This window comes from Rathayibacter festucae DSM 15932 (genome assembly GCF_004011135.1).
GTDB classification, from domain to species: Bacteria; Actinomycetota; Actinomycetes; order Actinomycetales; family Microbacteriaceae; genus Rathayibacter; species Rathayibacter festucae.
This window is the reverse complement of the sequence record NZ_CP028137.1, coordinates 332,107-387,780: the sequence shown is the minus strand read 5'-3', so window position 1 is coordinate 387,780 and position 55,674 is coordinate 332,107. Positions and strand designations below refer to the sequence as shown.

Genomic DNA, 55,674 nt, shown 5'->3' with positions numbered 1-55,674 from the left:
GCGCCTGACGCCCCCTCGCGAGATGCCACTTGTGCACGCCTTTCGCGGCGTGTCGCGTGCACAAGTGGCATCTCGCGGGGAGGGTCAGCCCGTCCGGCTACGCTCGCGGGATGAGCATCCTCAGCGCGGACGGCCTCGAGTTCGTGACCCAGCGGCACCTGGCCACCCTGTCGACCCCGTGGCAGCAGGGACGCCTGCACGTCGTCGCCGTCGGCTTCACCTACGAGGACGGCATCGTCCGCGTCATCACCTCGCGCGAGAGCCAGAAGGTGCTGAACGTCCGCCGCGGCGGCACCGCGACCGTCAGCCAGGTCGACGGCATCCGCTGGCTCAGCCTCGGCGGCCCCGCCTCGATCGAGGAGGACCCCGAAGCCGTCGCGCACGCCGTCGAGCTCTACTCGCAGCGCTACCGGACGCCCCGCGAGAACCCTCTCCGCGTCGCGATCCGCATCGACGTCGACTTCGCCCTCGCCTCCTCGGGCCTGCGCGCGGAGTAGCCCCGTGCACTCCCCCGACGCGCTGCGGGCCGACGGCACCGTCTCGTCGCTGCGGACCTACCGCTACGTCCGGGTGTCGCTCGTCGCTGCCGTGCTGTTCCTCGGCATCGGAGTGACGTGGCACCTCGCGACGCTCGGCCCCCTGCGCTCCATCAGCGCCGCCTACTACACGCCCGTGCGCTCTATCTTCGTCGGCTCGCTGTTCGCCGTCGCGGTCGGCCTCGTGGTCCTCGCCGGGCGCAGCCTCCGCCGCACGCTGCTCGTGATCGCCGGCTTCACCGCTCCCGTCATCGCCCTGGTGCCCGCGCCGGTCCCCTCCGACGAGCTGGAGCTGCTGACGGGCACCGGCTGCCCCGCGGGCGTCGCGCGCTGCGTCGCCCCCGGCACCGCGGACGCGATCGCCGTCGGGATTCTCGCCTACCTCGTCGTCGCCGCGGCGGCCCTGGTCGCCTCGCTCGCCTTCCTCGCCGTCGACCGCGCGCTCGACCGCGGCGCCTGGCTGCGCGCCGGCGGTGCCGCCGTGCTGCTCACCGCCCTCGCCGTGTTCTCGACCACCCCGGTCTTCGCCGACCTCGGCCACTACGCGGCCGCCGCGCTGTTCTTCCTGCTGATCGCGGCCGTCGCCGGCATCCACGCCCACGCGGTGCGCTCGCAGGGCGTCCGCGGACCGGGCTCGCTCCGCGCCTACTCGCTCGCCTACTCCGCACTCGCCGCCCTCCTGGCCGCGGTCGACGCCGCCGCGATCGTCCTGCTGCTCACCGGCCGGGCCTCCGCCGTCTTCGGCGAGCAGTGGCTGCTGATCGTCGAGGCCGTCGCCCTCGCCCTCTTCACCGCCTTCTGGATCCTGCAGACCGTCGAGAACTGGCGCGACCCGGACGCGGCGGCCCACTGAGCAACAGCACGGTCCCAGCGACGGAGCGACCGATCGCGACGGCGGCTGTGGTGAGCACGACCACCGAGAGGGCTACGAAGCTCCTCTCAGCAGTGGTCGAGGACCTATCGTTTCGCTGGAGAAGGCTCCGCGACCCTCCGCACCAGCGTCACGAGCCCACACCGAGGGGATCGACGCGGCACCGCTGCAGCGCCTCCCGACCCGCGTCCTCCTCGGCGAAGGGGTAGTCGTCACGCGGGACGTCATTCGCGTAGTCGGACGTCGAGTACGACGTCCGCACGACGCCGGAGCGGGCGAGGCACTCCACGACCAGCGTGGTCTCGTCGGCGCGCTCGGGGTTGCGGTGCGTCCAGCTGGAGAGGGCGCCGATCTCGGTCTCGCCCGAGCTGCGCGAGCAGCCCTTCACCTCTTCGTAGGCGGCGTCGGCGTCGGTATCCGGAGCGAACGTCAGGTGGAACGACCCGTCGAGCGCGTACTCGTCGATGCCGTAGCCGAGATCCGCGACGCACCTGGTGAAGCGGTCGATCATCTCCGCGCGCTCCTGCTCCGAGACCACGCCGTCCTCGATGACGGACCTGGTGAAGTCGTCCGTCGCCCGGTCGTAGGCGGCGGCGAACTCCGATGCCCACGGACCATTGAAAGCAGGTGTGCCGGGAGCCGGTTCGGACTGCCCGTCCAGAGCCGCGGGGCTCGTGCACGCGGTCAGACCGAGGATCAGCGCGGCACTCAGCGCGACGAGCGCCCTCCCGATCGGCCCGCCGGGCAGACCCCGTGGGGGGCGGGCGGGACTCGCTGTCCGACGTGTCATCGTTCACCGACCTGCTCGAACCGCTCCCGGACCCACTGAGGGTGGACGAGCTCGCGCCAGGCGCAGCCGGCCCACGAGACCTCGCGATCCGGGATCCGCCGCTTCCAGACGGAGGCGGCGTACGCCGTCGCGGCGAGGCTCGTGGCGGCGCCCGCGAGCAGCGCGTTCCCGAGGGCGGAGGAGTTCGCGGCGAGCAGCGCGAGGAGGACGGCGAGGACGAGGACGCCGGCCGCCAGCAGGCCCGGCTGCCGTCGCGGTGCGCGCCCTCCCCCGATCAGCAGGCCCGCGAGGAGACCGACAACGAGAGCGGCAGCGGTCACGAGCGGGTCCTCCGGACCGACCGGCGCCGACGGTCTCGATGACGCACGTCGACGGAGCGGATCCGGGACACGTGTGGTGATCGGGTCCGCTCCGCCGAGACGCTGCCGCTCGCGTGCCGCCCGTCCGCCGTCCGCTCATCTCCCGTCACGACCTCGACCTCCGCACCCTCTTCGCCACCCGGGTGAGCAGCTCCCGGAGACAATACACGTATTGGTCATCCGCGACGCCGCCGGCGCGAGACACAGCACGGCGATCACCCCGTGAAACGCGGAAGGCCCGCTCTCTCGAGCGGGCCTTCTGTCTGGTGGTGGATCCGAGGGGATTCGAACCCCTGACCTCTTCATTGCGAACGAAGCGCGCTACCAACTGCGCCACGGACCCGTGCCTTCCGAGCCGTCACCGGCCCGAACAACTCGTCCACACTAGCACGTGGCCGAGGGGGCGTCGGACCGCTCAGGCGCCGCGGCGGCGCTGCAGGGCCTGGTCGAGGTCGATCGCGTCGACGCCCTCGACGACGCCCATCGAGGCGAAGCGCGACGACGGACGCGGGGTCTCCGCGACGGGGACCGGCCCGGTCGCGCGGGGCGAGCGGATCGGCGCGACCTCGGGGGCTGCGGCGGCGGCGCGCTGCGCGATCTCGGCGTCCGCGGCGGCGGCGCGGAGGCGCTCGACGGCGTCGATCGAGGCCATGGCGCTGGCCGCGACGGTGCCGCGGGAGAGGTACAGCGGCTTCGGCAGCGGCTGCGGCGTCCAGCGCGTCTCCTCTGCGGCGGCGGTCTCCTCCTCGGGAGCGACGGCCTCCTCGGCGAGCTCGGCCTCGAAGACCTCGGCACGGCGGCGGGCCACCTCGGCGGTGCTGGTCGAGACCGCGGCGGGCGCGGCGCTGCGCTGCCGGCCCGGGGCGAGCAGGATCAGGGTGCCCAGACCCGCGGCCAGCAGCAGCACGCCGACCAGCGGCACCACTCCCGCGCCGCCGAAGGGCAGCATGACCAGCCCGACGAGGGCGACGACGAGGCCGATCAGCACCGTCAGCGCCGCGCCCTGGCGCCAGCGCATCGCGCCGGGAGCCGTCCGCGTGCTCTGCCGCGTGCTCGCGGCCGCCCGCCGCAGCGCTTCGCGCGCCGCCTTCTCCGCCTGTGCCAGCTCCATCGCCTGTGCCTTCTCTTCGGCTCGTTGTTTGGTCTCGATCGCCCGGAGGGTGCGCTGCTGGAGCGCGACCTCGCGGGCCGTCGCCTCCGCACGCACGTGCTCGGGCACCTCGGCGGTCTCGGCGAGGATCCGCAGGGTCTGCTGGAGCCTCACCGCGTTGCGCTCGGTCGCGTAGAACGACCGCCGACGCATCCACGCGGGGATGAGATAGGCGACCCACAGAACGGCGGCGAGCGCCCAGACGACGCCCCCGCCCAGCCAGTCGCTACTCATGCGACCCACGCTAGGAGCACAGGGCGCTCCCGTCCGTCATTACGGGTAGGTGTGTCCGTGCGGATCGCGGATTAATCGGCTCCCCGTCGGGGGGACACCGGCGCCGTCGGGCGGCCCGGAGAGCCCGGAACGGCGGGACGCGCGCTGGTCGGCGTCGGTCGGCACGCCGACGTCGCTCGGCACGGAGCCGTCGAGGTAGCGGCGCAGGACACCGCGCGGCACCTCCTCCGCCACCAGGGCGAAGCAGAAGTGGTCGCGCCAGTCGCCGTTGATGTGGATGAACCGGCGGCGCAGGCCCTCGTAGCGGAAGCCGAGCTTCTCGACGACGCGCAGGCTCGGCCGGTTCTCGGGGCGGATGCAGATCTCGATCCGGTGCAGGCCGAGATCGAAGAAGGCGTGATCGGTCGCGAGCGCGACGGAGATCGGCGTGATGCCGCGGCCGGCGTAGCGCTCGGAGACCCAGTAGCCGATCGAGCCGGAGGAGAGGGAGCCGTAGCCGATGTTGGAGATGTTGAGCTGGCCGGCCAGCTCGCCGTCCCAGTCGATCAGGAACGGCACGCCGCCGCCGGCGCGCGCGTTCTGCTGCAGCGAGCGGATGCTGGCCCGGACGTCGAAGGCGGCACCGCCGCGGGGGTCGGACGCCTCCCACTGCCGCAGCCAGGCGCGGTTCGCGATCAGCTCGCGCTCGAGGGGGCGGGCGTCCCGGACCCGGATCGGGCGGATGGTGACACGACCCTCGGAGAGCGTCGGTATCGGCAGCGGCATGTGCTGACCCTACTGCGCGGTCGCGGCGGTCGAAGGGGGTGGACCGGAGCGCCGGAACGCGGCAGGGGCCGGAGCACGGGGGGCCGCCACTCCATGCTGGTCGAGTAGCCCCGGAAGGGGCGTATCGAAACCCACGTCCGCCAGAAGAGCGGGTCTGCAGGCTCAGCTGCAGGCGACGGTGGATCTCGATACGCCCGCTGCGCGGGCTACTCGATCAGCATGGAACGAACGCCCCGCTAGGCGGGCCGCTCGAAGTGCAGCGCCCGCCCCGCGGGCTCCTCGCTCAGAGGCCCGCGACGAAGTCCTTCAGCCAGGGCTTGAGGTCGACGCCGAGGTCCTCGCGGTCGGAGGCGAGCTGCACGATGGCCTTGATGTAGTCGAGCTTGTCGCCGGTGTCGTAGCGGCGGCCGCGGAAGACGACGCCGTAGACGCCGCCGAACTCGGCCGGGTCCTGCGCCATGCGCTCGAGGGCGTCGGTCAGCTGGATCTCGCCGCCCTTGCCGGGCGCGGTGTGCTCGAGCACGCCGAAGACGTCGGGCTTGAGGACGTAGCGGCCGATGATCGCGAGGTTCGAGGGCGCGTCCTCCTTGGAGGGCTTCTCGACGAGGCCGGTGATGCGCACCACGTCGTCCTCGTCGGTCGTCTCGACCGCGGCGCAGCCGTAGAGGTGGATCTGGTCGGGGTCGACCTCGAGGAGCGCGACGACCGTGGTGTCGCGCTGCTCCGCGACGTCGATCATGCGGGTGAGGAGCGGGTCGCGCGCGTCGATCAGGTCGTCGCCGAGGAGGACGGCGAACGGCTCGTCGCCGACGTGGCGCTGAGCGCGCGAGACGGCGTGGCCGAGGCCCTTCGGCTCGCCCTGGCGGACGAAGTGCACGTCGGCGAGGTCGCTCGCGTACTGCACGTGCGCCAGCTTGGCGTCGTCCAGCTTCTTGGCGAGGTTCTGCTCGAGCTCGGGGACCGAATCGAAGTGGTTGGCGAGCGCGTTCTTGTTGCGCCCGATGATGACGAGGACGTCCTGGAGTCCGGCGTCCGCGGCCTCCTCGACCACGTACTGGATCGCCGGCTTGTCGACGACCGGCAGCATCTCCTTGGGGATGGCCTTGGTCGCCGGCAGGAAGCGGGTGCCGAGACCGGCGGCGGGGATGACGGCTTTGCGGATACGAGTGCCCATGGGGCGCCATACTAGCGGCGGCCGTGGTCGGGCACGTTTCGGCCCCGAGAGGGGCTTGCGAACGGTGTACCCCGCTCGCGGACAGAGCCGCCGCAGGACTCCTCACGATCGCGATGCTGCACTCCTCACGATCGCGATCCGCCCCTCCTCATGATCGCGATCCCGGCCGCGAAAGCCGTCCGGCACCCCCGATCTAGACTGGGCCCCATGCCAGCCGACATCACCCACGAGAAGCGGGCGCTGCGCGCCGAGCTCCGTGAGCGCCGACGCACGCAGACCGCGACCGCCCGCGAGCAGGCCACCCTGCACCTCACCGAGCACCTCGAGGAGCTGGCGACCCGGGTCGGCGCGCGGTCGATCGCCTGCTACCTCTCGGCGCCGGACGAGCCGAGCACCCGCCCGTTCCTCGGCTGGGCCGAGAGCCGCGGGATCCGGGTCCTCTTCCCCATCTCCCGCCAGGACGGCCTGCTCGACTGGGCGGTCGGCGACGGCCACACCGAGACCCAGGGCCTGTTCGGCATGCCCGAGCCGGTCGGGCAGCTGCTCGGCCCCATCGCGATCAACGACGTCGACCTGATCATCGTCCCCGCCGCCACCGTCGACCGCTCGGGCATGCGGATGGGCTGGGGCCGCGGCTACTTCGACAAGACGCTCGGCTCGATGGAGAAGTGCCCGCCGGTCTACGCCGTGGTCTTCGACAGCGAGTTCGTCGAGCACGTGCCCAGCGAGGTGCACGACCAGGCGGTCGACGGCGTCGTCACCCCCTCGGGCATCGTCGACATCCCGCGCTGACCCGCTCCCCTCTTCCCCCACTCCCCCGCCGCCACCCGCCTCAGGAGCACCAGTGCCCACCTACTCCTACCGCTGCACCCAGTGCGGCAACGCCTTCGACATCCAGCAGAAGTTCACCGACGACACCCTCACGGAGTGCCCGAGCTGCCAGGGCGCGCTGCGCAAGGTCTTCAGCGCGGTCGGCGTGACCTTCAACGGCTCGGGCTTCTACCGGACCGACTCGCGCGCCTCGGGGTCCGGGTCCGGCTCCGGCTCGAAGGAGTCGAAGGGCGAGTCGGGCGGAGGGTCGTCCACTCCCGCCTCGACCGGCTCGGGCTCCGGCGGATCGTCCTCGGGCGGCTCCGGCTCGTCGTCGGGCTCCTCCGGGTCGGGATCCTCCCGCTCCGGCTCCTCGTCCTCGGGGTCGGGCTCCGGCTCCGGCTCCTCGGGCTCCTCCTCCTCCAAGCCCTCGTCCTCCGGGTCGGGGTCCTCCTCCTCCTCCTCCTAGGGCCGCCGCTCCCCCGGGAGCGAGCCCGCCTCCGCGCACCTCACTCCGCCCGCCGGCAGAAACGGAACAGATCATGATCAACGGCTTCAAAGAGTTCATCCTCCGCGGCAACGTCATCGACCTGGCGGTCGCCGTGGTCATCGGCGCCGCGTTCACCACGATCGTCAACGCCATCGTCACCGGGATCTTCAACCCGATCATCGGCGTCATCTTCGACGCCTCCTCGCTCGAGACGCTCGTCTGGACGATCCGTCCCGAGGGCAACGGCCAGGAGGCGTCGGTCATCGCCTGGGGCGCCGTCCTCTCCGCCCTGATCCAGTTCGTCATCGTCGCGTTCGTGCTCTACTTCGCGTTCGTGCTGCCGATCAACCACCTCAAGAACGCCGCGTTCAAGAAGAAGATGGACGACGCCCCGGCCGCCGAGGACAAGGCGCCCACCGAGCTCGAGCTCCTCGCCGACATCCGCGACCTGCTCGCCAACGGCGGCACCGCGACCACCGCGAACTCCGGCAAGCACGTCGACTGACCAGCGGTGACGGAGGAGGGGGGCGGCGATCGCGAGGTCGCCGCCCCCTCGCCGCGTCCGGCGATGTCCCCGGAGCGCACTCCCGCGGCGTCCGCCGTGTCAATTCTTGTTAACGGTAACAAAGTGCTCGCGTGTCGCCCTCGCGAGCCTTTAGTGTGTGGTTCCTCACCACCCGTGCGACGGAGCACCGGCATCCTCACCCCCGAGGGCCCGCGGCCTCGTCGCCCTCTCGACGACGAGGAATCCTGCATGAGACGATCACGATCGACGTTGCGGACCGCTCTGGCGACCACGACGATCGCAGCCACCGCGCTGCTCGGAGCCGCCCTCCCGGTCTCCGCCTCCGGAGCGACGGCCCAGCCGCTGCTCCACTACAGCTTCGACACCGCGCCCACCGGCACCACCGTCGCCGACACCAGCGGCAACGGCTACAACGGCACCCTGCGCGGCAGCGGCGCCACCGTCGCCGCGGGCGCACTGAGCCTGCCGGGCGGCTCCGCCGCCGCGGCCCCCTACGTCGACATCCCGACGGCGGGCCTGGTCGGCAAGAAGGACCTCACTATCTCCACCTGGCTGTCGAACCGGACCGGACCCGCGAACACCGCGGCCGCGTTCCTCGGCGCCCCGGTCGCGGCCGGTGCGTCCTTCTCCTCCGGCTACTACCTGCTCAACCCGACGAACCCGGCCGGCTTCGTCAAGTCGGTCGTCACCAATGCGACCAACGCCGGCGCCCCGTGGGGAACCGAGGTCGGCCCCGGCTCGACGAACGCCGCCACGACCGGCCTGCGCACCCCCGCCGGCTACTCGCTCTACACGACCGTCATCGACGGCACCAACGGCACCCTCTCGGTCTACGTCAACGGCACCCGGATCGGCCAGAACGCGATCACCCGCAACGTCTCGTCCTTCGGCGCCTCGCTGGTCGGCTACCTCGGCCGCTCGACCTACAACGACGCCGGCTGGAACGGCCTCGTCGACGACTTCGCGGTCTACGACAGCGCGCTCACCGCCGACGCCGTCACCGCGCTCTACTCGTCGCAGGCGATCGACCGCGCCGTCGCCTCCGTCAGCATCCCGACGACCGCGACCGCCGACTTCGCGCTGCCCACCAGCAGCGCCGGCGTCGCCGTGACCTGGCGCTCGAGCAGCGCCGCCATCGCCGTCTCCGGAGGCAGCGCCGTCGTCACGCGACCGGCCGCCGGCTCCCCCGACGCCGCCGTGACGCTCACCGCCACCTTCACCTCCGGCAGCGACACGCGCACCGTCGACTACCCGGTGCTCGTCACCGCGCAGCTCGCCGACGCCGACAAGGTCCAGCGCGACCTCGACGCCGTGACCGTCGCCCAGGCCGGCGACGTCCGCACCAACATCTCGGTCCCGGCGCGCGGCGCCCTCGGCTCGAGCATCGCCTGGAGCGTCATCGGCTCGAGCGCCGCGACGATCCGCGACGGCAGCACCGCCGACAGCCGCACCATCGTCGTCGAGCGCCCCGCCGCGGGCAGCCCGGCCGTCGACGTCACGGTCCGCGCGACCGCCACCAGCGGATCGGTGACGCGCACCCGCGACTTCACCCTCCGCCTCCAGCCGCTGCCCACGGGCACGGACGACACCGAGGCCTACGTCTGGGCCTTCTTCACCGGGGAGGGCGCCGGCGCCGAGCGCGTCAGCCTCGCCGCTTCGAAGGGGAACGACGCCCTCGACTGGAACACGCTGAACGGCGGACAGCCCGTCTTCACCTCCGACCAGGGCACCAAGGGTCTGCGCGACCCGTTCATCCTCCGCTCGCACGAGGGCGACAAGTTCTTCATGCTCGCGACGGACCTGAAGATCGACGGCCTGGCCGGCGGCTTCGACACCGCGCAGAAGTCGGGCTCGAAGTACATCGAGGTCTGGGAGTCGACCGACCTGGTGAACTGGTCGGCGCAGCGCCACGTGAAGGTCTCGACCGACTTCGCCGGCAACACCTGGGCGCCCGAGGCGTACTGGGACGACGAGCTCGACACCTACGTCGTGTTCTGGGCCTCGAACATGTACCCGACGACGAACGCGGCCGACCGCACCGCCGTCACCTACAACCAGATGATGTACGCGACCACCGACGACTTCGTCACCTTCTCGGAGGCGAAGCCGTGGATCGACGTCAAGCGCGGCACCGGCCGCGGCACGATCGACTCGACCATCGCGAAGGACGGCGACACCTACTACCGCTTCACCAAGGACGAGGCGTCGATGACGCTCCGCGAGGAGAAGAGCACCGACCTGCTCGCCACGGTCAGCGGCTCACTGCCCGGCACCTCCGGACCCGCGGACGAGTGGACCCTGGTCAAGGAGCGCGTCGCCTCCGGCCTGCCCAACGGCGAGCCGAACGGCACCTTCACCAGCGGTGAGGGCCCGAACGTCTTCCCCGCGAACGAGGGCGACGTGAACGGCCTCGACTGGTTCCTCTTCATCGACCAGCCGGACTACCACGCGGGACCGAACCACTACATCCCGTTCGGCACCGACGACCTGGCCGCCGACGCCTGGCAGCCGCTCGGCGCGAAGCTGCGGGAGAACCTGCCGCAGAACTCCGACGGCGGCAAGCCCCGCCACGGCACGGTCATCCCGGTGACCCGCGCCGAGTACCAGCGGATGCTCGAGGCCTACGCCCCGGCGATCGCCGTCACCTCGGTCGCTCTGATCGCGGTCTCGACCGCGGCCGGCGTCGCCCCGGTGCTGCCCAGCGCGGAGCTCACGACGGCGGACGGCGCGAAGCGCACCGTCGCCGTCACCTGGGACGCCGTCGCCCCCGCCTCCTACGCCGCCGCCGGCACCTTCGCGGTGCGGGGAGTGGCGCAGGATGACTCGCGGATGCCGGTGACCGCCACGGTCACCGTGCAGTCGTCGCTGAAGCTGACGGCCGCGGCGACCACCCGCTGCGTCGCCGGCAAGGTGGTGCTGACGGTCGTCGCGACCAACGGCGACACCGTCCCGATGGACGTCACGGTCACCTCGACAGCGGGCACGAAGTCCTTCGCCGGCGTCAAGGCGGGCTCGAACGCCTCCGCCGCCTTCACCGTCCGGGCCGCCCAGCTCGCGGCCGGCGAGGCGACGGTGACGGCGACCGCCTCGGTCGGCGGCAAGTCGGTCACCTCGACGGTGAAGGCCCCCTACGCGGCCCGCACCTGCGGCTGACCCGCTCCCGCGACGACGACGGCCCATCGTGCTCCGGCACGGTGGGCCGCCGTCGTCCGCGGTCCACGAGATTCCACTTGTGCGCGCGACACGCCGTGAAAAGCGTGCACAAGTGGCATCTCGCGGGAGGGGTCAGTAGTGCGGGGGGACGTCCTGGCGGAGGCGGGCGTCGTTCGGGCCCGTGTCGGGGCGCGCGGGCGCGGCGTCGGGGTCGGGGACGACGGCGTCGTGCGGGGACGGGTCGGTGCCCGGCTTCGCGGGCAGGGTCGCCCGCCGGCCGCCGCGCGAGCGCCGGAGCGGTCGGTCGGCGCCGGCGGGCGCGGCGGCCCGGGAGTCCTCGGGCACGCTCAGTCGGCGGGCAGGGGCGTGATCGGCTGCGTCTCGTTCGACGCCGGGGCGGCGTCCTCGACGATCGGCGCGCCGGCGCCCACCGGCACCTCGATCGGACCGGTCGACGTCTCGTCCTGCGGGGCACCGATCAGCCCGGCGACCCGCGCGGCCACGGCCTCGGGGTCGGCGAACAGCTCGAAGTTGTGCACGCGGAGGTAGTGCCAGCCGAGGCGGCGCAGCAGCTCCGGCCGCAGCCGCAGCGAGACCCGGAGGCTCTGCGTGCTGACGTCGCGGTCGGTCTCGACGACGACGGCGCGGGTGCCGTGCGCCGCGACCAGCGCGAGCTTGCCCTTGTGGCCGATGTTGACGCGCAGTCCGCGGCGCTCGAGGCGCGCGGCCAGGTCGACCAGCATCGGCTCGGAGTAGTCGTCGCGGTCGCTCGGCTGGACGCGGTCCTCCGCCTCCTGGAGCACCTGGGCGAGCGCGACCATGCCGTAGCGCATCCGCGACTCGTCGATGTCGCCGGGGCGGAAGCAGGAGACGATGTCCATCGAGCGGCGGGCGCGGGTCATGCCGACGGCGAGCAGGCGCTCTCCGCCCGGCTCTGCCAGCGCACCGAAGTTGGAGAGCAGGCGCCCGTGCGGGGTGCGGCCGTAGCCGATCGAGAAGATGACCCGGTCGCGGCTCTGCGCGACCGACTGCTCGAGCGTCACCACCGCGAACGGCTCGGGCCGGTCGCCGAGGATGAAGTCGTTGAGGTCCGCGCGCTTGGCGAACGCGGTGAGCACGGCCTGCTGCACCCGGACGGCGTGCCGCGGGCTCGCGGTGATCACCATCAGCGACTCGCGCGGACGGATGACCGCGTGCTCGAGCACCAGCTCGACCACCTTCGCGACCTCGGCGTCGACGGACTCGACCGCTCCGGAGTCGTTCTCCGGCATGCCGTGTCCGCTGGCGATGTAGTGGAAGCGGAGCGAGTCGTGCCCGAGGAACGAGCCGGCCCACGGCAGCGAGTCGATCCGGCCGCCGTAGAAGCGTCGGTTCACCAGCTCGGCGAGGTCCTCGCCGCCCGCGCGGTAGCTGCGGGTGAGCGTGACGGTGTTGAGCAGCTCGCCGAGGCGGGCCAGCGCGGACTGCGCGTGCAGGGCCTCGACGTCGGTGCGCGAGGCGGCGCTGCCGAACTCGACGGTCTCGTCGACCCGCAGCGAGAACGGCGTCGGCGTCTGCGTCACCGGGTCGCCGAACGCGACGACCTGCTTGGCGCGGCGGATCGCTCCGACGTTCTCGGCGAGGGTCGTGGCGCCGGCGTCGACGAGGAAGACCGCGTCGAAGGTGGTCTCGGTGCCGATGCGGTGCACCTCGTAGGGCGAGGCGAGCCAGGCCGGAGCGAGCACCCGCGAGAGGTGCGGCGCGGCCTTCTGCAGCTCCTGCGGCGTGGTCGACGCCTCGGAGCGCAGCAGCGCGCGCAGGGCGTCGCGCTCGAGCTGCCAGTCGACGAGCCCGATCTTCCAGGTCTCCGAGAGCTTCCAGGCCAGCAGCTCGGCGCTGGAGGCTGCGTGCGCCTCGTCGACGAGCTTGAAGTCGGCCTCGAGGCGGTCGAGCACGCTGGTGTTGCCGCCGAGCAGGGCGCGCTCGTCGGTCAGCATGATCTCGAGCGCCGAGCGCCACCAGGCGAGGTCGAGCTCGATCGCGACCAGCTCGGCCGGCACGTGGCGGCGCGAGAGGTCGGTCAGCAGCGGGTCCAGGCCCCACTCGCGCAGCGTCGAGAGCAGCGTCGTGCGCTCCTGCAGGTTGGCCAGCACCTCGCTGTCCTCGGCGAGCCCGGAGACCATCGAGACGAGCTCGGCGAGCGGGAGGGACGCCAGCGGCGTGCTGCTCCCGCGCCGGCCGAGCGGCTCGTCGAGCCGGCCGAGCTGGTCGGACACCTGCTGGAACGCGACCTGCACGTCGGCGACGCCGACCGGCACCTCGGGGACGGTGCCCGCGACGGCGTAGCGCTGCCAGAGCGTGCGCTGCTGCTGCACGCGGCGCAGCGACGCGTTGAGGTCGGTCACGTGCGCGCCGGGCCGCATGTACTCGCGGGCGAGCTTCTTCAGGCGGCGGCGGTTCGTCGAGGACATCTCGGCGGCCTCGCGGCGCGGCGACGTGGCGACGATGAGGTCCTGGATCGAGCGGTCGAAGACGGCCGGCTGGAACTTGTCGAGCGTCTCGCGGACGTCCTGCAGCAGGCGCAGGTAGATGCCGAGCTCGGCGACCGACTCGAACGGGCGCATGCGCGTCTGCGCGATGACGTCCTGGGCGCGGTCGAGCAGGCGCGGCAGGTCGCGCAGGTGCAGGCGCTTGGCCAGCTCGTGCGCGGCCTCGGCGTCGGCGGTCGAGTCGAACTGCGCGCCGTACCAGGGCGAGTCGCCCGGTCCGTAGCGGAACTCGCCGAGGCGGGCCGACTCGATCAGCATCCGGGTCGCCTCGGGCCGGCTGTGCGCGAGGGCGGTGACGGCGCGGCGGTCGAGGCGGGCGGCGGTCGACGGGGGCGTGCGCAGCTGCGAGAGGCGCGCCAGCTCCTCGAGGGCCTGCAGCGCGGACACGCCGAAGCTGGGGTCGCGGCGCGAGAGGGCGCCGCGGTAGTCGAGCAGCACCTTGCGCAGGCGCAGCAGGGCGTCGTCGATCTCGCTGACGGAGGGGCGTGCGGCCTTCTCGTTGCGGCCGATCGACTGGATCAGGTCGCGGCGGAGCGTGCGCGGGCTGACGGCGATGCCGCCGAGGCCGGCGGAGAGCAGCCGCTGGTGGATGCTGTCGAGGCTCGAGCGGCGGGCACCGACGACGAGGACGCGCTTGTGCTGCGCGGCGAGCGCGCCGATCGCGTTGACGATCGTCTGCGTGCCGCCGGTGCCGGGGAGGGTCTTCACGACGAGCGAGTTGCCGGCCGCGATGTTCGCGATGACCTGCTCCTGCTCGGCGTCGGCGTCGAGGAGGAGGTTGTCGGTCGCCGGCGGACGCTCGTCCTGCGGGATGATCGACGCCACCTTCTGCGACTGCTGCAGCGCGCGCTTGGCGGCCGGGTTGCCGGCGACCGCGTCCAGGACGGGGTGCTCGAGCATCCGGGCGTCGCGGAGCATGTCGCCGGCGACGTCGGCGAAGCTCGAGACCACCAGGCGCGGGTGCACGGCGAACCAGGGCAGGTGCGAGGTGAGTCCGCGCAGCTGGTCGATGACCGGCTGCGGCTTGAAGACGCCGCTCTGCACCGCGAGCTCGACGAACTGCTCGGGGTCGATCGTGATGCCGAACTGCTGCTTGAGCGCGCGGGCGAGCTGCGGGTTGAAGTAGGGCTGGCCCTTGAGCTTGAGCTCGAAGTCGCGGCCGTAGCGGCGGATCGCGAGCGGGCGCAGCAGGACCGGGGCGGTGAACTCCGTCTCGCCGGCGCGCCACTGGGCGAGGCCGATCGCGAGGTGCACGCCCTCGATGCCGCGGACCGAGCGCAGCTCGATCCCCTTGTCGGTGATGGCGGCGGCGGCGTTCTTCGCGGTGCGCAGCGCCAGCTCGTCGCGGATGAGGGAGGAGAGCAGGGTCGTCTTGCCCGAGATGAACGGGGGCAGCCCGCCCGGGTGCGTGGTGGACAGCTCGATGCGGGTGCGCGGGGAGTCGACGAAGTGCAGGAGCGGCGAGGGGCCGCCGACCTTGGCGAGCTCCTCCCGCCAGGACTGCCAGACCGGGTCGGCCGCGTTGCCGCCCTGGTAGCCGGCCTCGCCGCTCGTCACCTGGACGGGCGTGGTGGCGTTGGAGGGGAGCTGGAGGGCGGACGCCTCGCGCGGGTCACCGGACTCGGGGGAGGTCGCCACCGGTCCGGCTCCTGGGAAATCGTCGACACGTTGCACACGGACACCCTAAGCCGGGGATCTGCGAAAGGCCGTAGCGACGCGGATCGGCCGGACGACCGAGGCGTCACCCGCGTCTGGGGGTCGTGCGGGTCGGTCAGGCCGCGGCGCGGGCGAGCCCCTCCTCGCCGGGTCGCGCTCCGCGATCGGGCCAGACGCCGAGCGGGGGCACGCTCTCGACCCGGCGCTCGCCGTCCACGACGACGACGCGGCTCTCGACGCGGTCGTGCCCGCCGGCGACGGCCACGGCGATCATGACGGCCTCGGCGTGGTCGCGGGTGAGGTGCCCGAACGCCGCGCGCAGGTCGACCGGGCGGCCGGTGGCGAGCGACAGCGCGATCCGGGCGACCGCCTCCTCGGAGAGGTCGAGCAGGTGCGCGCCGCGCTCGAGGACCGCCAGGTCGACCGCGGATCCCGCTGCGCTCTCACGGACCCACGGCAGTCCCGGGCGGGCGCAGCCGGTGCGCAGGAGCAGCTCCTGCGCGAGGGCGACAGCGGGGGTCGCGGTGGACGGGACGGCGGGCGCGGCGGTCACGAGGCGGCTCCGGTCGGTGCGGACGGCCCGCGGCTCGCCCGGCGGGCGGCGCGGACCGCCACCGAGGTCACGGCCGTGAGGACGCAGATCAGCCCGACCAGCGCGGGGGCGAGCCAGCCGAGCACGCCCGCCCGCTCGACGGTGGGCCCGACGTACGACCACTGCGTGAGGCCGTGGACGAAGAGCGCGAAGAAGCCGAGGGCGACGCCGGTCAGCGCGGTGACGAGATCGGCCGGGCGGAGGACCTCGTCGTCGTCGGAGAGGGCGGCGGGAGCGGGAGGCGCGGGCGGCGCGGCGGTGGCCGGGTCGGCGGCGGCCGGGTCGGTGGTCGGCAGCGCGAGGGTGCCGGTGGACGGAGTGGACATGGAACCGATGGAACCAGTCGGCGGCCGTCTCCGGCGTCCTCCGCTGGCATGATGGCGCGCGCCGTTCGGCTCACGTCGCGCGGCGCCGCCCGAGCGAGGACTGGAAGCGCAGGAGGTAGCCGTCGGGATCGGTGACGAGGACCTGGCGGACGCCCGCCTCCTCCTCCCCCACCCGGTACCAGCGGGTCTCGGCAGGGGCGAACAGGGGCACTCCTGCCGCGTCGAGGGCCGCCGCGACGGCGTCGGCGTCGTCGACGCGGATCTGGAGGTTCGCGCCGCGGCCGAGCGGGCGCTCCAGCGGCGCGGTGATCCAGTCGCGGGTGCTGCCGATCCGGTCGAGCATGACGTGGGCGGTGCCGCGGACGAGGTACGCGAAGCCCTCCTCCGGTCGCGCGTAGCGGACCGCGAAGCCGCAGGGGCCGCACCAGAAGGCGAGGCTGCGCCCGAGGTCCTCGACGAGGAGCTCGGGGACGAGGTCGGGCTCGAAGGCGGGGTCGGCGGCGGGGTCGGCGGCACTCACGGCGCCATGCTGCCACGGACCCGCCACGGACCCTCTGCGGAACGTCGGCCGGGCTAGGGTCGACGGCATGGGGGCCGAGAGCACGAGTGTCGGGAACGACGGGGATCACGAGCATGCCGCGCAGGCGATCGGTGAGCGACCATTCGGAGAGCCGGAGCACGTAGAAGTCCGTGCGACGCACGACGGCCCCCCGCGCTTCCCCCTCAGCCTGGTGGTCGTCGTCCCGGTCGGGATGCTGGTGCTCGGCGGCCTCTTCGGGAGCGTCCTCGCCCTGAGCACTCCGTGGCTGCCGATGGCGCTGACGCGGGCGGGACTGCCCTACGCCGTGCTCGCGCTGATCGTCGCCGTCGTGCTCCGCCTCCGGGCCGTGCGCGTCGTGCGGGCGGACCGGTCGGAGCCGCTCGACCCGGTGATCGCCTCCGGCCGCAGCCTCTCTCAGCGGGCGACCCGGGCCACCGCCGCCACCCTGCTCGCGATCTGGCTGATCGTCGCCACGGCGTTCGCGCTGCAGACCGAGCCGGGGCTCTTCGTCCTCGCCGGCGGGCCGGTGGTCATCGGGGCGCTGCTGTCGATCGTCGCGAACGCGCCCCTGCTGTACTCCCCGCGGATCGCCCGCTCCGAGGTCGCCGTGGTGCTCGCGCACGCGGACGGCCGGCGGCGGATCCTCGCGAACTGGATCCTCGCGCCCCTGTCCTGGTTCGCCTACGCGATCCCGGTGCAGCTCCTCGGCATCTGGAACGTCTAGCGCGCCTCGGCGGTCTCCGGCGCGGTCTTCGTGCGGCCCGGCAGCAGCAGCAGGCCCGAGACGCCGACGACGATCAGCAGGATCGCCGCGACGGTGACGAAGGCGGACAGCGCCAGCACCGGCATGATGACGGTGAGCAGGCCCGCGATCACCGAGGCGATGCCCGCGGCGATCGGCAGCCACACCGGGCCGGCGACGGTGCGGCCGCTGGTGATGCTCGAGACGCCGTCGAGGATCCAGCCCAGGCCGATCACGAGGCCGAGTATGCTCAGCGACTCGAACGGGTTGGACAGGCAGAGGATGCCGGCGACCAGGATCAGGGCGCCGAGCAGGCCCGCGAGCCAGCGCACCCGGTTCTGCAGGCGCGTGGCGGTGAAGGCCAGCAGGAGCCGGAAGACGCCGGCAGCGATCAGGTGGATGCCGAAGACGATCGCGACGGTGAGCAGGGTAGGGCCGGGGATCAGCACCGCGATCACGCCGAGGGCGATGGCGATCAGCGAGACGCCGATGATCCAGCTGCGCTCGACGGCGGTGCGGGAGAGGGCGGGAGACGGAGTCGCGGCGGCGGCGTTCTCGGCCGTGTTCTCGGGCATGAGGGTCCTCTCGTCGGGGGCTGACCCCTCGAACGCTAGGGCACTTCCGCCCCGCGGCGAGCGGGACACGGGGGCGGTCGCGCTCGGCTCGCGCGCCCGCTACCCTGCGGCGGCGGCGACCCCGGTCAGTGCCGGCGGCGCGCCCCGGTGCCGCGGGCGGCGCGATGCCGGCGGATGCTGCGGACCACCAGCAGCAGCACGACCACGCCGATCGCGCCGTAGATGATCGCGTCGAGCACGCCCGCGTACTGGTCGACCAGCTCGTACTGAGTGCCGAGCGCGGCGCCGAGGCCGATCAGCAGGCCGTTCCAGACGCCGGAGCCGAGGATCGTCAGACCCGAGAACAGCAGCAGGTTCATCCGCTCGGCACCCGCGGGCAGCGAGATCAGACTCCGGACGCCGGGGATGAGCCGGCCGAAGAGGACGGCCCAGGTGCCGTGCCGGCGGAACCAGCCGACGGCCTTCTCGAAGTCCTCGCGGTCGACCAGCGGCAGCTTCGAGAGCAGGCGGATCGAGCGCTCGGTGCCGATGCGGTAGCCGAGCCAGTAGAGGATCAGCCCGCCGAGGTAGGCGCCGAGGGTCGCGGTGATCACGACGAGCACCAGGTTCATCCGTCCCTGCTGGGCGAGGAAGCCCGCCAGCGGCAGCACCAGCTCGCTCGGGATCGGCGGGAACACCGTCTCGATCAGCGTCAGCAGACCGACCCCGGCCTCGCCCAGCGCCGCGATCACGCGGGCGGCGACGCCGACGAGACCGGAGAGCTCGTCGATGCTGTCGGTGGAGGAGGCCGCCGTCACGGAGGCAGGGGCGAGGGCGAGGGTCGCGATCGTCATGACTGAGAAGCTACTCAGTCCCGGGGCTCCGCACCTGGGAGATCGGGGTCGGCACCGGACCCCGCGTCTGGGGCTGCCCGTGCCGGGGTGAGGTCCGCGTCAGGGGCTGCCGGTGAGGACGACCTGCTCGGAGCCCTGCAGGCGCACCTCGACCGAGGCGATCTCGGCCAGCGGCAGACCGGTCGAGAGGCTCGGCTCCACCGTCGAGCCGGGCGTGCTCGTCCACGAGCCGATCGGCTCCGTGGAGCCGGCCGTGTCGGTCACGTACATCACGTAGCCGACGGACGCCGCGCCCCCGGTCGCCGCGCCGCTCTCCTCCCAGCTGCAGTCCATGTCGATCCGCGTGCCCCACGCCTCCGGAACGAAGCGGACCGACGCCTCGACCGGGACGCCGGGCGCCGCGGCGAGAGCCACCGTGTTCTCGACCACCGTGGGCGGGGTGCCGACCACGAGCGGGAGGGCGATCGCGGCGGCCGCGGAGACCCCGGCGGCGGCGAGCACGAGGCCGGCGATGCGGAAGCGGGTGCGGCGGCGGAGCGCATCGGTCGCCCGGGCGAGGTGCGCGAGCAGGGCGGGCGGGGCGGACTCCTCGACGCGCTGCTCCGTCTCGAGCAGCGCGAGCGCGTCCTCCTGCGGCAGATGCGCGAGCAGGCCGGGGATCGCGACGAACTCGCCCAGCGCCTCGCGGCAGCCGGCGCAGCCCCGCAGGTGCTGCTCGTAGGCGCGGCGGTCGGCGGGCGAGAGCGCGCCGAGGAGGTACGCCGCGTCCCAGTCGCGGAAGGCGTCGTCGCGGAAGGCGTCGTCGCTCTGCTGCTCGGTGCTCACGGTTCGGTCACGCCTTTCTCCTGGAGGGCGAGCTTCAGCGCCCGCATCCCGTAGTGCATCCGCGACTTCACCGTTCCGGGCGCGATGCCCAGCAGCTCGGCGATCTCGCTGACCGTGCGCCCGCCGTAGTAGGCGTGCACGATCACCGCGCGGTGGTCGTGGCTGAGGGTGCTCAGCGCCTCCGAGAGCAGCCAGGCGTCCAGCACCTGGTCGGTGCGGTCGCCGTGCGCGCGCTCGGGCACCTCGTCGGTGCCGAACTCGCGGTTGTGCCGGGCGCTGCGGCGGTCGTCGATGACGATGTTGCGGGCGACGGTGTAGAGCCAGGAGCGGGCCGCGGCCTCGCCCTGGGCCAGGATCTCCGGGTGCTTCCAGGCGCGCAGCAACGCCTCCTGCACCACGTCCTCCGCCAGCTGGCGGTCGCCCGTGAGCCGGAGGACGAAGCGCCACAGCGCCGCCGAGTGCTCGTCGTGCAGGGCACGCAGCATCTCGGCCTGATCCTCGGACATCTCCACCTCTCCTCCTTCAACGTAGAGGGGCGGCGTCCGGTTCACCCGCGGCCCCGGTTCGCGCCGGGCGCCGCACTCTGGTACTCCGGAGCGGTGACCTTCCCCGATGCCGCCGACGCCGCCCGCGTCCGCACCTTCCTCCGCGACCAGCGCGCGCGCATCCTCGACGACGTCCGCCACCTCGTGATGATGGAGAGCCCGAGCGACTCCCTCGAGGCGCTCGACGAGCTGCACGCGTTCCTCGTGCACTGGGTCGGCGAGCGGCTCGGCCACGCGGGCGAGCTCGAGCACCTCCGCGAGCAGGACTGCCCGAGCGCGTCGAGCTGGACCTTCCCGGGCAGCGCCCCGGGGCGCGGACCGCGTGGGTCGCGCCCGTTCGTGGCGCTGGTGGGGCACTACGACACCGTCTGGCCGCTCGGCACGCCCCGCGGCTGGCCGTTCGCGATCGACGGCGACCGCCTGAGCGGCCCAGGCAGCTACGACATGAAGGTCGGCCTGGTGCAGATGGTCTGGCTCGTGCTCGCGCTGCGGCACGCCCGCCTGGCGCACCCGGCCGTCCGCCTGGTGATGAACGGCGACGAGGAGGTCGGCAGCCTCACCTCGCGCAGCTTCCTCGAGCACCAGAGCCGCGGGGCGGAGGCGGCGCTCGTCTTCGAGGGGGCGATCGGGACCGCGGTGAAGACGGCGCGCAAGGGCATCGGCAACTTCGTCGTCGACGTCGTCGGGATCGAGGCGCACGCGGGCGTCGAGCCCGAGAAGGGGGCGAGCGCGATCCACGAGCTCGGCGCGCTGATCCCTCGGGTGCTCGGGATCGCTCGGCCGGAGGCGGGGACGACCGTCAACATCGGCGTGGTCAAGGGCGGCAGCCGGGTGAACGTGACGACCGCGAAGGTGCGGCTCGAGCTCGAGGTGCGGATCCGCGGCGCGGCCGAGGCGGCGCGGGTGGAGGCCGAGATGAACGCGCTCGAGGCGTCGGACCCGCGGATCCGGATCGAGGTCCGCGGCTCGTGGCAGCGGCCCGTCTTCGAGCGGACGGCCGCCGTCGGCGCGCTCTACCGCCGGGCCGAGCGGGTGGCCAAGACGATGGATCTGCCGCTGACCGAGACCGCGGTGGGCGGCGCCAGCGACGGCAACCTGATCGCCGCGCTCGGGATCCCCGTGCTCGACGGGCTCGGCGCCCCTGGCGAGGGCGCGCACGCCCGGGGAGAATCGGTGAGCATCGAGGGGATGCTCGAGCGGACCGCGCTCGCGGCGCTGCTCGTGGCGAGCTTCGCCGCGGAGGGAGACTGAGATGGTCCTGTACGAGTCGCGCCCGGTCGGTGTCGTGATCGACGCGCCGGCGGACGAGGTGTACTCCTTCGTCGTCGATCCCTCGAACCTGTCGCTCTGGGCGGCGGGGCTCGCGCAGGCGTCCGTCGAGGAGGTGGACGGCCACTGGTTCGCCGACTCGCCGATGGGCCGGGTCGAGATCGTCTTCGCGCCTCGGAATCCCTACGGCGTGGCGGATCACCGGGTGATCACCGAGGGCGGCCGGGTCTTCGACAACCCGCTCCGGATCCTCGCCAACGGCGACGGCGCGGAGGTCGCCTTCACCGTCCGCCGGTACGACGGCATGACGCTCGAGCAGTGGGACGAGGACTGCGACCGGGTCGCGGCGGACCTCGAGACGCTGCGGGGGCTGCTGGAGCGCGCGGAGGACTGAGCGGGAGGGGCCGCGGGTCTCCTCCCCAGGAGCGGACCTCGCGGAGTCGTCCACCGGTCTTCCGGCCCGCCGCGATCGGGCGCCGATCCTGCACTACATTCGACAGGATCCGGCGTTCGCCCGGGCCTTCCGCGCGACAACGAGGGATGTCATGACCTCTCCCGAACCGACCACCCGCCCCGCCGGCGGCATCGAGCTCAACGGTCTCGACACCATCCAGGAGTCGGAGCGGCACGGCCGCCCCCGCGACCTGTTCTGGCCGTGGTTCGCGGCCAACGTCTCGGTGCTGGGGCTGAGCTACGGCTCGTTCCTGCTCGGCTTCGGCCTGTCCTTCTGGCAGGCGACCGCGGTCGCCGTGATCGGGATCGTCGTCTCCTTCCTCTTCTGCGGCTTCGTCGCGGTCGCCGGCAAGCGCGGCTCGGCGCCGACGATGGTGCTCAGCCGCGCCTCCTTCGGCGTCGACGGCAACCGGCTGATCGCGGTGATCTCCTGGCTGCTCACGGTGGGCTGGGAGACGGTGCTCGCCTCGCTCGCCGTTCTCGCGACGGCGACCGTCTTCGAGGAGTTCGGCTGGGACGGCGGCGTGCTGACCAAGGTCGTCGCGCTGATCGTCGTCGCGGCGCTGATCGTGATCGCCGGGATCGCCGGCTTCCGGCTGATCATGCGGCTCCAGCTCGCGATCACGATCGCGACCGCCGTGCTGACCGTGGTCTACGTCGTGCTCGTGCTCGACCGCATCGACCTCGCCGCCGTCGGCAGCCTGCCCTCGGGATCGGCGGGGGCCGTGATCGGCGGACTCGTCTTCATGATGACCGGCTTCGGGCTGGGCTGGGTGAACGCGGCGGCCGACTACTCGCGCTACCTGCCGCGCACCGCCGGCACCGCCGGGGTCATCGGCTGGACCACGATCGGCGGCGCAGTAGCGCCCGTCGTGCTCGTGGTGGTCGGCCTGCTGCTCGCCGCCTCCTCGACGGAGCTGTCCGACGCGATCGCGGCCGACCCGATCGGCGCGCTCGCGAGCATCCTGCCGACCTGGTTCCTGCTCCCCTTCATCGTGGTGGCCCTGCTGGGGCTGATCGGCGGCGCGGTGATGGACATCTACTCCTCGGGCCTCGCGCTGCTCAGCACCGGCCTCAAGGTGTCCCGGCCGGTCGCCGCCGGCATCGACGGCGTGCTGATGGTGCTCGGCGCGATCTACGTCGTCTTCGTCGCGGGCGACTTCCTCGGCCCGTTCCAGGGCTTCCTCATCACCCTCGGCGTGCCGATCGCGGGCTGGCTCGGCGTGTTCCTGGCCGACCTGCTCCTCCGCCGCCGCGACTACGACCAGGAGGCGCTCTACACCTCGCGGGGCCGCTACGGCAGCGTCTCGCTCGCACCGGTGCTGCTCGTGGTGATCGGCGCCGTGATCGGCTGGGGCCTCGTCGTCAACTACTCCCCCGGCTTCGAGTGGGAGGGCTACCTGCTCGGCCCGATCGGCGGGCGCGACGGCGAGTGGGCCGGGGCGAACCTCGGCGTGCTGGTCGCCCTCGTGATCGGCTTCGTCGGCACGCTCGTCCTCTCGCGCTCCGCGGTGCGGCGCCAGGAGGCCGACGCGTGAGCCTGCTCGTCGCGATCGACCTGCAGCAGGTCTTCGCCGACGTGTCCTCGCCGTGGGCGTCGAAGGAGTTCGACCGCGCGGCGGAGGGGACGACCCGGCTGCTCCCGCACTTCGGCGAGCGGGTGGTCACCACCCGCTTCGTCGCACCGCCCCAGCCCCGCGGCGCCTGGATCCCCTACTACCGGGACTGGCCGTTCGCGCTCGTCCCGGACGAGGATCCGCTCTACGCGCTGGTCCCCGGCGTCGAGGGGCACCGCACGATCACCGCGCCGACCTTCGGCAAGTGGGGCGCCGAGCTCGAGGCGCTGCTCGACGACTCCCGCTCGATGGTGCTGACCGGCGTCTCGACCGACTGCTGCGTGCTGGCGACGGCGCTCGCCGCGGCCGACGCCGGCGTGCAGGTGCGGGTCGTGACCGATGCCTGCGCGGGCGCCTCCGAGGCCGATCACGCCCGCGCGCTCGACGCGATGGCGCTGTTCGGACCGCTGATCACCCTGACCACGGTGGACGAGGTGCTGGCCGGACTCCCCGCCGGAACCTGACGAGGCGCGGGAGGTCTCGCGGCGGTGCCGCGCGGACCGGCATGATGGCGGGATGTCCTCCACCGACGTCCGCGACAGCGCGGCGCCCCGCATCCTCGTCATCGGCGAAGCCCTGATCGACATCGTCGAGCGCGACGGCGAGAGCACCGAGCACGTGGGCGGCTCGCCCGCGAACGTCGCGCTCACCCTCGCCCGCCTCGGCCGCGAGGCGACCCTCGTCACCGACATCGCCGACGACGAGCGCGGCCGGCGCATCGCCGAGCACCTGGGCGCCTCCGGCGTGACCGTGCTGCACGGCGACGCCGAGCGCACCTCGACCGCCCGGGCCCGCCTGCAGGAGGACGGCTCCGCCGAGTACGACTTCGACCTCTCCTGGAACCCGCCGGCCGCCGATCCCTCGAGCGCGACCCACGTGCACACCGGCTCGATCGCCGTCTACCTCGAGCCGGGCGGCTCCGCGATCGTCGAGCTGCTCGAGGCCCTGCCGGCCGGCGTCACCGCGAGCGTCGACGCGAACATCCGCCCCGCGCTCGTCGGCGAGCACAACGACGCACTGGCCCGCTTCGAGCGGGTCGCCGCGGCCTGCGAGATCGTCAAGCTCAGCGACGAGGACGCGGAGTGGCTCTACCCGACGATGCAGCTCGACGAGGTGCTGACCCGCCTGCTCGAGCTGGGCGCCCAGCTCGCCGTCGTGACCCGCGGCGGCGAGGGCCTGCTGCTCGCCTCCGCCGTCGCCCGGGCCACGGTCCCCGCCGCCCGCATCGTCGTCGCCGACACCATCGGCGCGGGCGACTCCGCCATGGGCGCGATCCTCGACGAGGCCTTCCGCCAGGGCCTCGGCGCCCCGAACGGCCTGCTCCTCGACGAGCCGTCCCTGCGCGCGATCGGCCACTGGGCCGCCCGCGTCGCCGGCATCACCACCTCCCGCTCCGGCGCGAACCCCCCGACCCGCGCGGAGTTGTAGGGGCGCTCCGTCCGCGCCCGCCGGACACGGGGATCTACTGGGAAGAGACGCGCGCAGACATGCTGGTCGAGCAGCCCCGCAGGGGCGTATCGAGCCCCGCGGCATCAGCAGGGCGAGTCTGCAGACTCGGCCTCTGACGCTGGTGGATCTCGATACGCCCGCTGCGCGGACTACTCGATCGGCAGGGGGACGCCCTCTGCGCGGGCTACTCGATCAGCAGGAGGGAGGCCGTTGCAGCGGGATCGCCGGCGGGTCGATACTGGGGCCCTCCTCGAGCGGAAGGCGCCCCATGTCCACGAGTCTCAGCCCCTACATCGGCTTCCGCGACAACGCTCGCGAGGCGATGGAGTTCTACCACTCGGTCTTCGGCGGAGAGCTGCAGTCCAGCACCTTCGCTGACTTCCACGCGAGCGAGGATCCGGCCGAGCAGGACCTGATCATGCACTCGCAGCTGGTCACGCCGAACGGGCTGATCCTGATGGCGTCCGACACCCCGAGCTCGATGACGTTCGAGGAGGGCGCGCGGATCACCGTCGCGCTCTTCGGCGACGACGACGCCGAGCTCGGTGGCTACTGGGACGGGCTCGCGGACGGCGGCTCGGTCCAGGAGCCGCTGACCACGTCGCCCTGGGGCGACCGCTTCGGGATGCTGACCGACCGCTTCGGCGTGCACTGGATGGTCAACATCTCGGGCGCGTCCGCCTGAGCGTCCCGATCGCCGCCCGCGCGGGCGCAGAATGGAGGGACCGCCCGGTGTCCGGAGCGGTCCCCTCCCTCTGACGAAGGCGGCACTATGACGATCACGCTCGGGTACAAGGCATCGGCGGAGCAGTTCGGGGCGCGCGAGCTCGTGGAGCTGGCCGTCGGCGCCGAGCGGCACGGCTTCGAGAGCGCCGTGGTCTCCGACCACTTCCAGCCCTGGCGCCACACCGGCGGCCACGCGCCGTTCTCGCTCGCCTGGCTCGCCGCGGCCGGCGAGCGCACCTCGACCATCCGGCTCGGCACCTCGGTGATGACGCCGCACTACCGCTACAACCCCGCCGTCATCGCGCAGGCGTTCGGCACGCTCGGCGTGCTCTACCCGGACCGCATCATGCTCGGCGTGGGCACCGGCGAGGCGCTGAACGAGGTCGCGACCGGCTACCAGGGCGCGGGCGAGCAGAGCTGGCCCGACTTCAAGGAGCGCTTCGCCCGGCTGCGCGAGGCCGTGCGCCTCATGCGCGCCCTCTGGGCCGGCGACCGCGTCTCCTTCGACGGCGAGTACTACTCCACCCACGAGGCGTCCATCTACGACAAGCCCGAGAACGGCGTCCCCGTCTACATCGCCGCGGGCGGGCCCGTCGTCGCGAAGTACGCCGGGCGCGCGGGCGACGGCTTCATCTGCACCTCCGGCAAGGGCATGGAGCTCTACACCGAGAAGCTGCTCCCCGCCGTGGAGGAGGGCATCGCGGCGGGCGGGCGCGACTCCGCCGCGCTCGACCGGATGATCGAGATCAAGCTCTCCTACGACCCCGACCCGGCTCTCGCGCTCGAGAACACGCGCTTCTGGGCGCCGCTCTCGCTCACGCCCGAGCAGAAGCACTCGCTGACCGACCCGGTCGACATGGAGCGCGCCGCCGACGAGCTGCCGATCGAGCAGGTCGCCAAGCGCTGGATCGTCGGCTCGGACCCGGACGAGACGGTCGCCCAGATCAAGCCCTACGTCGACGCGGGCTTCAACCACCTCGTGTTCCACGCGCCGGGCGACGACCAGCAGCGCTTCTTCGACGCGTTCGAGCGCGACCTCGCGCCGCGCCTGCGCGCCCTCTGATTCCGTCGCGACCGGCCGGCGCCGTGCCGCCGGCCGTCCGACCCTCCCGCGCCCCGACTCGTCGGCGCCCGCCGACCGACCCCTCCGGAAGAGCCGCCTCCGCATGACCGTGCCCACCCTCCTCGCCCGCCTCGCCGACGGCGAGCCGATCACGCGCGCGAGCGCCGAGGTGCTCCTCGAGGCGCGCGGGGACGACCTCGACGCGGTGCTGCTGGCCGCCGGGCGGCTGCGCGACGAGGGGCTCGCCCGCCGCGGCCGGCCGGGAGTGATCACCTACTCCCGCAAGGTCTTCGTGCCGCTGACCAAGCTCTGCCGCGACCGCTGCCACTACTGCGTGTTCGTCGAGACGCCGGGCGGCCTCGCCCTCAAGCGCGAGTCGACCTTCATGGAGCCGGAGGAGATCCTCGAGGTCGCCCGCGCGGGCGCCGCGCTCGGCTGCAAGGAGGCGCTGTTCACCCTCGGCGACCGCCCGGAGGACCGCTGGCCCGTCGCCCGCGCGTGGCTCGCCGAGCACGGCTACGCCTCGACGCTCGAGTACGTGCGCGCGATGGCGGTGCTGGTGATGACCGAGACCGGCATGGTGACGCACCTCAACCCCGGCGTGATGTCCTGGGCCGAGCTGCAGCGCCTGCGCCCGGTCGCGCCCTCGATGGGGATGATGCTCGAGACGACCGCCGAGCGGCTGTGGTCCGAGAAGGGCGGCGTGCACTACGGCTCGCCCGACAAGGACCCGGCGCTGCGGCTGCGCGTGCTCGACGACGCCGGGCGCAGCCGGATCCCGTTCACCACGGGCGTGCTGCTGGGCATCGGCGAGAACACGGCGGAGCGGGCCGACGCGCTGTTCGCGATCCGCGACTCGCACGCGCTCTGGGGCCACGTGCAGGAGTGCATCGTGCAGAACTTCCGCGCCAAGCCGCGGACCGCGATGCAGAACGAGGTCGACCTCGAGCTGCAGGAGTACGTCGCGAACGTCGCCGTCGCGCGCCTCGTCCTCGGCGCGGACATGACGATCCAGGTGCCGCCGAACCTCACCGACGAGCAGGAGCTGGGGCTCCTCCTCCGCGCCGGGATCGACGACTGGGGCGGGGTCAGCCCGCTGACCGCGGACCACGTGAATCCGGAGCGGCCCTGGCCGAACATCGACGACCTCGCGCGGCTGACCGCCGACTCCGGCTACCGGCTGCACGAGCGCCTCACCGCGCATCCGCGGTACCTGAGCGACGCGGAGACCTGGATCGACCCGCGGGTCGCGCCGTACGTCCTCGCGCTCGCCGACCGCGAGTCGTGGCTGGCCGACGAGTCCGCGCCGATCGTCCCCCGCGCGTACGAGGAGGAGCTGCCGCCCGCCCCGCGCCCGGCCGCCCCGAACCTCGCCGCCGTTCTCGAGCGCGCCGCCGCCGACCCGGCCGGTCTCGACGACGCCGACTACCGGGCCCTGCTCGCCGCCGACGGCGACGACCTCGACGCGCTGGCCGCCCTCGCCGACGACGTCCGCCGCGCCGCCGTGGGCGACACCGTCACCGTGGTCGCCAACCGCAACATCGACACCGCGCTCTGGGGCGCCGGCGGGCTCACCGTCGAGACCCTGGAGCAGCTCGCCGACGAGGCCGTCGCGCTCGGCGCCACCGAGCTGTGCCTCCAGGGTCCGCTCGCGACGCCGGGCGAGGACCACCTGCTGATCGTGCGGACCCTGCACGCTCGGCACCCCTCGCTGCACCTGCACGCGTTCCGGCCGGGCGAGATCCTCGACGCCGCGACGAGCACCGGGCGCACCCCCGCCGAGATGCTGGCCGCGCTGCGCGAGGCGGGCGTCGACTCCGTGCCGGGGACCGCGGCGCGGATCCTCGACGACCGGGTGCGCGCGATCCTGAGCGAGGGCGCGGACCCGAGCGTCGCCGAGTGGCGGGAGTCGGTGACGACCGCGCACCGCGGCGGCCTGAAGTCGACGGCGACCATGGTCTACGGGCACGTCGAGACGCCGCAGCAGCAGATCGATCACCTCCGCGCGCTGGCCGCGATCCAGGACGAGACGGGCGGCTTCACCGAGTTCATCGCCATGCCGTTCGTGCCGGCCGAGGCGCCGGCGGCGGTCGTCGCGCAGACCCGCGGCGGGCCGACCCGGCGCGAGACGCGAGCGGTGCACGCCGTGGCCCGGCTGCTGCTGCACGGGCGGATCGACCACGTGCAGACGGCCTGGACGAAGCTCGGGCTGCAGCTGTCGCAGGAGCTGCTGCGCGGCGGCGCGGACGACCTCGGCGGCCTGCTGCTCGACGGCGCGATGAGCCCGGAGTCGGGCGCCGAGGCGCACCGCTCCCTCGACATCGCGACCGTCGCGCGGCTCACCGGCGAGATCGGGCGGCCCTGGCGCCAGCGCACCACCGACTACGGGCACGTCGCCCCCGAGCGCGCGATGACGGCGCCGGCGCCCGGCAGCACCGCGACCCGCCGGCTGCGCCTCCCGGTGCGCGAGGCCGGCCGCGTCTCGTGACGCGGTCGTCGGCGTACCTCGAGCGGCAGGCCGCGCTGATCCAGGAGTCGTCGCTGGACGTCGGCGACGACACGGTCCGCCTCCACTCCGGTGGTGAGCCGGCGACGGACGTCGTCCTGCTCGTGACCGGGCCGGGTCGCGGTGCCCGGGCCGACGGGGCGCTGCTGCTGCCGATGCTCGCTCGCCGGCACCGGGTGGCGGCGCTCGAGCTCGCCGACCTGCGGGATCCGCTGCGCGACGCGCCTCGCGCCGTCACCGCCGCGCTCGACCGGCTCGGCGCCGAGCGGGCGGTCGTCGTCGGCGTCTCCCTCGGCGCCTGGGCCGCGATCACCGCCGCCGAGGCGGACCCGCGCGTGGGCGCCCTCGTGCTGGCCGCGGGCTGGCTGCGGCCCACCGAGCGCCTCGTCGCGGTCGCCCGGCTGTGGGAATCGCTGGCCGACCTCCCCGACGCCCGCGCGGACCTGGCGCGCGTGATCGGCGTCCGCACGCTCGCCGACCTCGGACCCGGGCGCGCGACTCCCCTGGCCGCCGACGCCGCGACCGCCGCGCTCCTCGGCGCGGCCGCCCGCGCCGACGCGACCGAGGCCGCGGCCCGCCTGCGCGTCCCCGCGCTGGTCGTCGGCTGCACCGCCGACGCCGTCGTCGGCGTCGAGGGGTCGGAGGCGCTGCTCGGGGCGATCGACGACGCCCGCTACGCCGTGATCGACGCGGGCCACTGCGTGCTGGCCGAACGGCCGGCCGAGCTGCTCGCACTCGTCGAGCGCTTCGTCGCCGACCCGCACCGCGACCCGGCCGGGTCGACGCTCCCCCGGACGATCGCCTGATGGCGACCTCGGTCGACGTCGTCGTGGTCGGCGCGGGCTTCGCGGGGATCGGAGCGGCGGCGCGCCTCGCCCGCCGCGGCGGCGTCTCCTTCGCGCTGCTCGAGCGGGCCGAGCGCGTCGGCGGCACCTGGCGCGACAACCGCTATCCGAACGTCTCCTGCGACATCCCCTCGCACCTGTACTCGTACTCGTTCGCGCCCGAGCCGGACTGGTCGGCGTTCTACGCGCCGGGGGCGGAGATCCAGGCCTACCTCGAGCGGGTCGTCGAGCGCGAGCGGCTCGCGCCGCAGCTGCAGCTCGGGACCGACGTGCTGGAGATGACCTTCGACGAGGACGCCGAGCGCTGGCGGGTGCACACCTCGCGCGGCGACGTCGACGCCGCCGTCCTCGTCGTCTGCGCCGGGCGGCTGTCGGAGCCGCGCCTGCCCGACGTCCCGGGGCTGGACGGCTTCGCGGGGCCGGTCTTCCACTCCGCCCGCTGGCGCGACGACGTCGACCTGGACGGGGCGCGCGTCGGGATCGTCGGCTCCGGCGCCTCCGCCGTGCAGATCCTGCCGCACCTCGCGGAGCGCGCGGCCGAGGTCGTGCTGTTCCAGCGCTCGGCGCCGTACGTTGTGCCGCGTCGGAACCGCGCCTACCCGCCGGAGGAGCGCCGCACGCTCGCGCGCGTGCCGGGCGCCGTCGAGCGGCTGCGCTCCGAGCTGTTCTGGCGCGCGGAGCTCGGCTTCGCCGGCCGCGTCGGCGTGCCCGACGCCATCGGCCGGCTGCGGGCGGAGGCGCTCGGCCACCTCGCCGCGCAGGTCGCGGACCCGGAGCTGCGCGCTGTCCTCACGCCGGACTACGAGATCGGCTGCAAGCGGGTGCTGCTCTCGGACGACTACTACCCCGCGCTCGCGCAGCCGCACGTGCGCGTCGTTCCCTCGCCCCTGCGCCGGATCGAGGGCTCGGCGGCGATCGGCGACGACGGTACCGCCCACGAGGTCGACGCGCTGGTCTTCGCGACCGGCTTCCACGCGACCCGCCCGCCGTTCGCCCGCCGGATCCGCGGCCGCGGCGGCGAGCTGCTGGCCGACCGCTGGGGCGACGGGATGTCGGCGTACGAGTCGACCGCCGTGCACGGCTTCCCGAACCTCTTCGTGATCAACGGCCCGAACGCGAGCCTCGGCCACAACTCCGCGGTGCACATGATCGAGTCGCAGATCGACTACGTGCTCGCCGCGCTCGAGCACCGCGACACCGCCGGCGTCGAGCTGCTGGAGGTGACTCCGGAGGCCGAAGCCGCCGCGCTCGCCCGCCTCGACGCGCTCAGCGCCGACACCGTCTGGACGAACGGCGGCTGCGAGAGCTGGTACGTCGACTCCGCCTCCCGCCGCCTCACCCTGCTCTGGCCCGACTTCGCCTTCGCCTTCCGCGAGGAGCTCGGCCGCTTCGACCCGGCGGCCTACGCGCGCTGAGCACGCTGATCGAGCAGCCCGCGCAGCGGGCGGCACCCTGCTGATCGAGCAATCCGCGCAGCGGGCCTTCCCCTGCTGATCGAGTAGCCCGCGCAGCGGGCGTATCGAGATCCACCACCGTCAGAACCTGAGTCTGCAGACCCACCCTGCTGACAACGGCGCGTCTCGATACGCCCCTGCGGGGCTACTCGACCAGCATGCGCACCGCCGAGACACGATCGACCGCACCGCATCCATGCTGATCGAGTAGCCCGCGCAGCGGGCGTATCGAGATCCACCAGCGCCGGAAGCCGAGCCTGCAGACCCGCCCTGCTGACACCGGCGGGTCTCGATACGCCCCTGCGGGGCTACTCGACCAGCATGCGGCAGCGGCGGCCGACTGGACGCGCGGCGGTGTCCGGCGGAGCTGCAGGGCCCGGTACGGGTCCACTCGCGCGCGTCCTCACTTCCGACTGGACGCGGACGGGGCCATGCTCCGGGTGCGAGCCCCGTTGCGGGTCCGTTCGCGCAGTCATGCTGATCGAGTAGCCCGCGGAGCGGGCGTATCGAGATCCATCAGCGTCAGCAGCCGAGCCTGCAGACCCGCCCTTCTGACAACGTCGGGTCTCGATACGCCCCTCCGGGGCTGCTCGACCGGCATGCAGCGGCGGCCGACGGGACACGCGGCGCCGCGACCGATGACGCGCGATCATGGATGCACCCGATCCCCGCTCGACAGGACCCCCGCCATGCCGTCCGACGCCGCTCCGCCGCCCCCGCCCGCGCTCGATGACGAGGTCGCGGCCGCCCTGCTGCGCGAGCGCTACGGGCTGCACGGCGCACTGCGCGAGCTGGGCAGCAATCAGGACCGCAACGTCCTCGTCGACACCTGCGACGAGCGGCTGCTGCTCAAGATCGCGAATCCCGCGACGCCGAGAGGGCGGATCGAGGCGCAGACGGCGGCCGTCGCGCGGCTGGCGGACCGGCTCGAGGGCGTCCGGCTCCCGCGCGTGCGCGCCGACCGCGAGGGGCGCACGCTGCACGAGATCGACCTCGGCGGCACGACCGCCGCGGCCCGGGTCCTCGACTTCGTCCCCGGCCGCACGCTCTCGGGCTCCGGCTACCTCTCCCCCGCCGTCGTCCGGGCGATGGGCGACCTCGCCGCCCGGGTCGACGTCGCGCTCGCCGAGCAGCCGCTCGACGGCCTCGAGGAGACCGACCAGTGGGACCTGCGGCGGGCGGGCGAGGTGGTCGACGCGCTGATCGGCCGGGTGCCCCGCCGCTCGGCGCGGGCGATCCGGGCGGCCGTCGACACGGCGCTGGCGGTCCTCGATCCGCTCGCCACCGCGCTCCCGGTGCAGCTCGTGCACGGCGACCTCACCGACGACAACGTCGTGGTCGACGCGGGCGTCCTCCCCGACGGCGTCATCGACTTCGGCGACCTCGGCGCGGGCTGGGCGGTCGGCGAGCTCGCGATCACGCTGTCCTCGCTCCTGCACCACGCGGACGCCGACGCCGCCACCGTGCTCCGCGCCGCCAGCGCGTACGACGCCGTGCGCCCGCTCGCCGACACCGAGGTCGAGGCGCTCTGGCCGCTCGTGGTGCTCCGCGCGGCGGTGCTCGTCGTCAGCGCCCACGACGTCCTGACCGGCGACCCGGGCAACGACTACGCCCGCGAGAACCTCGAGCACGAGCGGCTGATCCTCGACCGGGCGACCGCCGCGCCGCTGCCGGTGCTGCAGGCCCTCGTCCGGCGGGCCCTCGGCCGGCCGAGCGCATCCACCGCACTCGCCCCCGCGATCCCCGTGCTCGGCGTTCTCGACGCCGTCGTCGTCGACCTCTCGCCCGAGAGCCCGGCGCTCGACGTCGGCCGCTGGCTGGACGACGACGCCGAGCCCGCCCTCGCCCGCGCGGCGCTCGCCGGCGGCGCCGGGGCCGCGGTGCTGCGCTACGGCGAGCGCCGCCTGACCCGCGGTCGCCCGCACACCGCGCAGGATCCCGAGACGACCGCACTGGTCATCGAGGTCCACCTCGCCGCCGAGACGCCCCTGATCGCGCCGTTCGACGCGGAGGTGGGCGGCGGCGTCCCCGGCGGAGTCACCCTCCTCGCCGACGGGGTCCGGCTGCGGCTCGACGGGGTCGACGACGCTCCCGCACCCGGCACCCGGGTGGGAGCGGGCGACCCGGTCGGCACGGCCCGCGGACTCCTGCGCGCCCAGGCCGCGCCGCGCGCGCTCGACGCGGTCGACCTCCCGCCCTTCGCGAGCGCACGCTGGGCGGACGCCTGGCTCGACGTCCTCCTCGACCCGACCCCGCTGCTCCTGGGACGCACCCTGCCGGCCCCGCAGCCGGACCCCGAGGTGCTCGACCGGCGGCTCGCGCACCTGGCCGAGGCGCAGGAGCACTACTTCGAGTCGCCGCCCACGATGCTGCGCGGCTGGCGCGAGCACCTCGTCGACGACTCCGGTCGCGTGCACCTCGACGTGCTCAACAACGTGACCTCGATCGGCCACGCCCACCCGCTGCTCGTCGAGCGGGTCGCGCGGCAGTGGCGGCTGCTCAACACCAACTCGCGCTTCTCCTACCCCGCGATCGGCGAGTTCTGCAAGCGGCTGGCGGCCCTGCTGCCGGACGGGCTCGACACCGTGCTGCTCGTCAACAGCGGCACGGAGGCGGCCGATCTCGCACTGCGGATCGCCCGCGCGTGGTCGGGCCGCGACGACGTGCTGGCGGTGCGGGAGGCGTACCACGGCTGGTCGGGCCTCTCCGATGCGGTCTCCACCTCCGTCGCCGACAACCCCGACGCGCTCGCGACCCGGCCGCCCTGGGTGCACACCCTGGACGCGCCCAACAGCTACCGCGGCACGCACCGCGGGGCCGAGGCGCACCGCTACGCACCGGAGGCGGTCGCCCGGATCGAGGAGCTGGCCGCGGCCGGCACTCCCCCGGGCGGCTTCGTCGCCGAGACCTTCTACGGCAACGCCGGCGGCATCCCGCTGCCCGACGGCTACCTCGCCGCCGTCTATCCGGCCGTCCGCGCGCACGGCGGGCTCTGCATCGCCGACGAGGTGCAGGTCGGCTACGGCCGCCTCGGCGACTGGTTCTGGGGCTTCGAGCAGCAGGGCGTCGTGCCCGACGTCGTCGCCGTCGCGAAGGCGATGGGCAACGGCCACCCGCTGGGCGCGGTCGTGACCACCCGCGAGATCGCCGACCGCTACCGCTCGCAGGGCTCGTTCTTCTCCTCGGCGGGCGGCAGCCCGGTCAGCTCCGTGATCGGGACGACCGTGCTCGACGTGCTCGCGGACGAGCGGCTGCAGGAGAACGCGCGGACCACCGGCGCGCACCTCCGCCGCCGACTCGAGGAGCTCGCCGAGCGCCACCCGCTGATCGGCGCCGTGCACGGCAGCGGGCTGTACCTCGGCCTCGAGCTCGTCCGCGATCGGGAGACTCTCGAGCCGGCGACCGCGGAGACGCGCGCGATCTGCGAGCGCCTCCGCGAGCGCGGCGTGATCGTCCAGCCCACCTCCGACCGGCAGTGCGTGCTGAAGATCAAGCCGCCGCTCTGCTTCACCGTCGAGAGCGCCGACTTCTTCGCCGACCAGCTCGACGAGGTGCTGACGACGGGCTGGTGAGCGCGCCGGCGGGCGGGCGCCGCCTCACGCCCGCGCCCCGCCCGCCAGCGCCCGCCGCACGATCACGCGCTCGCAGAGCGTCCAGGTCGTCGTGACCGTCAGGTAGAGCGTCGCCGCGAGCGGCACGAACGCGGCGAACACCACCGTCAGGAACGGCATCCAGCTGAGCACCCCGGTCAGCTGCGCGACGGCCGCGGGCGTCCCCTCCGGTACCGGGGTGAGCGCCGCCTGCCGCAGCGCGACCCGGCGCGCCAGCCAGGACACGAGCGCGATCACCCCGAGGAGCACCGCGAACACGCCGAGCTGCGCGAGGTCGCCGCCGCCGAGCGCCGTCACGAACGAGCGCCCGAGCGGCACGTCCAGCAGCCGAGCGTCGAGCAGTGCGTTGCCGTGACCGGCGATGTCCGGGTGCACGAACAGCCCGTACAGGAGCGAGACGACGGGCGCCTGCAGCAGCACCGGGAGGCAGCCCGCGAGCGGTGAGGCCTTCTCGTCGGCGTAGAGCTTCATCGTGGCGCGCTGCAGCGCCTCCGGATTCTTCGCGTGCTTGCGCTGCAGCTCGCGCAGCAGCGGGGCGAGGCGGCGGCGGGTGATCTCGGCCCGGCCCTGCGAGATCCCGACCGGGATCAGCAGCACGCGGACGAGGAGGGTCACCAGCACGATCGCGGCGGCGGCCGAGGCGCCGCCCACGAGGGGCTCGAGGGCCGAGGCGAGGCCGGTGACGAGGTGGGAGGCGGCGTCGAGCGCCGCCGCGATGGGCGGGAAGTCGTAGAAGTTCAAGAGAGTCCTGTCGTCGGGAGGTGAGCGCGATCGCGAACGGTCGCGCCTCCCGAGGCAGAGCTCCGGGCTACGCGACCAGTCCCGGCAGGCCCGGCGCCCGCGAGCGCACGCGACCCGCGGTGCGCGGGTGCTGCGGCGACGGCTGTGCGGCGAGGCCGAGCCGGTGCTCCCGGGCGCGGCGGCCGATCGACAGCACGGGCCGGCGAGCGCCGACGGCGAGATAGCGCGCCCCGAGGACGAGAGCGGCGACCGCGGTGGTGGTGACGACCAGCACGACGGCGGCGTCGGGACTCGACACGAGCGCGAGCAGCAGGAACGTCCCGCTCAGCAGAGCGAGGAGCTGCTCGAGGTGCGCGCGCACGGGAGTCCTTCCGACCCGACCAGGCTAGCGGCAGGTGCGCAGCGGCGGGTGGGGTGCCAGGCTGTCGAAGGGCGGAGGGAGCCGACAATGGCAGCTCGAGGACGTGGGACGAACGGGCGGGTGCTGCGGTTCCTCGCCGCCGCCGGCCGGATCCTGCTCGCCGGCGTCACCGCCGGGATCGCGACGCTCAGCCCGGGAGGCGAGACGCACCGCCCGGACCTGCCGCCCCCGCGCCGCGACGAGTACCGGCCCTGACGCCGGCGCCCGCGACGAGCACCGGCCGTGAGCGGGCAGGGTAGGCCTCCCGCGCCGCCTCGGCCAGCCGTCGCCCGGCACCGCCGGGGCCGACGATAATCGGGGGATGCGTGAAGACGACGATGTCGATCTGGTGATCGACGCGTGGGCCGACGCCCTGCCCGATCTCGACTTCGCCCCGCTCGACGTCCTCTCCCGCCTGCGCCGGCTCAGCCCGCGGGTGCAGGAGGTGCGGCGCCTCTCCTTCGCGGCCGGCGAGCTCGCCCCGTGGGAGTTCGAGCTGCTCTCGCTGCTGCGCCAGAACCCTGCCGGCACGATGACGCCGTCCGTCCTCTCCACCCGCCTGGGCATCTCGAGCGGCAACCTCGCCAGCCGCGTCGACCGGCTGGGCGCGCGCGGCCTCGTCGTCCGCGAGCAGAACGCCGCTGACTCGCGCAGCAAGATCGTCTCGCTCACCCCGCGCGGCACCAAGCGCGTCGACGACGCCATGCGGCACCTCGTCGCGGCCGAGGGCGAGGTGCTCGCCGACCTCGACTCCCGGCAGATCGGCGTCCTGATCGAGTGCCTGCGCACCATCAGCGCGACGCTCGACCGCCTGGACTGACCGCCCGCTCCCCGAGCGCCGGTCGCGCCGCACCGGCGATACTCGCGGGATGCGGATTCTGGTGGTCGACGACGAGGCGGTCTTCGCCGACGGCGTCCGGCGCGGTCTCGAGGCCGAGGGCTTCTCGGTCGACGTCGCGCACGACGGCGTGGACGGACTGTGGCGGGCCCGCGAGACGGTCTACGACGCGATCGTCCTCGACCTGATGATGCCCGGGCTCAGCGGCTCCGCCCTCTGCCGGACCCTCCGCGACGAGGGCGACTGGACCCCGGTCCTGATGCTGACCGCGAAGGACGGCGACCGCGACCAGATCGAGGGCCTCGACGCCGGCGCCGACGACTACGTGGTGAAGCCGCTGGAGTACTCCGTCCTGGTGGCGCGGCTCCGGGCGCTGGTGCGCCGGGGGCGGCCGGAGCGGCCGGTGGTCCACCGCGTCGGTGACCTGCTGATCGACCCGGCGCTCCGCGAGGTGCACCGCGGCGACGTCGCGATCCGGCTGACCTCGCGCGAGTTCGCCGTGGTCGACTTCCTCGCCCGCCACCGCGACCGGGTGGTCGCCAAGCGCGAGATCCTCGAGGGCGTCTGGGACGACGCGTTCGACGGCGATCTCAACATCGTCGAGGTCTACGTGGCGCGGCTGCGCGCCAAGCTCGACCGCCCGTTCGGCACGGAGTCGATCACCACGCTCCGCGGCGCCGGCTACCGGCTCGTCGAGGGCTGAGGACCGATGTCCCGGCGCCCGCCCTGGAGCATCCGCGTGCGGCTGACCGCCCTGGTCTCCGTCGTGATCCTCGCCGTGCTGGTCGCCGGCTCCGTCGCCTTCACCGCCCTGCTCGAGCAGTCCCTCGTCGACGCCGAGGCGTTCACCGCGAACCAGCAGGCCCGCCAGATCGCCACCGACACCGAGAGCGCCGGGCGGCTGCCGCCGTTCAACACCGACGAGGTCGTGATCCAGCTGCAGCGGGAGGGAGCGGTCGTCGCGGTCGCGGACGACGACTTCGTCTACGCGGTGCCGCTGCCGGTGTCCGACGCGCCGCAGATCACCTCGATCGACGGCGCCCGCTTCGTCGTCGGCTCCGAGAGCCTCCAGCTCGGCGGCGACCCGGGCGAGACCGTCGTCGTCGCGCGCACCCTCGCCGGGGCCGACGACGCCGCGGGCTCGGCCGTCCGGCTGCTCGCGGTCGCCGTGCCGCTCGTCACGGCGGTCGTCGGAGCGCTGGTCTGGTTCGTCGTCGGCCGCTCGCTCCGGCCGGTCGAGCGGATCCGCGCCGACGTCGAGGCGATCGAGGCCGCCGACCTCCGGCGCCGCGTCCAGGAGCCGCCCGGCCGCGACGAGCTCGCCCGCCTGGCCCGCACGATGAACGGCCTGCTCGACCGCCTCGAGCGCTCGCAGGCCGCCCAGCGCCGCTTCGTCTCGAACGCCTCGCACGAGCTGCGCTCCCCGGTCGCGGCCGTCCGGCAGCACGCCCAGGTCGCCCTGCGGCATCCGGAGGCGATCCCGCTCGCCGACCTCGCCCGCGTCGTCGAGGACGAGGGCGAGCGGATGCAGCACCTGGTCGCGAGCCTCCTGCTGCTGGCCCGAGTGGACGAGCGCGACGAGGGGGAGGAGCAGGACGTCGACCTCGACGACCTCGTGCTCGCCGAGGCCGCGCGGCTCCGCGCGCTGGGCGTCGACGTGCGCACCGAGGACGTCGGACCGGCCCAGGTGCACGGGCACGAGCCGCTGCTGCACAGCGCCGTGCGCAACGCCGCCGAGAACGCCCGGCGGCACGCGGCGGGCGTCGTCGCCTTCACCGTGCGCGAGGAGGACGGCACCGCGGTCCTGCGCGTCGACGACGACGGCCCGGGCGTGCCGGCCGAGGACCGCGAGCGGGTCTTCCTCCGCTTCGAGCGCCGCGACGACGCCCGCGCCCGCGACACCGGCGGCTCGGGCCTCGGCCTCGCGATCGTCGCCGAGGCGGCGCGCGCGGGCGGCGGCACGGCGCGCCTGCTCGACTCCCCGCTCGGCGGCGCGCGGCTCGAGATCCGCCTGCCGGCTCCCGGCCGACCGCAGGACACCGAGGCTGTTCAGGCTGGCGAAAGGTCCCGCCGGTCACGCTGAGGCAGTGGAAATGCCGACCTACCTCCTCGTCCTCTGGCGCTGCAAGCTCCTCGTCGTCGCGAGCGCCGTCCTCGCGGCGATCGTCGCGACCGCCGTGCACTTCACCGTCACCGACGAGGGGCTCACCCTCCGCGGCGACCGCGAGCACAGCGCCGCCGTGACCGTGCTGCTCGGCGGCGGCCCGAGGAACCCCTACGCCGCTCAGATCCCCGGGGTCGAGCGCGTCCCCGGCGTCGAGGACGACCAGTTCAGCGACCTCAGCAACACCGCGGTGATCTACGCCTACCTCGCCAGCGGGGAGGAGGTGCGCGCCGCCGTCATCGAGCAGGCCGGTCCGCTCGAGGAGGGCGACGGCGTCGGCGCCGTCCGCCGCACCACTCAGCCGCGCGGCGACGAGTCGAACGGCGGCCGCTTCACCCTGCCCTTCCTCTCGGTGATCGGCACCTCGTTCGATCCCGCCCGCGCCGTCGAGCTCTCCCGCACCGCCACCACCGCCCTCCTCGATCGGATCACGCGGGAGCAGGACGCGCAGGGCGTCCCGGAGTCGATCCGCGTCACCCTGACCGTCACCGACGAGGGCGACGCCGTCCCGGGCGCGCTCGGCACGGTCGCGATCCCGATCGCGGGGACCGGACTCGCCGTCCTCCTCCTGGCGCTCCTGGGGATCGTGCTCGGCCACCGCTTCCGCGTGCGGCGCGGTCTCACCGCCCCGCTCCCCCGTCGCGGCGAGCCGGGAGAGGCCCTCTCCCTCGACGCCGAGCTCGAGTCCGCCCTCGCCGCCGAGAGGCAGGACACGGTGTCCCGTCGGTGACTACCTCCGCGCACCTGGGAGGTCAACCCCGTTCGGGAAGGACACCCGCGGACCTAGCGTGAGGACGCACGGTCGAGGCGGAAGCCTTCCGAGCACGATGCACGCGAAAGAGCACCAATGACCCAGATCCCCATTCTTCAGCCCGCACGATGGAGTCGCAACGGAGTCCGGATCGTCGTCGTTCCCGGGGCGGAGCTGCCCCGCTTCCGACTCGAGATCGAACCCGGACGAGCCGTCCTGACCGGGGCCTTCACCGGCCCCTTCGCCACCGTCGAGGAAGCTGAGCGCGCCGCCGAGGCCATCACCTCGGCCGCCGACCGCAAGCTGTCCGCCTGACGCCTCAGCCGACGAGCTCGTCCAGCCCACACGTCGGCAGGGCGATCCAGCCCTCGGCCTGCGCGGCCTCCCGAAGCTCCTCCGGCACCGGCACCGTCCGTCCGAGGGCGTGCGCCCGGGCGTTCAGCGCCGCGATCACCGCGTCGAAGGCGTCGTCCGAGCGCGCCATCAGTGCCGCGGCGTCCGCCGGCAGCACCAGCCACGGCGCCGCCCGGCGCAGCGCCTCGACGGCGAGCGCCACCGCCTCGGGCCGCGTCTTGTAGCCGGTGGTGTCGACGCCCCAGAGCCGGAGCGCCGCCGCCGGGTAGGCCTCGACCAGCCGACCGCCCCCGGAGCGGTCGACGTCCTCGCCCGCCGCCGCGAAGGCGTCGAGCAGCTCCGCGCAGCGCATCGCCGTCATGCCGAGCCGATCGGTCGACACGCTCAGCGGCCACCTCTTCGTCACCTTCTGAACGGCGCGGTCGGTCTCCCGGTAGGCGAGCCGTCGCCGCCAATCGCGCCCGGCGAGCGTCCGCGGCGAGACCTCCCGGCGGGTGTGCGCCGAGACGAACGCCGCGAACTCCAGCGGCCAGCCGAACGCGCAGTCGATGCCGATCGTCGTCGCCTCCCGGGACGCGGCGACGACGTCGTCGTCGGAGGCGCCGAGCACCAGCGAGCGGACGACCGCCCGGCCGCCGCCCCACTCCAGCGCGGCCACCGCCGTCCGCACGGGCTCCGCGGCGAGGTCGACTCCGATGGTGAGCATCGGATCAGGCTACCCGCCGGGCGCGCCCCGGCCCCGCGCTCGCTACGCTCGTGCGATGACGCCGCCCTCCCCCGCCCTCGGGACGCGCACGACCCGGATCCCGGTCGCCGTCCTGCGCCTCGTCGTCGCCCTGACGGTCCTCGCGGCCGTCTTCGGCACCGCCCTCGACACCGCCTCGCGGACGCCGATCGTGCCGGTCAACTTCTTCGGCTACTTCACGATCCAGGGCAACATCCTCCTGGCGATCGTGCTCCTGATCACCGCGGCGGTCGCGCTCGGCGACCGACCGCAGGGACCGCTGCTGACGCTCGTCCGAGGAGCGGCGACGAGCTGGATCCTCGTGGTCGGCATCGTCTACAACACCCTGCTCATCGGCACGGCGGGCGGCGTGACGCTGCCCTGGGCCAACACGGTGCTGCACGTGGTCTTCCCGATCTACGGACTGCTCGACTGGCTGCTCGTCGCCGACCGGCCGGCCCTGCCCTGGCGCCGCCTCTGGGTCGTCACCGTCTATCCGATCGTCTGGCTGGTGGTCGTCCTCGTCCGCGGCGCGACCGACGGCTGGGTCCCGTACCCGTTCCTCGACCCCGCGAACGGCTACGGCGCGGTCGCGATCGCGGTGCTGATCGTCGCGGTCGCGTTCGTCCTCTCCGGCGCCCTGGTCTGGGCGCTCAGCCGGGTGCGGCTGATCGGCGACCGTCCCGCCTGACAGGGCGGGGCCCGGCGGGCCCCGTTCTGGGGCCACGCGCGCAGGACCGCCGGTGACCCCGCAGGCCTAACGTCGGGATCGGCGGCCCCCACCGCCGTCCCCCGACCGAGAGCGGTTCCCCTCATGCGCCTCCCCACCTCCCTCCGCCCGCGCCGCACCGGGAGCCGCCGCGTGCGCGCACTCGCCGTCGGCGCCGTGCTCGCCCTGGCCGCGGCGGTGGTGCCCGCGGGCGCCGCCTCCGCCGCGACCCCGACCCTGTCCGTGCTCAGCCTCGGCGACTCGATCACCCAGGCCTACGGCACCTGCGGCCAGTTCGCGGACTGCCCGCGCAACAACTGGTCCACCGGCACGAACGCGACCGTCAACTCCTTCGCCAGCCGCCTGCGCACCGCGAACCCGGGCACCACGGTGACCACCGCGAACTTCGCGCAGACCGGCGACCTGATCGCCGGCGTCCCCGCGCGGATCGACGCCGCCGTCGCCGCCGGCGTCCGCCCCGACGTCGTCACCCTGCTGATCGGCGGCAACGACCTCTGCTCTGCGAAGAACCCGGTCGCCGCCGACGGCTACACCATGACCACGGCCGCCGCCTTCAGCACCGGAGCGAGCGCCGCGATCACGAAGATCCGCAGCACCTGGCCCGCCGCGAAGATCGTCCTCTCCTCGATGCCGAACGTGGCCGCCGAGTGGGCCGTCGTCAAGGGCGGCTTCGGCTCGGTGATCTGGTCCTCCGGCAACCTCTGCCGCACCACCCGCGGCGTCAGCGCGACCGGCGGTCGCCTCAGCAGCACCGCCGCCTCGGCCTCCGCCACCGCCGCGAAGACTCGGACGACGCAGTACAACACCGCCCTGCAGCAGGCGTGCACCGCCGCCGGCACCCTCTGCGACTACGACGGCGGCGCGCTCACCGCGACGCCCGTCACCAAGGCGCTGATCGGCACCACCGACTACTTCCACCCCAGCATCGCGGGCCAGGCGAAGATCGCCTCGGTGCAGTGGACGGCGTCGAACTTCGGAGCCGCAGGCTAGCGCTGGATGCGGCCGCTCGACGCCTCAGGCGTCCTGCGGCCGCTCGCCCTCGCGGAGCCGGCGCTGCTCCTCGGCGAGCCGCGCGTAGTGCGCCTCCTCGCGCTCGAGGTCGGCGAGCTGCTCCTCGGTGGTCTTCGTCGGCGGCCGCACCACCATGGTCGGCGGCGGCGGCGTCTTGGAGCGACGGGGCCGGCGGGTGCGCCCGCCCGGCACGAAGGAGGCGCCCTCACCCTTCTTCCAGTCGTGCCCGAGCAGGAACCAGATCGTCACGCCGATCAGCGGGATGAAGACGATCAGCAGGATCCAGACGATCTTGGGCAGATTGCGGACCACGTTGTCCGGCTGACGCACGACATCCACGAGCGCCAGCACCATCAGCACGACGGTCAGCAGCGAGAACAGAAACCCCATGCGTCCGAGGGTACGTCGCCGAACCCCTGAGGATCCTCGCAGTCGCCGTTCCGACGTGCCCGGCGCCGCGGCGGTGCACCTCGAGTCCCACGGTGACCGCGTACCGCGCGCCAGCGGCCTCCGAGCAGGGCGCGGTCGCGGCTAGCGTCTCCTCCCGAGCCGAGGGTCGGCATCCGCCGACCGGAGGATCTCCGATCACGGCTGCGGACCCCGGTCCCGCCCCGTCGAGGGGATCCGGGCGCGCCCGGAGGAGTGCGAGTGACGAGCGACGCCCTCCCGACGACGGCGGCCGCAGCGCCCCGGCTTCCCCGGCCCCTCGCAGGCGCACTGCTCAGCAACGCGGTCTTCGGCGGCATCACCGCGGTCGGCGTGCCCGTCGCCCTGGACGCCGCCGGACTCGCCAAGGTCCAGATCGCGGTCTTCTTCGTCGTGAACGCCGCGATCGCGATCGGCTACAACACCCTCCTCGTCCCCCGGATCCGCCGGGCGGGCTACCCGCGGTCCGCCCTGCTCGCGACCTCGCTCGCCGTCCCGGCCGGACTCCTGCTCGTGCGCGCCAGCGGCGGCCACGTCGTCGTGCTCTACCTGGGCGGGGCGCTGATGCTCTTCGTCAGCACCCTCGTGCCCCAACTCTTCGGCCGCGTCGCCGCGCAGGGTCGCGGTGACACCCAGGAGTCGTCGATCGCCCGGATGCGCGCGGTCCTCATCTCGGGCTACATCCTCGGGCTGATCCTCTACGCGCTGCTCGCGCAGGCCGGGCTCGATCCGCTGCTCGCCGCGGTCGCCGCCGCCCTGGTGACCGCGGCCTGCGCGACCGACTGCCGGTCGATCGGCCCCGCTCCGCCGGACGGACCGCCGAGTGACGGCTCCACCCGCCCGCGCCTCGTCCTCGTCTTCGTCGCGGCCCTCGCGCTGGTCGCACTGCTGAAGTCGGTCGACACGCTCCGCGCGATCTATCTGCCCCTCTTCGCCGTCTCCTCCGGCGTCCCCGCCGCGCACGTTCCACCGGTGCTGCTCGCCTCCGCGGTCCTGGAGCTCGCCGCGCTGCCCGCGCTGACCCGGCTCAGCTCGGCCCGCGGCAGCGTGCTCACGCTCGCCGTCGTCGCGCTGGCCGGCGTTCTGGCGTTCTCGATCCTCTCGAGCACGCAGTCCTACCCCGCGCTGCTCGTCTCGCAGGCGGTCTACGCGGTCGCGGCCGCCGGCTACCAGAGCATCGGCCTGCTCCTGCTCGAGCGGACCAGCGGCGGCGGACCCGGCGCCGGAGCGAGCGCCTACGTGGCGGTGGTGCAGATCGGCACCGTCCTCGGCGCCCCGCTGCCCCTCGCGGTCACCGGCTACGATCCGCGGATGTTCCTCCTCGCGGTCGGCCTGGCGGCGACGGCCCTGCTGCTCGCTCTCACCCTCCGGCTCGCCGGCCACCGGTTCTGAGCCCCCTCCTCCCTCGCCGCCCGCCGCCGCCACCACCTCCGCCCGGTCACCGCCGGTCCGATCTGCAGGCGATCGGAGCGCACCGGAGCCCTCCACGCGGCGGAACGCGCTCCCGCCCCGGGATCACCGGCTTAACGCGCGGCCGGCACCTCCCAGCCGCCGCGTGACACCATCGACGGATGAGCGCGCCGACCCCCGCCCCCGCGAGACGCCGCTTCCTCACCCCGCGCCGCGTGGCACTGCTGACCGCGCTCACGGCGCTGGTCGTCGGCCTCGCCCTCCTCGGGCTGGTCGCCCTGCAGTACTCGACCCTCGCCGCGCAGGGCTTCGACGACGTCTGCCTCGCCGGCGTCGGTAGCGTCCCGGCCGAGGAGGGCTCGCTCGTCGCCGGCTCCTGGTCCTGGTGGCCGCTCGGCGGCACCTGCCGCTGGGAGCTGCTCGACGGCACCGTCGTCGACTCCGCGCCGGACTGGTCGACCACCGCCGTCGCGATCACCGGCGCCGCACTCGCGCTGCTGGGAGTGGTGGGCACGGCGCTCGCACTCCTCGTGCGGCGCCGCGCCCGCTGACTCAGCGGTCGAAGAGGTTCCCGAGCCCGCCGAGATCGGGCATCTCGAAGTTCGAGCCGAAGTCCGAGACCTGCTCGCCGAGCCCCGACACGTGCTCGCCGGCACCGGAGACGAACTCGCCCGCGCCGCCGGTGATGTCGCCGAACTCGCCCAGATCGCCGAACTCGCCCAGCCCGCCGGCCAAGTTCTCGAAGTCCACGCCCATGCCGGCCGCCTGCGCGAGCAGCGGACCGGCGACGCTGCTGAGCACCGCGCCGCCCGCGACCGCCGCAAGCAGTCCGCCCGCGGCTCCCAGGCCGACGCCGGCGACGGCGCCCACTCCGGCACCGGCCAGCGCGCCCTTCGTGCCGGGCTTGGAGAACATCCTCTTCAGGAACCCGGGGTTGTGCGCCTCGCCGCGTGTCGCCGCCCGGGCGAGGTCGTCCGGGGCGGAGGAGCGCGGCTGCTCGTTCGCGGGCAGCTCGTCGCGCAGGCGCCCCTCGACCTGGGCGCGCTGCGCCGGGGTCAGCTTGGCGAACGCGTCACGGTGCACCTGCTCCAGCTGCTCGGGGTCGGCGGTGCGGAGGAGGTAGTCGTAGCGCGCGATCGCCGCGCGGTCCTCCGGCGCGACGGCGGCGGGCCGGGCGTCCTGCGGGCGGGCCGAGGGGTGCGGCGAGCCGTAGGCCGGGGTGGGCGTGCGGGGCGCCGAGGCGTTCGAGGCGGCCGTGGTCGAGGACGCGGCGCGGGAGTCGCCCGTCACCGCGTTCGCGGCCGAGCGGACCATGTCGCGCCAGTCCGTGCCGCCACCGGTCGCGGGACGTGCGGAGGAGCTCGACGAGCTCTTCGAGTCGAGCGCCTTCGACGCCATGCTGAGGATGCGCTTGAGAGTGCTCACAGGGGACCTTCCGTCGGGTAACAGGTTCGATAGTGGCGGGCCCTCCTGAGCGAAGCCCGGTGGAACGCCCTCCGGACGCCGAGAACGCCCGCTCCGACCCGGGGACCGCCCCCGCGCTCCGCTGTCAGCGGACTCGGGTCCTCCGGGGAGGCGCCGCCGGAGGATCGCGGGCAGACTCCTGCCATGGAACTGCTCTTCGTGCACGGCGCCCTGGTCCGCGACGGCGACTGGTGGTGGCACCGCACCGCCGAGCTGCTCCTCGAGCGCACCGGAGTCGCGAGCCGCGCCGTCGCCGTGCCCTCCTGTGGTGAGTCGGCCGCGGACCGCGCCGGCGCCGGCCTGGTCGAGGACGCCGCCGCCCTGCGCGCCGCACTCGACGACATCGAGGACGACGAGGCGATCGTCGTCGGCCACTCCTACGGCGGCACCGTCATCGCCGAGGCCGGCGCGCACGCCGCCGTCGCCCACCTCGTCCACATCTCCTCCTACCTCCCCGACATCGGCTCGGCGCAGGGCGACATCATGGCCGGGGAGACGGACCCCGTCTCGATCACCCCCGGCGACGACGGCACACTCGGCGTCGCCGGCTACGACGCCGCCTCGTTCGGCCGCCGCTTCCTCCAGGACGCCGACGAGAGCACCCAGCGCGCCGCCTGGGAGCGGGTCACCACCCAGTCGATCGCCGCCTTCACCACCCCGACCACCGTGGCCGGCTGGCAGGGCGTCGACTCCAGCTACCTGGTCTGCACCGAGGACCGCAGCACCTCGGTCGGCCTCCAGCGCGTTCACGCCGAGCGCGCCACCCGCTCGATCGACCTGCCGACCGGCCACCACCCCTTCCTCACCCGGCCAGACCTCGTCGTCGCCGAGCTCGAGGCGATCCTGCGTCGGCGATGAGCGGCGTCGATCCCCTGCGAGCCGAGGGCCCTCTCCCTCCGCGCCTCCGCCGTCGGCCCGCGCCGGCGAGCCGCTGAGCCGGTCGACCCGTGCCCGACATCGAGCTCGTCAGCGCCGACGGCTCCGTCCGCGCCTCGATCAACCCCGTCGCCGCGAGCATCCGGACCCTCGCGGTGCGCGGCCGCGCCCTCGTCGAGCCCTACGAGGGCGACCAGCCGCCCGGAGCCGCCGGCGCGGTGCTCGTCCCCTGGCCGAACCGGGTCCGCGACGGCCGCTGGCTCCTCGACGGCGCCGTCCAGCAGCTCGCGATCACCGACCCGGCGACGCACTCGGCCAACCACGGCCTCCTCACCACGACCCGCTACCGCGTCGGCGAGCGCACCGCCGACAGCGTCGTCCTGCACGCCCGCCTCGACTCCCCGCCCGGCTACCCCTTCACCCTCGCCACCAGCGTCCGCTACCGGCTGCGCCCCGCCGGGATCGACGCCCGCCACGTCCTCGTCAACGAGTCGAGCAGGAGCGCCCCGGTCGCGCTCGGCGTCCACCCCTACCTCCGCGCCGGCGAGGCGCAGCAGCCGACGATCCGCCTCCCCGCCCGCGAGCGCCACGTCCTCGACGAGCGCCACCTGCCCTCCGGCGAGCGCCGCCCGGTCGCGGGCACGCCCTTCGACCTCCGCGCCGGCGTCCCGGAGCGCGACGCACCCTGGCATGCGAGCTTCACCGCCCTCGACCGCGACCCCGACGGCACCGTCCGCGCCGACGTCAGCGCCCCGGGCCACGGCCGCACCGCGCTCTGGGCCGACGCGTCCTTCACCGCCCTGCAGCTCTACATCGACCGCGACCGGCGCCCGCCCGCGATCGCGATCGAGCCGATGACCGCCCCGCCCGACGCCCTGAACTCGGGCGAGGGCCTCCGCCAGCTGGAGCCGGGCGAGCGCGCCGAGTTCCGCTGGGGCATCGACTCCGACTGAGCAGGTTCGTTCAGGCCCGCGCGCGCAACACCCGGTGGAGCAGCCACCGAGAAGAGGTGTCGCCCGCGAATCGTCCAGGGGACCCGGCCGATCACCCATTCCTCCGCCCTCGCCGCGCTCTCTACCCTCGTCCCATGGCAGTCATCGCAGAAGCCTCGCAGCTCATCGCGCCCCCGCCGGCGGCGGCCGACCTCCTCGCGCAGGGCGCGGCGGCCGTCTGGGAGACGACGATCACCCTCCCGACCTACACCCCCGAGGAGCCGGTGCAGCTGCCGATGTTCCTCGACCGCCGCGTCTACCAGGGCTCGAGCGGGCGGGTGTACCCGCTGCCCTTCATCGATCGGATCGCCTCCGAGGCCGTCGACCAGGAGTGGCGCGTCGTCGTCCTCGAGAACGAGTTCGTCCAGGTCGTCGTCCTGCCCGAGCTCGGCGGCCGGATCTACTCCGGCTACGACAAGACCACCGGCTACGACTTCTTCTACCGCAACACCGTCATCAAGCCGGCGCTGGTCGGCCTGGCCGGCCCGTGGATCAGCGGCGGCGTCGAGTTCAACTGGCCGCAGCACCACCGGCCCGGCACCTACCTGCCCACCGCCTGGAGCCTCGAGCGCGCCGAGGACGGCTCGGTCGTCGTCTGGTGCAGCGACCACGACCCGTTCAGCCGGATGAAGGGCCTGCACGGCGTGCGCCTGCACCCGGGCTCGAGCCTCGTCGAGCTCGACGTGCGCCTGCACAACCGCACCAGCGAGCGGCACACCTTCCTCTGGTGGGCGAACGTCGCGGCGCGGGTGCACGACGACTACCAGTCGTTCTTCCCGCGCGACGTCCGCTACGTCGCCGACCACGCCCGCCGCGCCATCACCGCCTTCCCGGCGGCCGACCGCCCCTACTACGGCGTCGACTACCCGGCCCTCGCGGCCGAGCGCGGTGACGGATCGACGAAGGACGGCCCGCCCGCCGACCGGATCGACTGGTACCGCAACATCCCGGTCCCCACCTCCTACATGGTCGTCCGCACCGACGACTCCTTCTTCGGCGGCTACGACCACCGCGCCGGAGCGGGCTTCGTGCACTGGGCCGACCGCCGCTTCGCGCCCGGCAAGAAGCAGTGGACCTGGGGCGACGCGCCGTTCGGGCACGCCTGGGACGCGCAGCTCACCGACGCCGACGGCCCCTACGTCGAGCTGATGGCGGGCGTCTACACCGACAACCAGCCCGACTTCTCCTGGCTGATGCCCGGCGAGACCAAGACCTTCTCGCAGTACTGGTACCCGATCAGCGGCATCGGAGTGGCGCACCAGGCGACCCGCGACGCGGCCGTGCACCTCGACGTCGAGGCCGGGAGCGTCCGCGTGGGCGTCGCGACGACCCGCCGCTTCCCCGGAGCGACCGCGACCCTGCGCGCCGACGGCGCCGTCCTGCACGAGTGGACCGTCGACCTCGAGCCCGGGCAGCCGCTGCTCGCCGACCTGCCGACCACCCGCACCGGCCCGGAGGGTCTGCGCATCACGGTCGTCTCGCACGGCTCGACCCTTCTCGACTACGAGGTGCCCGCCGAGTTCGACGACGCCGAGCCGGAGATCGCGACCGAGCCGCTGCCACCCGCCGAGACCGCCTCCGTCGACGAGCTCTACCTCGTCGGCGTCCACCTCGCGCAGTACCGGCACCCGACCCGCTCGCCGCTGCCCTACTGGGAGGAGGCGCTGCGCCGCGATCCCGGCGACGCGCGAGTGCACCTCGCCCTCGCCGACCACGCCTACCGCCGCGGCGAGTACGCCGATGCCCTCGCCCACGCCGACGCCGCGATCCGGCGCCTCACCGCCCGCAACGGCAACCCGGCCGACACCGAGGCCTTCTACCTGCGCGGGCTGATCCTGCGCCGCCTCGGCCGCACGACCGAGGCAGCCACCGCCTTCGGCAAGGCCGCCTGGGTCGGGAAGTGGGCGCACGCCGCCCTGTTCGAGAGCGCGAGGCTCTCCGCTGCCGCCGGCGACCACGCCGCGGCGCTGGAGGACCTCGCGACCTCGCTGCGCCTCGACACCGACGACCTCCGCGCCCGTGCCCTGCGCGCGGTCTGCCTCCGCGCGCTCGGCCGCGTCGGCGAGGCCGAGCGGTCCCTCCACAAGACCCTGCGCCTCGATCCGCTCGACCAGCTCGCCCGCACGCTCACCGGCACCGACCCGGCCGACGCGCACGAGAGCATCGACGTCGCGCTCGACCTCGCCTCGTTCGGCGAGACCGGCGAGGCCCGCCGACTGCTCCGCGCCGTCGCCGGCGGGAACGCCGGCACCTCGGGAGCGGGCAACGCCGCGCCGATCGCCGCCTACCTCCTGGCCCGGCTCGGCGAGCCCGTCGACACTCGCGCGCTCGATCTCACCCGCGCCTTCCCCGCCGGCCTCGACGCGCACGACGCGCTGACCGCCGCGGTCGAGGCGGACCCCGCCGACAGCACCGCCCGGGCGCTGCTCGGCATGCTCCTCTACGACACCGGCCGCCGCGCCGAGGCCGCCGAGCACTGGCGCCGCGCGATCGCGGACGGCGGCGCCGACGCCGTGACCCACCGCAACGCGGGCCTCGCCGCCTACAACGACGAGGCCGACGACGACGCCGCCTGGGCGCACTACCTCCGCGCCCGCGAGCTCGCCCCACGCGACGCACGCCTGCTCTACGAGCTCGACCAGCTCGCCGACCGCCTGGGCCACTCCGCCGCCGACCGCCTGGAGCGCCTCGAGGACGAGCACGACCTCACGCTCTCCCGCGACGACCTGACCGTCGAGTACGCCGGACTGCTGATCGCCGCGGGGCGCGCGCAGGAGGCGCTGTCGCTCCTCGAGTCGCGCCGCTTCCAGCCGTGGGAGGGCGGCGAGGGCCGCACCCTCGCGGCCTGGGACGCGGCTCGCGCCGCGCTCGGCCTCGAGCCGGCGACGCCGCCGTCGACGCTCGGCGAGGCGCGTCCCCGGTTCGACGCCCCGCAGGCGACCCTCGAGGACGGCTCCACCGACTACTTCGCCACGAGCCTGCCCGCGCTCCTGCTCTTCCACCGCGACTGAGGGGGCGGGGGCGTCACGCGCCGCGCACACCGCGCACACGAGGAGAGGGCCTGCTGCGAACAGCCGGCCCTCTCCTCGTGCATCCCCCTACTTGCTCGAGCCCACCATCAGCCCCGAGACGAACTGCTTCTGGAACGCGAAGAACACGATCGCGGTCGGGATCGCCGCGACCACCGCGCCCGAGGCGACCACGTTCCACTGACTCACGTAGCCGCCCTGGATGTTGAGCAGCGCCGCCGTGATCGGGAAGTTGGTCTCGGTCCGCAGCACGGTGACCGCCCAGATCAGGTCGTTCCAGATCCAGGTCGTCGCCAGAGCGCCGAGCGCCGCGAGCGACGGCCGGCACAGCGGCAGCAGGATCCGCCAGTAGGTGCGCAGCACCCCCGCGCCGTCGACCTGCGCCGCCTCGAAGATCTCGGCCGGGATCGACCGCATGAAGCCGTGCAGCACGAAGGTGTAGAAGCCGAGCCCGAAGCCGACCTGCACCACGATCAGCGCGAAGAGTGTGTCGTAGATCCCGAGACTCTCGGTGATCCGCGAGACCGGGATCAGCAGGATCTGCGGCGGCAGCAGGTTGCCCGCCAGCATCAGCAGCAGGATCCCCCGGCGGAACGGGATGTGGAACCGGCTGAGCGCGAACGCCGCCCAGGAGGCGAGCAGCAGCGACAGGAACACGGTGAAGACCGTGACGATCAGGCTGTTCACCAGTGCCTCGCCGACCAGCCCGGCCGTGAACACCGTGACGAAGCCGTCGAAGCTGAAGCTCGCCGGCAGGGCGCCGAGCCCGTTGCCGGTGATGTCGTCGAAGCTGCGGACGGCCACGAAGAGCACGAACAGCATCGGCAGCACCCAGAGCAGCGCGACCGGCGCCATGATCGCGTGGAAGATCCACGAGCCCTTCACCCGGCGGCGAGGGAGGGTCGGCGCGGCGAGACCGGGCGCGACCGGAGCGATGACGGCCATCTCAGTCCTCCTCCTTCGTGGCGCGCACGAGATAGCTGATGATGAAGACGATCGCGAGCAGGAAGATGACGACCGCGATCGCCGAGCCGTAGCCGAGGTTCAGCACGGTGAAGCTCTCCTGGAACATGTAGGTCGAGAGCAGCTGCGTCGAGTTGTACGGCCCGCCGCGGGTCATCGCCCAGACGATGTCGAAGGTGCGCAGCGAGTCGATCACGGTGACCGCGAAGACGACGCCGTTCACGCCCTTCAGCTGCGGCATCACGATCCGCCAGAAGCGCTGCGTCCGCGAGGCGCCGTCGACCTGGGCGGCCTCCTCGAGACTCGGGTCCACGCCCTTCAGCCCGGCCAGGTAGAGCACCATGATGTAGCCGCACTGCCGCCAGACCGCGGCGACCAGCACCGCGTAGAGCGCGAGCGTCGGGTCCGCGAGCCACTGCCGCTCGAGGTCGCCCAGGCCGATCCCGCCGAGGAAGCTGTTGACGACACCGTCCGGCTGGTAGATCACCCGCCAGAACAGGCCGGTCACCGCGAGCGAGAAGACCATCGGCAGGTAGATCGCGCTGCGGTAGATCCCGACGCCGCGCCGCGGCTTGTTCAGCGCGACGGCGAGCGCCAGCCCGATCGCCACGGAGAGCCCGCCGAAGCCGACCACCCAGATGACGTTGTTGACCAGCGCTGTCGCGAAGATCGGATCCGAGCCGAGGTCGACGAAGTTGTCGAGGCCGATGAACTCCGGCTCGCCGATCCCGTTCCACCGGGTGAGCGAGAGGTAGAAGGAGTTGATCGCCGGCCAGAAGACCCAGGCCAGCTCGACCGCGAGCGGGATTAGCAGGAAGAGCCAGACCACCGCGGGCACCCGGGTGATCCGGCGCCCCTTCCCCGAGCGGACCAGCGGGCGAGCGGGCGGCTCCGGCGGCGTCCCCGGCGAAGGGGCGGGCGGCCGCTCCACGGCGGCCGCCCTGGTCGTCCCGGTCACGGGTTGAAGACCTTGTCGGCCGCCGTCTGCCACTCCTTCAGGATGCTGTCGACCTCGCCGGGCTGGGCGATGAACTTGGTGAGCGCCGCGTCGGCCGTGGTCTGCAGGTCGTCGGAGGAGTCGCGGTTGAAGAACTGGGTGATCTGCTCGGTGCCGGCCAGCAGCGCGACGCCCTTCTGCACCAGCGGCGAGAACACCGAGGTGTCGACGTCGGGCGAGGTCGGCAGGTTCGACGACTGCGAGGCCGAGATGTAGGCGGACTGGCTCTCGGCCCCGGCGAGGTAGGAGAGGAAGGCCTTGGTGGCGTCCGCGTCCTTGGTCTTCGCGCTGGCGAAGTAGCCGTCGGTCGGCGCCTCCTCCGCGGTCGGGATGCTCGCGTCGATCACCGGGACGGAGAAGAAGTCGAGGTCGTCGCCCTCGCCCTCCGGCATGTTCTGGCTGATGAACGCGCCGACGAGGTACATCGCGTTCTTCTTCTGCACCAGCGGCGTGACCGCGTCCTGCCAGGCGTAGGAGGGGGCGTTCGGATCCATGAACGGGACGATGTCGGCGTAGTACTTCATGACGTTCTTGACCTCGGTCGAGTCGAACGACGACTTCCCGGCCAGGAGCTCCTTGTGGTAATCCGCGCCGTTCACGCGGAGGTTGAGGATGTCGAACCAGCCGGACGCCATCCACGGCGTCGAGCCGATGCCGTTGGAGAGCGGCACGATGCCCTGGCCCTGCAGCGTCTCGCAGAGGGCCATGAACTCGTCCCAGGTGGTGGGCACCTCCACGCCCCACTCCTCGAAGGCCGACTTGCGGTAGAAGACGCCCCACCAGTAGTAGTTCGTCGGCAGGAAGATCTGCCTCCCGCTCGCGTCGGTCGAGAGGTCCTTGAGCGCGGCGGAGTAGCCGGCCGCGGCCCCGTCGCCGGTCCAGAGGTCGGAGAGGTCGAGCAGCAGGTCCTGCGCGGCGTAGTCGCGGGCGACGGAGCCGGCGTACCAGGTGAGCACGTCCGGCGGGTTGCCCGAGGTCAGGTAGGTGGAGAGCTGCGCGCGGAACTGCTCGATCGCCACCGTGTTGAGGGTGACGGAGCCGCTCGAGTAGCTCTTCACGAGCGCCTCCAGCGCCGCCTTCGGGGCCGGGTCGGAGAGGGAGGACTGCAGGACGATCCCGCCGCCGCCCGCACCGCCGCCGCCCCCGCCGCCGCCCATGCAGCCGGTGAGGAGCGCGGTGCTGCCGAGCGCGGTCGCGCCGTAGAGGAAGCCTCGTCGGGTGAGGTTCGGGAATCGCTGTTCGTTGGTCATGGTGTCCTCCTTGACTCCGTGATGCCGGGGGCCGTGCTGTGCTGTGGTGCCGGTCCTTCTGTCGTGCCGTCGTACGGTCGTGCGGTCGTGCTGGTCGTGCGGTCGTGCTGGTCGTGCCGTCGCCGGTCCGCCTACGCGGGCGCGGCGAAGATCTCGTTGCACTCGCGCTGCAGGGCGACGTCGTCCCACATCGGGTGCTGGGGTGCGCCGTTCGAGCAGACGATCGATCCCCGGGCGCCGACCCGCCGCGACTCGCGCATCGCGAGCCGGCAGTACTCGGCGCCGATCGGCCCCTCCTCGAAGCGGCCCTCGAGCGGCGTGTAGCCGACCCAGCCCTCGCCGAACACGAGCGGCACGCCGCGCAGGGCGGCGTGGTCGGCGGCGACGGCGATCCAGATCCTCAGCGTCGAGCGCATCTCGAGGTGGTGCGCGCCGTAGCGCTCGTACAGCCAGCGGTCGATCCGCTCGGCGTCGCCCCAGTCGTGCGCGTAGATCTCGCCCTTGCCGACGATCGTCGCGGTCAGCTTCCACTGGTCCTCGGCGGGGAGCGTCCACTCGGCGATGGGCGGGGCGCCCTCGAGCAGGAAGGCCTCGGCGGCGAGGTCCTGCTCGAACTCCTCGATCGGGCTGCGCAACGCGAAGGCGGCGATGAACTCGTTCAGCACGCCGTAGATGTAGGGGTGCAGGACGAGCACGTCCGAGTTCCACGGGATCCCGCGCATCCCGCCGACGGGCACGTGCGCGTAGTTGACGGAGCACGGGACGCCGTCGGTCAGCTCGTGGAACCGGTCGATGCCGCGCGTGAGGCGCGGGGTGAGGGCGAGCGTCGCCGCGTCGAGGTCGGCGCGGTCGTAGTCGAGCCCCTCGGTGAGGTGCCCCGCCTGCACCTCGTTGTGCAGCTCGACGAAGGCGATCCGGTCGTCGAGGTCGTGCTCCGCGAGGAAGCCGACGAGCGCCGCCTGCGCCTCGGCGAGCCGCTCGGCGCGGTCCTCCGGCGGCACCGCCATCAGCGCGTCGAACCAGTCGCGCTCGAGCGCGAAGGAGGAGGACTGCTGGTACTCCCAGGACGAGACGATGACGAACACCCCGTGCCGCTTCGCCGCCGCGAACAGCGCGAGGAGGTGGGCGCGGCCGTCGATCACGGTCGGCTCGGCGACGTCGTACCAGCGCACCCGCTGCGCGTAGGAGCCGCCGAGCGGCCCGAGCCGGAGCTCCCGGGTGTCGAGCCCGGACCCGAACAGGAGGAACGGCATCGCGCAGATGCGGATCGTGTTGTACCCCCGTTCGACGGCACCGGCGAAGGCCGCGTCGAGGTCCTCGAAGGGCTCGCCCGGCCCGGTGCGCACGTACCAGGAGAAGTCCCAGAGGGTGATGGTGAGGCGCTCGGGGAGGTGATCCGCGAGCGGCACCGGCTGGTAGGGGGACGAGGGGTACTCCGCAGTGAGCATGCCGAAAGCCTAAGCACGCGCGGAGCGCCGACCAATGAAACGTTGCACGCCAAAAGCTGGACGATCCTCTGCCCTGACCTACACTCGTCGGCA

At 73.6% G+C, this 55,674-nt stretch carries 56 protein-coding genes and 1 tRNA gene (2 of these 57 cut by a window edge); 33 read left to right on the top strand and 24 right to left on the bottom strand.

Annotated features, from left to right (window positions below; translation table 11 throughout):
* From C1I64_RS01930 to C1I64_RS01920, 3 genes are all read left to right on the top strand, one after another.
* A protein-coding gene (locus C1I64_RS01930; protein WP_127886027.1) for an acetyl-CoA C-acyltransferase crosses the window boundary here: on the top strand, window positions 1–8 show its end. The gene continues 1,183 nt to the left of window position 1, outside the view; the window shows 8 of its 1,191 coding nt (coding positions 1,184–1,191); its start codon lies off the left edge, out of view; the stop codon is at window positions 6–8.
* A 102-nt stretch (window positions 9–110) separates the two neighbouring features.
* Window positions 111–497, top strand: coding sequence for a pyridoxamine 5'-phosphate oxidase family protein (locus C1I64_RS01925; RefSeq protein ID WP_127886026.1), 387 nt, complete (start codon window positions 111–113; stop codon window positions 495–497).
* Window positions 498–501: 4 nt separating this feature from the next.
* Entirely contained in the window at window positions 502–1,389 is an 888-nt protein-coding gene (locus C1I64_RS01920; RefSeq protein ID WP_127886025.1) for a hypothetical protein, read from the top strand.
* A 148-nt stretch (window positions 1,390–1,537) separates the two neighbouring features.
* On the opposite strand, the gene C1I64_RS01915 is transcribed toward C1I64_RS01920, so the two are convergent.
* From C1I64_RS01915 to galU, 6 genes are all read right to left on the bottom strand, one after another.
* Entirely contained in the window at window positions 1,538–2,197 is a 660-nt protein-coding gene (locus tag C1I64_RS01915; RefSeq protein ID WP_127886024.1) for a hypothetical protein, read from the bottom strand.
* The gene (locus C1I64_RS01910; RefSeq protein WP_127886023.1) at window positions 2,194–2,517 is read right to left on the bottom strand and encodes a hypothetical protein; all 324 of its coding nucleotides are present in this window, start codon (window positions 2,515–2,517) and stop codon (window positions 2,194–2,196) included. The genes C1I64_RS01915 and C1I64_RS01910 overlap by 4 nt, the downstream gene beginning before the upstream one ends.
* 306 nt (window positions 2,518–2,823) lie before the next feature.
* Window positions 2,824–2,899 (bottom strand) — tRNA-Ala (locus C1I64_RS01905).
* A gap of 72 nt (window positions 2,900–2,971) precedes the next feature.
* Window positions 2,972–3,940, bottom strand: coding sequence for a hypothetical protein (locus tag C1I64_RS01900; protein WP_127886022.1), 969 nt, complete (start codon window positions 3,938–3,940; stop codon window positions 2,972–2,974).
* Between the two features lie 39 nt (window positions 3,941–3,979).
* Entirely contained in the window at window positions 3,980–4,705 is a 726-nt protein-coding gene (locus C1I64_RS01895; protein WP_127886021.1) for a GNAT family N-acetyltransferase, read from the bottom strand.
* Between the two features lie 283 nt (window positions 4,706–4,988).
* Window positions 4,989–5,879, bottom strand: a complete 891-nt coding sequence (galU, locus tag C1I64_RS01890) for a UTP--glucose-1-phosphate uridylyltransferase GalU (RefSeq protein ID WP_123445235.1) — start codon at window positions 5,877–5,879, stop codon at window positions 4,989–4,991.
* A 207-nt stretch (window positions 5,880–6,086) separates the two neighbouring features.
* On the opposite strand from galU, the gene C1I64_RS01885 reads away from it, so the two are divergent.
* From C1I64_RS01885 to C1I64_RS01870, 4 genes are all read left to right on the top strand, one after another.
* A complete protein-coding gene (locus tag C1I64_RS01885) occupies window positions 6,087–6,671 on the top strand; it encodes a 5-formyltetrahydrofolate cyclo-ligase (protein WP_123445234.1) in 585 nt (194 codons plus the stop codon).
* A gap of 52 nt (window positions 6,672–6,723) precedes the next feature.
* The gene (locus C1I64_RS01880; RefSeq protein ID WP_127886020.1) at window positions 6,724–7,158 is read left to right on the top strand and encodes an FmdB family zinc ribbon protein; all 435 of its coding nucleotides are present in this window, start codon (window positions 6,724–6,726) and stop codon (window positions 7,156–7,158) included.
* 73 nt (window positions 7,159–7,231) lie between these two features.
* Entirely contained in the window at window positions 7,232–7,684 is a 453-nt protein-coding gene (gene mscL / locus C1I64_RS01875) for a large conductance mechanosensitive channel protein MscL (protein WP_185019944.1), read from the top strand.
* 249 nt (window positions 7,685–7,933) lie between these two features.
* A complete protein-coding gene (locus tag C1I64_RS01870) occupies window positions 7,934–10,858 on the top strand; it encodes an immunoglobulin-like domain-containing protein (RefSeq protein ID WP_164874418.1) in 2,925 nt (974 codons plus the stop codon).
* 132 nt (window positions 10,859–10,990) lie between these two features.
* Here the strand turns inward: C1I64_RS01870 and C1I64_RS01865 are convergent, their stop codons facing one another.
* From C1I64_RS01865 to C1I64_RS01855, 5 genes are all read right to left on the bottom strand, one after another.
* Window positions 10,991–11,203: a hypothetical protein gene (locus C1I64_RS01865; RefSeq protein ID WP_123445231.1), complete on the bottom strand. Its 213-nt coding sequence runs from the start codon at window positions 11,201–11,203 to the stop codon at window positions 10,991–10,993.
* 2 nt (window positions 11,204–11,205) lie between these two features.
* Window positions 11,206–15,024 (bottom strand): DEAD/DEAH box helicase, encoded by a 3,819-nt coding sequence (locus C1I64_RS01860; RefSeq protein WP_372487843.1) that lies wholly within the window; start codon window positions 15,022–15,024, stop codon window positions 11,206–11,208.
* A 133-nt stretch (window positions 15,025–15,157) separates the two neighbouring features.
* Window positions 15,158–15,595 carry a hypothetical protein gene (locus tag C1I64_RS19940; protein ID WP_164874404.1) on the bottom strand — a complete coding sequence of 146 codons (438 nt, stop codon included), beginning with the start codon at window positions 15,593–15,595 and terminating at the stop codon, window positions 15,158–15,160.
* Window positions 15,592–15,960, bottom strand: a complete 369-nt coding sequence (locus C1I64_RS19935) for a hypothetical protein (protein ID WP_164874403.1) — start codon at window positions 15,958–15,960, stop codon at window positions 15,592–15,594. The genes C1I64_RS19940 and C1I64_RS19935 overlap by 4 nt, the downstream gene beginning before the upstream one ends.
* 70 nt (window positions 15,961–16,030) lie before the next feature.
* Window positions 16,031–16,480: a bleomycin resistance protein gene (locus tag C1I64_RS01855; protein WP_127886018.1), complete on the bottom strand. Its 450-nt coding sequence runs from the start codon at window positions 16,478–16,480 to the stop codon at window positions 16,031–16,033.
* 211 nt (window positions 16,481–16,691) lie between these two features.
* Here C1I64_RS01855 and C1I64_RS01850 point away from each other — a divergent pair, with 211 nt between their 5' ends.
* Window positions 16,692–17,225: a G protein-coupled receptor family protein gene (locus C1I64_RS01850; protein WP_127886017.1), complete on the top strand. Its 534-nt coding sequence runs from the start codon at window positions 16,692–16,694 to the stop codon at window positions 17,223–17,225.
* On the opposite strand, the gene C1I64_RS01845 is transcribed toward C1I64_RS01850, so the two are convergent.
* The 4 genes from C1I64_RS01845 to C1I64_RS01830 all read right to left on the bottom strand — a co-directional run bounded on the left by C1I64_RS01845 (window position 17,222) and on the right by C1I64_RS01830 (window position 19,982).
* A complete protein-coding gene (locus C1I64_RS01845; protein WP_123733851.1) occupies window positions 17,222–17,818 on the bottom strand; it encodes an HdeD family acid-resistance protein in 597 nt (198 codons plus the stop codon). The two genes, C1I64_RS01850 and C1I64_RS01845, sit on opposite strands and share 4 nt — an antisense overlap.
* Window positions 17,819–17,943: 125 nt before the next feature.
* Entirely contained in the window at window positions 17,944–18,651 is a 708-nt protein-coding gene (locus tag C1I64_RS01840; RefSeq protein ID WP_127886016.1) for a DedA family protein, read from the bottom strand.
* Between the two features lie 99 nt (window positions 18,652–18,750).
* Window positions 18,751–19,476, bottom strand: coding sequence for an anti-sigma factor family protein (locus C1I64_RS01835; RefSeq protein WP_127886015.1), 726 nt, complete (start codon window positions 19,474–19,476; stop codon window positions 18,751–18,753).
* Entirely contained in the window at window positions 19,473–19,982 is a 510-nt protein-coding gene (locus C1I64_RS01830) for a sigma-70 family RNA polymerase sigma factor (RefSeq protein WP_127886014.1), read from the bottom strand. Before C1I64_RS01830 ends, C1I64_RS01835 begins: the two co-directional genes overlap by 4 nt.
* Before the next feature lie 93 nt (window positions 19,983–20,075).
* Here C1I64_RS01830 and C1I64_RS01825 point away from each other — a divergent pair, with 93 nt between their 5' ends.
* From C1I64_RS01825 to C1I64_RS01775, 11 genes are all read left to right on the top strand, one after another.
* Window positions 20,076–21,272 carry a M20/M25/M40 family metallo-hydrolase gene (locus C1I64_RS01825; RefSeq protein ID WP_208645074.1) on the top strand — a complete coding sequence of 399 codons (1,197 nt, stop codon included), beginning with the start codon at window positions 20,076–20,078 and terminating at the stop codon, window positions 21,270–21,272.
* Window position 21,273: 1 nt separating this feature from the next.
* The gene (locus C1I64_RS01820; protein ID WP_123445222.1) at window positions 21,274–21,684 is read left to right on the top strand and encodes an SRPBCC family protein; all 411 of its coding nucleotides are present in this window, start codon (window positions 21,274–21,276) and stop codon (window positions 21,682–21,684) included.
* A 151-nt stretch (window positions 21,685–21,835) separates the two neighbouring features.
* Window positions 21,836–23,281, top strand: a complete 1,446-nt coding sequence (locus C1I64_RS01815; protein ID WP_127886013.1) for a purine-cytosine permease family protein — start codon at window positions 21,836–21,838, stop codon at window positions 23,279–23,281.
* Entirely contained in the window at window positions 23,278–23,823 is a 546-nt protein-coding gene (locus C1I64_RS01810) for a cysteine hydrolase family protein (protein WP_127886012.1), read from the top strand. Before C1I64_RS01815 ends, C1I64_RS01810 begins: the two co-directional genes overlap by 4 nt.
* A 52-nt stretch (window positions 23,824–23,875) precedes the next feature.
* Complete coding sequence (locus C1I64_RS01805; RefSeq protein ID WP_127886011.1) at window positions 23,876–24,787, top strand: carbohydrate kinase family protein; 912 nt, start codon at window positions 23,876–23,878, stop codon at window positions 24,785–24,787.
* Window positions 24,788–25,076: 289 nt separating this feature from the next.
* Window positions 25,077–25,493: a VOC family protein gene (locus tag C1I64_RS01800; protein WP_127886010.1), complete on the top strand. Its 417-nt coding sequence runs from the start codon at window positions 25,077–25,079 to the stop codon at window positions 25,491–25,493.
* A gap of 87 nt (window positions 25,494–25,580) precedes the next feature.
* The gene (gene fgd, locus C1I64_RS01795; RefSeq protein WP_123445218.1) at window positions 25,581–26,597 is read left to right on the top strand and encodes a glucose-6-phosphate dehydrogenase (coenzyme-F420); all 1,017 of its coding nucleotides are present in this window, start codon (window positions 25,581–25,583) and stop codon (window positions 26,595–26,597) included.
* A 103-nt stretch (window positions 26,598–26,700) separates the two neighbouring features.
* Entirely contained in the window at window positions 26,701–29,085 is a 2,385-nt protein-coding gene (gene cofG, locus C1I64_RS01790; RefSeq protein WP_127886009.1) for a 7,8-didemethyl-8-hydroxy-5-deazariboflavin synthase CofG, read from the top strand.
* Window positions 29,082–29,909, top strand: coding sequence for an alpha/beta fold hydrolase (locus C1I64_RS01785; RefSeq protein ID WP_127886008.1), 828 nt, complete (start codon window positions 29,082–29,084; stop codon window positions 29,907–29,909). Before cofG ends, C1I64_RS01785 begins: the two co-directional genes overlap by 4 nt.
* Window positions 29,909–31,363: a flavin-containing monooxygenase gene (locus C1I64_RS01780; RefSeq protein WP_127886007.1), complete on the top strand. Its 1,455-nt coding sequence runs from the start codon at window positions 29,909–29,911 to the stop codon at window positions 31,361–31,363. The genes C1I64_RS01785 and C1I64_RS01780 overlap by 1 nt, the downstream gene beginning before the upstream one ends.
* Before the next feature lie 728 nt (window positions 31,364–32,091).
* The gene (locus tag C1I64_RS01775) at window positions 32,092–34,974 is read left to right on the top strand and encodes an aminotransferase (protein WP_127886006.1); all 2,883 of its coding nucleotides are present in this window, start codon (window positions 32,092–32,094) and stop codon (window positions 34,972–34,974) included.
* Between the two features lie 24 nt (window positions 34,975–34,998).
* Here C1I64_RS01775 and C1I64_RS01770 read toward each other — a convergent pair whose 3' ends face one another.
* Window positions 34,999–35,754, bottom strand: coding sequence for a YidC/Oxa1 family membrane protein insertase (locus C1I64_RS01770; RefSeq protein ID WP_127886005.1), 756 nt, complete (start codon window positions 35,752–35,754; stop codon window positions 34,999–35,001).
* 67 nt (window positions 35,755–35,821) lie between these two features.
* Window positions 35,822–36,115, bottom strand: coding sequence for a hypothetical protein (locus C1I64_RS01765; RefSeq protein ID WP_123733838.1), 294 nt, complete (start codon window positions 36,113–36,115; stop codon window positions 35,822–35,824).
* An 87-nt stretch (window positions 36,116–36,202) separates the two neighbouring features.
* Between C1I64_RS01765 and C1I64_RS19930 the strand changes: the two genes are divergently transcribed.
* The 6 genes from C1I64_RS19930 (at window position 36,203) to C1I64_RS01740 (ending at window position 40,222) form a co-directional block, all read left to right on the top strand.
* Window positions 36,203–36,370: a hypothetical protein gene (locus tag C1I64_RS19930; protein ID WP_164874417.1), complete on the top strand. Its 168-nt coding sequence runs from the start codon at window positions 36,203–36,205 to the stop codon at window positions 36,368–36,370.
* Window positions 36,371–36,476: 106 nt separating this feature from the next.
* The gene (locus C1I64_RS01760) at window positions 36,477–36,974 is read left to right on the top strand and encodes a MarR family winged helix-turn-helix transcriptional regulator (RefSeq protein WP_123445211.1); all 498 of its coding nucleotides are present in this window, start codon (window positions 36,477–36,479) and stop codon (window positions 36,972–36,974) included.
* Between the two features lie 49 nt (window positions 36,975–37,023).
* The gene (locus tag C1I64_RS01755) at window positions 37,024–37,695 is read left to right on the top strand and encodes a response regulator transcription factor (protein WP_123702432.1); all 672 of its coding nucleotides are present in this window, start codon (window positions 37,024–37,026) and stop codon (window positions 37,693–37,695) included.
* A gap of 6 nt (window positions 37,696–37,701) precedes the next feature.
* Window positions 37,702–39,075 carry a sensor histidine kinase gene (locus tag C1I64_RS01750; protein ID WP_127886004.1) on the top strand — a complete coding sequence of 458 codons (1,374 nt, stop codon included), beginning with the start codon at window positions 37,702–37,704 and terminating at the stop codon, window positions 39,073–39,075.
* A 10-nt stretch (window positions 39,076–39,085) separates the two neighbouring features.
* Window positions 39,086–39,886 carry a hypothetical protein gene (locus C1I64_RS01745; RefSeq protein ID WP_127886003.1) on the top strand — a complete coding sequence of 267 codons (801 nt, stop codon included), beginning with the start codon at window positions 39,086–39,088 and terminating at the stop codon, window positions 39,884–39,886.
* A 117-nt stretch (window positions 39,887–40,003) separates the two neighbouring features.
* Entirely contained in the window at window positions 40,004–40,222 is a 219-nt protein-coding gene (locus C1I64_RS01740; protein ID WP_123445207.1) for a hypothetical protein, read from the top strand.
* 4 nt (window positions 40,223–40,226) lie between these two features.
* Here C1I64_RS01740 and C1I64_RS01735 read toward each other — a convergent pair whose 3' ends face one another.
* The gene (locus tag C1I64_RS01735) at window positions 40,227–40,967 is read right to left on the bottom strand and encodes a DUF429 domain-containing protein (protein WP_127886002.1); all 741 of its coding nucleotides are present in this window, start codon (window positions 40,965–40,967) and stop codon (window positions 40,227–40,229) included.
* A gap of 55 nt (window positions 40,968–41,022) precedes the next feature.
* Here C1I64_RS01735 and C1I64_RS01730 point away from each other — a divergent pair, with 55 nt between their 5' ends.
* Both C1I64_RS01730 and C1I64_RS01725 read left to right on the top strand, forming a co-directional pair.
* Window positions 41,023–41,676, top strand: coding sequence for a Pr6Pr family membrane protein (locus C1I64_RS01730; RefSeq protein ID WP_127886001.1), 654 nt, complete (start codon window positions 41,023–41,025; stop codon window positions 41,674–41,676).
* 123 nt (window positions 41,677–41,799) lie between these two features.
* Window positions 41,800–42,705 (top strand): SGNH/GDSL hydrolase family protein, encoded by a 906-nt coding sequence (locus C1I64_RS01725; protein ID WP_127886000.1) that lies wholly within the window; start codon window positions 41,800–41,802, stop codon window positions 42,703–42,705.
* 24 nt (window positions 42,706–42,729) lie between these two features.
* Here the strand turns inward: C1I64_RS01725 and C1I64_RS01720 are convergent, their stop codons facing one another.
* Window positions 42,730–43,116: a PLD nuclease N-terminal domain-containing protein gene (locus C1I64_RS01720; RefSeq protein WP_127885999.1), complete on the bottom strand. Its 387-nt coding sequence runs from the start codon at window positions 43,114–43,116 to the stop codon at window positions 42,730–42,732.
* 258 nt (window positions 43,117–43,374) lie between these two features.
* Between C1I64_RS01720 and C1I64_RS01715 the strand changes: the two genes are divergently transcribed.
* Both C1I64_RS01715 and C1I64_RS01710 read left to right on the top strand, forming a co-directional pair.
* Complete coding sequence (locus C1I64_RS01715) at window positions 43,375–44,544, top strand: MFS transporter (RefSeq protein WP_127885998.1); 1,170 nt, start codon at window positions 43,375–43,377, stop codon at window positions 44,542–44,544.
* A 179-nt stretch (window positions 44,545–44,723) separates the two neighbouring features.
* Complete coding sequence (locus C1I64_RS01710) at window positions 44,724–45,113, top strand: hypothetical protein (protein ID WP_127885997.1); 390 nt, start codon at window positions 44,724–44,726, stop codon at window positions 45,111–45,113.
* Between the two features lies 1 nt (window position 45,114).
* Here C1I64_RS01710 and C1I64_RS01705 read toward each other — a convergent pair whose 3' ends face one another.
* A complete protein-coding gene (locus C1I64_RS01705) occupies window positions 45,115–45,987 on the bottom strand; it encodes a cation-transporting ATPase (protein ID WP_127885996.1) in 873 nt (290 codons plus the stop codon).
* A 183-nt stretch (window positions 45,988–46,170) separates the two neighbouring features.
* On the opposite strand from C1I64_RS01705, the gene C1I64_RS01700 reads away from it, so the two are divergent.
* The 3 genes from C1I64_RS01700 (at window position 46,171) to C1I64_RS01690 (ending at window position 50,905) form a co-directional block, all read left to right on the top strand.
* Window positions 46,171–46,884 (top strand): alpha/beta hydrolase, encoded by a 714-nt coding sequence (locus tag C1I64_RS01700; protein WP_127885995.1) that lies wholly within the window; start codon window positions 46,171–46,173, stop codon window positions 46,882–46,884.
* An 89-nt stretch (window positions 46,885–46,973) separates the two neighbouring features.
* Entirely contained in the window at window positions 46,974–47,855 is an 882-nt protein-coding gene (locus C1I64_RS01695; protein WP_127885994.1) for an aldose epimerase family protein, read from the top strand.
* A 134-nt stretch (window positions 47,856–47,989) separates the two neighbouring features.
* Window positions 47,990–50,905, top strand: a complete 2,916-nt coding sequence (locus C1I64_RS01690; RefSeq protein WP_127885993.1) for a DUF5107 domain-containing protein — start codon at window positions 47,990–47,992, stop codon at window positions 50,903–50,905.
* Window positions 50,906–50,992: 87 nt separating this feature from the next.
* Here C1I64_RS01690 and C1I64_RS01685 read toward each other — a convergent pair whose 3' ends face one another.
* The 4 genes from C1I64_RS01685 to C1I64_RS01670 form a co-directional block, all read right to left on the bottom strand.
* A complete protein-coding gene (locus tag C1I64_RS01685) occupies window positions 50,993–51,868 on the bottom strand; it encodes a carbohydrate ABC transporter permease (RefSeq protein ID WP_185019943.1) in 876 nt (291 codons plus the stop codon).
* Window position 51,869: 1 nt separating this feature from the next.
* Window positions 51,870–52,844, bottom strand: a complete 975-nt coding sequence (locus C1I64_RS01680; RefSeq protein ID WP_243586335.1) for a carbohydrate ABC transporter permease — start codon at window positions 52,842–52,844, stop codon at window positions 51,870–51,872.
* Window positions 52,841–54,133, bottom strand: a complete 1,293-nt coding sequence (locus C1I64_RS01675) for an ABC transporter substrate-binding protein (protein ID WP_127885992.1) — start codon at window positions 54,131–54,133, stop codon at window positions 52,841–52,843. The genes C1I64_RS01680 and C1I64_RS01675 overlap by 4 nt, the downstream gene beginning before the upstream one ends.
* 131 nt (window positions 54,134–54,264) lie before the next feature.
* Window positions 54,265–55,581 (bottom strand): cellulase-like family protein, encoded by a 1,317-nt coding sequence (locus tag C1I64_RS01670; RefSeq protein WP_127885991.1) that lies wholly within the window; start codon window positions 55,579–55,581, stop codon window positions 54,265–54,267.
* 92 nt (window positions 55,582–55,673) lie between these two features.
* Between C1I64_RS01670 and C1I64_RS01665 the strand changes: the two genes are divergently transcribed.
* A protein-coding gene (locus C1I64_RS01665) for an AraC family transcriptional regulator (protein WP_243586334.1) crosses the window boundary here: on the top strand, window position 55,674 shows a 1-nt sliver of it. 881 nt of this gene lie beyond the right edge of the window; a 1-nt sliver of its 882-nt coding sequence is all that appears in the window; its start codon straddles the right edge of the window (only 1 of its three bases is visible, at window position 55,674); the stop codon falls past the right edge of the window.

Bases quoted from the DNA above. Each gene is read 5' to 3' on its own strand.
- C1I64_RS01925 (WP_127886026.1), top strand. From the start codon at position 111: ATGAGCATCCTCAGCGCGGACGGCCTCGAGTTCGTGACCCAGCGGCAC.
- C1I64_RS01915 (WP_127886024.1), bottom strand. From the start codon at position 2,197: ATGACACGTCGGACAGCGAGTCCCGCCCGCCCCCCACGGGGTCTGCCC.
- C1I64_RS01900 (WP_127886022.1), bottom strand. From the start codon at position 3,940: ATGAGTAGCGACTGGCTGGGCGGGGGCGTCGTCTGGGCGCTCGCCGCC.
- C1I64_RS01895 (WP_127886021.1), bottom strand. From the start codon at position 4,705: ATGCCGCTGCCGATACCGACGCTCTCCGAGGGTCGTGTCACCATCCGC.
- galU (WP_123445235.1), bottom strand. From the start codon at position 5,879: ATGGGCACTCGTATCCGCAAAGCCGTCATCCCCGCCGCCGGTCTCGGC.
- C1I64_RS01885 (WP_123445234.1), top strand. From the start codon at position 6,087: ATGCCAGCCGACATCACCCACGAGAAGCGGGCGCTGCGCGCCGAGCTC.
- mscL (WP_185019944.1), top strand. From the start codon at position 7,232: ATGATCAACGGCTTCAAAGAGTTCATCCTCCGCGGCAACGTCATCGAC.
- C1I64_RS01870 (WP_164874418.1), top strand. From the start codon at position 7,934: ATGAGACGATCACGATCGACGTTGCGGACCGCTCTGGCGACCACGACG.
- C1I64_RS19935 (WP_164874403.1), bottom strand. From the start codon at position 15,960: ATGTCCACTCCGTCCACCGGCACCCTCGCGCTGCCGACCACCGACCCG.
- C1I64_RS01845 (WP_123733851.1), bottom strand. From the start codon at position 17,818: ATGCCCGAGAACACGGCCGAGAACGCCGCCGCCGCGACTCCGTCTCCC.
- C1I64_RS01840 (WP_127886016.1), bottom strand. From the start codon at position 18,651: ATGACGATCGCGACCCTCGCCCTCGCCCCTGCCTCCGTGACGGCGGCC.
- C1I64_RS01830 (WP_127886014.1), bottom strand. From the start codon at position 19,982: ATGTCCGAGGATCAGGCCGAGATGCTGCGTGCCCTGCACGACGAGCAC.
- C1I64_RS01820 (WP_123445222.1), top strand. From the start codon at position 21,274: ATGGTCCTGTACGAGTCGCGCCCGGTCGGTGTCGTGATCGACGCGCCG.
- C1I64_RS01815 (WP_127886013.1), top strand. From the start codon at position 21,836: ATGACCTCTCCCGAACCGACCACCCGCCCCGCCGGCGGCATCGAGCTC.
- C1I64_RS01805 (WP_127886011.1), top strand. From the start codon at position 23,876: ATGTCCTCCACCGACGTCCGCGACAGCGCGGCGCCCCGCATCCTCGTC.
- C1I64_RS01800 (WP_127886010.1), top strand. From the start codon at position 25,077: ATGTCCACGAGTCTCAGCCCCTACATCGGCTTCCGCGACAACGCTCGC.
- fgd (WP_123445218.1), top strand. From the start codon at position 25,581: ATGACGATCACGCTCGGGTACAAGGCATCGGCGGAGCAGTTCGGGGCG.
- cofG (WP_127886009.1), top strand. From the start codon at position 26,701: ATGACCGTGCCCACCCTCCTCGCCCGCCTCGCCGACGGCGAGCCGATC.
- C1I64_RS01780 (WP_127886007.1), top strand. From the start codon at position 29,909: ATGGCGACCTCGGTCGACGTCGTCGTGGTCGGCGCGGGCTTCGCGGGG.
- C1I64_RS01775 (WP_127886006.1), top strand. From the start codon at position 32,092: ATGCCGTCCGACGCCGCTCCGCCGCCCCCGCCCGCGCTCGATGACGAG.
- C1I64_RS19930 (WP_164874417.1), top strand. From the start codon at position 36,203: ATGGCAGCTCGAGGACGTGGGACGAACGGGCGGGTGCTGCGGTTCCTC.
- C1I64_RS01760 (WP_123445211.1), top strand. From the start codon at position 36,477: ATGCGTGAAGACGACGATGTCGATCTGGTGATCGACGCGTGGGCCGAC.
- C1I64_RS01755 (WP_123702432.1), top strand. From the start codon at position 37,024: ATGCGGATTCTGGTGGTCGACGACGAGGCGGTCTTCGCCGACGGCGTC.
- C1I64_RS01750 (WP_127886004.1), top strand. From the start codon at position 37,702: ATGTCCCGGCGCCCGCCCTGGAGCATCCGCGTGCGGCTGACCGCCCTG.
- C1I64_RS01745 (WP_127886003.1), top strand. From the start codon at position 39,086: ATGCCGACCTACCTCCTCGTCCTCTGGCGCTGCAAGCTCCTCGTCGTC.
- C1I64_RS01740 (WP_123445207.1), top strand. From the start codon at position 40,004: ATGACCCAGATCCCCATTCTTCAGCCCGCACGATGGAGTCGCAACGGA.
- C1I64_RS01735 (WP_127886002.1), bottom strand. From the start codon at position 40,967: ATGCTCACCATCGGAGTCGACCTCGCCGCGGAGCCCGTGCGGACGGCG.
- C1I64_RS01730 (WP_127886001.1), top strand. From the start codon at position 41,023: ATGACGCCGCCCTCCCCCGCCCTCGGGACGCGCACGACCCGGATCCCG.
- C1I64_RS01725 (WP_127886000.1), top strand. From the start codon at position 41,800: ATGCGCCTCCCCACCTCCCTCCGCCCGCGCCGCACCGGGAGCCGCCGC.
- C1I64_RS01720 (WP_127885999.1), bottom strand. From the start codon at position 43,116: ATGGGGTTTCTGTTCTCGCTGCTGACCGTCGTGCTGATGGTGCTGGCG.
- C1I64_RS01710 (WP_127885997.1), top strand. From the start codon at position 44,724: ATGAGCGCGCCGACCCCCGCCCCCGCGAGACGCCGCTTCCTCACCCCG.
- C1I64_RS01700 (WP_127885995.1), top strand. From the start codon at position 46,171: ATGGAACTGCTCTTCGTGCACGGCGCCCTGGTCCGCGACGGCGACTGG.
- C1I64_RS01690 (WP_127885993.1), top strand. From the start codon at position 47,990: ATGGCAGTCATCGCAGAAGCCTCGCAGCTCATCGCGCCCCCGCCGGCG.
- C1I64_RS01685 (WP_185019943.1), bottom strand. From the start codon at position 51,868: ATGGCCGTCATCGCTCCGGTCGCGCCCGGTCTCGCCGCGCCGACCCTC.
- C1I64_RS01675 (WP_127885992.1), bottom strand. From the start codon at position 54,133: ATGACCAACGAACAGCGATTCCCGAACCTCACCCGACGAGGCTTCCTC.
- C1I64_RS01670 (WP_127885991.1), bottom strand. From the start codon at position 55,581: ATGCTCACTGCGGAGTACCCCTCGTCCCCCTACCAGCCGGTGCCGCTC.